Source organism: Streptomyces nogalater, assembly GCF_039532885.1.
GTDB lineage: Bacteria > Actinomycetota > Actinomycetes > Streptomycetales > Streptomycetaceae > Streptomyces > Streptomyces nogalater.
The window spans coordinates 1-56,871 of record NZ_BAAASM010000035.1 but is presented as its reverse complement, the minus strand read 5'-3'; the positions used below and the strand labels follow the sequence as shown (position 1 = coordinate 56,871).

Genomic DNA, 56,871 nt, shown 5'->3' with positions numbered 1-56,871 from the left:
CACCAGCCCGGCGTCGGCCAGCAGCGGCGTGGCGAACAGGTCCATGAGGGGGTCGGCCGCGGCCCGCAGCCCCGCGCGCGCCACCGCCGCCGCGGAGGCGTGGGAGGGGGCGCCCCAGCCGGCCGGGAGGTCGGTGACGCCGGCGCCCTGGAGGACCGTACGCAGGACGGTGGCGCGGGCGCCGGGCCGGACGCGCAGGGCCTCGGGAAGGTCGCGGCAGGCGCGGACCACCTGGTTGTCGAGGAAGGGCGCGTGCAGCCGCTGGGAGCGGATCTCCGCGGCCTGCTCCAGGACGCGGAGGTCGGCGGCGTGCCGGGCGAGCGCCGCACGCGCGCGGTAGTCGCCGGGCCGCTGGACGCCGGCGCCGGAGCGGTCGGCCTCCGCCTGGAGGAGAACCGATACTTCGGCCAGTGCCTCGCCCGTCAGCCACCGCGCGGCGGGCCCGGGCCCGGCCCAGCTCAGCGCGGCGAGGGACGCGTCGGCCGCCCCCTGGGGCTCGTCGAAGCGGCGCCGCAGCAGCCGCTCGGCCAGCCCCTCCAGGCCCGTCCGGTAGGGGGTGCGGGCCAGGCGCCGGGCCGCGCCGTACACGCGGGCGGGGACGAACACCGAGCCGTCGGCGCGGGCGAGGGCGGCGACCGGCCGGACCAGGTGGCGCCGCCGTCGGTCCACCAGGAGGTCGGCGAGCCGGGCGGGGTGGGCGTCCAGGACCTGGCGGGCGCCGTGGCCGGTGAAGTGGTCGGCGCTGCCGGCGGCGAGCCGTGCCCGGTGCCGGGCCGCCTGGACCAGGCAGGGGCCGGGTTCGTCGGTCAGCGGGCCGTCCAGGTCGGCGTAGGGGAGGGTCTCCTGGCCGCCGGTGACCACGACGTGGTGCAGGCGGGGGCCCGCGGCCAGGGCCGCCGCGCGTTCGAGTTCGGCCTCGCGGCCGGGTACGGCCAGGTCGTTGAAGGTGACGGCGAGCAGGCGTTCGCCCGCGCCGGTGCGGTGGCCGAGCAGCGTGCCGGGTCTGCCGGGCAGCCCGGCGGCCAGCAGCGCGAGGGTGGCGGAGGCGGGCCCGCCGGACAGGTCGGCGCCGATGCCGGGGACCGGCATCCCGCGCGCGGCGCGCCGCTCGGCCGGCCCCATGCCGGGCACCGGCCCGGGGTCCAGGTCGGGGACGTGCCGAGGGGCGGCGAGCCGGGTGCGGACCGCCTCCACGAGGGCGTCCCGGACGGCGTCCACGGCGCGGTCGGGGTCGGCGGGGGGCGCGGCCACGGCGAGGGAGGCGACCGGTTCGTACCCGGCGATCTCCCGCGCTCCGGCGCGCAGCACCAGGGCGTGCCCCGGCGGAATGCGCCGTACGCCGTCGTAAGGGGTGGTGTCGCGCAGCGCGGCCGGTACGTCCGGTGCGGCGAGCAGGGCGGCGAGGTGGGTGAAGTCGAGGTTGGCCTCGACCAGGTCGGCGAGGGGCAGGGCGGCGGTGGCGTAGGCCGTGCCGCCGGCCCAGGGGGTGTGGAAGACCGGCCGGGCACCCGCCAGGTCGCCGCAGACGGTGATGCGGCGGCCGGCCCGGACGACGGCGGTGTAGCTGCCGGGCCAGGTGGTCAGGTGGCGCACCGCGCCCCCGCGCGCGGTGAACAGGCCGCGCCGCAGTTCCTCGTCGGTGGCGCCGCAGATGCCGAGGACGGCGATCCGGTGCTCGGGGTCGGCGTGCACCACGCGCACCTCGTCGGGGCGCCAGTCGCCGACCGCCCACAGCGGGTCGGGGTCGCCCCACAGGAGCTGGGAGCCGACCGGTTGCAGGGTTTCGCCGTCGTATCCGACGGCCCCCGCGGTGCCGGTCCCGGCGGCGCCCGCGGCGGTGCTGCTCCACCCCACCAACCACCGCATCGACGCCTCCACAGGCTGTGGACCACCAGTGCACCGTACGAACCGGCCCCCATGCTGCCATGAAGAGCAGGCCCAAGCGGCGCGGCGGGGCCGCCCGGAACCGAGGGATGCCGGCGGGCGGGGAAGGGGAGTTGACGGGTGGCGGGCGGCCGGGGCGCAGGCGGCACGCTACGGGTACGACACGAATGCGCCCCCCATGCGCTCCCCCAAAACCCCGTTCACGCCCTCAAGTTGCATGGTCACGAAGGAAATCCATCGCACGATCGGGGGATTATTTTCAGCCAATTCCACAACAGCGCACCGGAATTGAGCACTCTCCGTACAGGCCTGCGGAGCGCCTGAGGGCTTACTCGCACGCACGGTCCGGGAGGCGGACGACGCCTCCCGGACCGGTCCGCCACCCGCGGGGATGAAGGCGGCGGTGTCCCCCAGCCCGCTGGATCCAGTACAGCGGGCCGACCCACGCACGGCCCATGGAATCGCCCGCCGGATGGCCGGAGAAGAGCGCACGGGCGGGCGCACGGCCACACGGGCGGGGGCACGTCGCGACAGCCCGTGCACGGTGCGTACAGGGCCGCGTCGGCGCACCGACCACAATCCCGCCATCCGGAACTTTGCCCCTTAACGCTTGGCATGCGGCGAACTACGCTGGGTTTACGAATGCCGCATGGTTATGCCAGCGCGGCAGCCGTCTGTGTCGAGGGGTGGCGCATGTCCAGGGAGCAACGCGGGCCGAACGAAAAGCTCGGCGCCGTTCTCGCCCTCGCGGGAATCAGCAACGCCGGACTCGCCCGGCGCGTCAACGACCTTGGCGCCCAGCGTGGTCTGACGCTTCGCTACGACAAGACGTCCGTGGCGCGCTGGGTGTCGAAGGGCATGGTGCCGCAGGGCGCGGCACCGCATCTGATCGCCGCCGCCATCGGCCAGAAACTCGGCCGCCCGGTCCCGCTGCACGAAATCGGCCTGGCGGACGCGGATCCCGCACCGGAGGTGGGCCTCGCCTTCCCCCGGGACGTGGCACAGGCGGTGAAGTCGGCGACCGAGCTGTACCGCCTCGACCTGGCCGGCCGCCGGGCCGGCTCCGGTGGCATCTGGCAGTCCCTCGCCGGATCGTTCGCGGTGAGCGCATACGCAACGCCCGCCTCGCGCTGGCTGATAACCCCCGCCGACAGCTCGGTCGCGCGGGAGGCGAGCGCCGCGGAGGGCTCCGGCGCACCGCTCAAAGTCGGCCACAGCGATGTGCAGAAGCTGCGGGAGGCCGCCGAGGACGCCCGGCGCTGGGACTCCAAGTACGGCGGCGGAGACTGGCGTTCGTCGATGGTGCCGGAGTGCCTGCGGGTGGAGGCGGCACCGCTGCTGCTCGGCTCCTACTCCGACGAGGTGGGCCGCGCCCTTTTCGGCGCCTCCGCCGAACTCACCCGGCTCGCCGGCTGGATGGCCTTCGACACCGGCCAGCAGGAGGCCGCGCAGCGGTACTACATCCAGGCGCTGCGCCTCGCGCGCGCGGCGGCGGACGTCCCCCTCGGGGGGTATGTGCTGGCCTCCATGTCGTTGCAGGCCACCTACCGGGGCTTCGGCGACGAGGGCGTGGACCTCGCGCAGGCCGCGCTGGAGCGGAACCGGGGGCTGGCCACCGCCCGCACCATGAGTTTCTTCCGGCTGGTCGAGGCGCGGGCGCACGCGCGCGCGGGTGACGCGCAGGCGGCCGGCGCGGCGCTGAAGGCGGCGGAGGGGTGGCTGGAACGGTCCCGTCCCGGCGACAACGACCCCTCCTGGCTGGGTTTCTACGGCTACGACCGGTTCGCCGCGGACGCCGCCGAGTGCTACCGCGACCTCAAGGCGCCCCGGCAGGTCCGGCGCTTCACCGAGCAGGCCCTGTCGAAGCCGACGGAGGAGTTCGTACGGTCGCACGGGCTGCGGCTGGTCGTCTCCGCCGTCGCGGAGCTGGAGTCGGGGAACCTCGACGCCGCCTGTGAGCAGGGGGTGCGGGCCGTGGAGGTGGCGGGACGGATCTCGTCCGCCCGGACCACCGAGTACGTGAAGGATCTCCTGCACCGGCTGGAGCCCTACGGGGACGAGCCGCGGGTGGTGGAGCTGCGGGAGCGGGCCCGGCCGCTGCTGATGGCACCGGCGTAGGGCCGCGCCGCTTCCGACGGATGGCTCAGGCGCAGGGCCGCGCGCTTCGGCGTCCGCCGGGTTGCCGTCGTCTCGCGGCGGCGGGTTGCCGGGGGTTCCCCGCGCCCACGCGGCGCAGCCGCGTATCGATACGGCGCCGCACCCTCCGGAGCGCGTTTGAAGCCGCTGTCAGTGGCGCAGTGCACTATCGGGAGTGGAGGTGGTGCTCGGTGCTGGGCGGGGCGTACGACTGTGATGTGCTCGTGGTCGGCGGGGGGATCGTCGGGCTGTCGACGGCGTACGCGATCACCCGGGCGGCGCCGGGCACCCGCGTGACCGTGCTGGAGAAGGAGGACGGGCCCGCCCGGCACCAGACGGGACGCAACAGCGGGGTCATCCACAGCGGGATCTACTACCGCCCGGGCTCCCTCAAGGCGCGGTTCGCGGTGCGGGGCGCCGCCGAGATGGTGAAGTTCTGCGCCGAGTACGGCATCGCGCACGCCGTGACCGGCAAGCTGATCGTCGCCACCGAGCGCGCCGAGCTGCCGCGGCTGCACGCGCTCGTGCAGCGGGGCCGGGAGAACGGCATCCCGGTGCGGGAGCTGGGGCCGGCGCAGATCGCCGCGTACGAACCTCGGGTGCGCGGCCTGGCCGCGATACACGTCGGCACCACCGGCGTGTGCGACTACGCGGCCGTCGCCCGGGAGCTGGCCCGCGCCTCCGGGGCGGAGATCCGCTACGGCGCGCGGGTCGTCCGGGTGGACCGGCGGCCGGAGCGGGGCGTGGCCGTGCTCACCGCGGCCGGGGAGGTGGTCCGCGGGCGCGTGCTGGTCAACTGCGCCGGGCTGCGCTGCGACGAGGTGGCCCGGCTGACCGGGGACGAGCCCGGGATGCGGATCGTGCCGTTCCGTGGGGAGTACTACGAGCTGGCCCGGCCCGAGCTGGTGCGGGGCCTGGTGTATCCGGTGCCGGACCCGGCGTTCCCGTTCCTCGGCGTGCATCTGACCCGAGGCGTCGACGGCGGCGTGCACATCGGCCCCAACGCGGTGCCGGCGCTGGCCCGCGAGGGGTACGGCTGGGGGGTCGTACGACCCCGTGAGCTGGCCGGGACCCTGGCCTGGCCCGGCTCCTGGGCGATCGCCCGGCGGCACTGGCGGTACGGGGCGGGTGAGCTGCGCCGCTCGGTGTCCAAGGGGGCGTTCCTGGAGGCGGTGCGCAGACTGCTGCCCGATGTGCAGGCCGGGGACCTGGTGCCGGCCCCGGCCGGGGTGCGGGCGCAGGCGGTGCTGCGGGACGGGACGCTGGTGGACGACTTCCTGATCCGGGAGGGCGCGCGGGCCGTGCACGTGCTGAACGCGCCCTCGCCCGCGGCCACCGCCTCGCTGCCCATCGGACGCGAGATCGGGCGCCGGGCGCTGGCCATGCTCCGGGCGCCGCGGTGACCGCCCCGGGCCGGGGAACCGGACCCGTAAAATCGGGCTTACTGTGTCTGACTCCCTGAACTCCCCCGCCACCCCGCCCACCCCCGGTGACCCCGTCCGGCCCGCCCGGGCCAAGGGCGCACCGCGCTTCCCCGACGGGCCCAGGGCGGACCCCGCCGGTTCGCACTTCGAGCGGCGCATCCGGAGTTTCCAGCCGCGGCGCAGCCGGGTGACGGCCGGGCAGGCGGACGCCTTGCGGCGGCTGTGGCCCAAGTGGGGGCTGGACATCGACGGGCAGCGGGTGATCGACCCGGCCGAGCTGTTCGGGAACGACCGTCCCGTGGTCCTGGAGATCGGGTTCGGGATGGGCGAGGCCACCGCGCGGATGGCCGCGGGCGACCCGGACACCAACATCCTCGCCGTCGACGTGCACACCCCGGGCCAGGGCAATCTGCTGGGCCTCGCCGACCGGGGCGGCCTGACCAACGTCCGGGTGGGCAACGGCGACGCGATCATCCTGCTGCGGGAGATGCTCCGCCCTGACTCGCTGGACGGGCTGCGCGTCTACTTCCCCGACCCGTGGCCCAAGAAGCGGCACCACAAGCGGCGGCTCATCCAGCCCGAGTTCCTGACGCTCGCCGCGACCCGGCTGAAGCCCGGCGCGCTGCTGCACTGCGCCACGGACTGGGAGCCGTACGCCGAGCAGATGCTGGACGTGCTCACCGCGCACCCCGACTTCGAGAACACCCAGCCGGACGGCGGCTTCGCGCCACGCCCGGAGTTCCGGCCGCTGACCCGTTTCGAGGGGCAGGGACTGGACAAGGGACACGTCGTGAACGATCTGCTGTTCCGACGCGTACCGCACCGCCAGGACGGATAGCCGACCGGAAGGCCCACGGGCGAACCGTCCGGGCCGATAATCCGCTCAGCCCCTCGTGCCGTCACCGTTAGGGTCGATGCCGTGGCCATCAGTCCTCCGTTCCCGACCCGTCCCCCGAGCCCCGGCGACGGTGTGCTCCGCCACCCTCACTGGTGGCAGCGCAGGTGGGTGCGGTACGGGGCGCCGAGCACGCTGCTGGCGCTGTCCGGGCTGGTCATCCTCGCCCTCGTGCGGCGGCAGACCGGCACGGACGGGTTCCTCGTCGGGCTCGGGCTGGCCGTGCTGCCGGTGCCCTGGCTGATCGCCGCCTTCCGGTGGCTGGACCGGGTGGAGCCGGGCCCCTGGCGGAACCTGGTGTTCTCCTTCGCCTGGGGAGCCTGCGCGGCGGCGCTGATAGCCATCGTGGCCAACAGCTTCGCCACCGAGTGGATCGCCACCTCCACCGCCGACCCGGCGAGCGCCGACACCCTCGGCGCCACGGTGATAGCGCCGGTCGTGGAGGAGTCCGCGAAGGCCGCGGCCGTCCTGCTGGTCTTCCTCTTCCGCAGACGCGACTTCACCGGGATCGTGGACGGCGTGGTGATCGCGGGGATCACCGCCACCGGGTTCGCGTTCACCGAGAACATCCTCTACCTGGGTACGGCCTTCGGGACCGACCAGCTCACCGGTGACCGGGGCATCGCCTCCGTCACCGCCGCCACCTTCTTCGTGCGCATCGTGATGTCCCCGTTCGCGCACCCCCTGTTCACCGTGCTGACCGGCATCGGCTTCGGCATCGCCGCGCTGTCCGCCGAGCGCCGGCCCGTCCGGCGGGTCCTGCTGCCGGTGTGCGGACTGCTGCTCGCGATGGGCATGCACGCCTTCTGGAACGGCTCGGCCACCTTCGGGCAGTACGGGTTCTTCGCCGTCTACGGCGGCTTCATGGTGCCCGTGTTCGGGCTGGTGACCTGGCTCGCGGTCTGGACCCGGCAGCGGGAGCTGCGCACCGTACGGGCGGAGCTGCCGGCGTATGTGCTGGCCGGGTGGCTGGGGCCGGGCGAGCCGTTCGCGCTGGGGTCGATGCGGGCGCGCCGGATGGCCCGGGACTACGCCCGGCACCACCACGGCCGTCCGGCGGCCCGGGAGGTGGCCCGCTACGAGGGGTACGCCACCTCGCTCGCCTTCCTGCGGCAGCGCGGGCGTGCGGGCAGGGCCGGGGCGGACTTCACCGTACGGGAGCGGGAACTGCTGGAGGAGCTGTGGCGGCGGCGGCACGTGGCCCGGCCGGCGCTGGAGTACGCGAGCCGGGCCGCCGCTCCGGCCCCGGTGTACCGGCCGGCGGCGCCGTACGGCTACCCGGCGGCGCCCTACCCGTCGTACAACCCGTCGTACAACCCGTACCGCACCTGATCGCAGGGGCCCGTACGGAGGGCCGGCACCGCCGTGGAGCGGACTAGGCCGAGGCCTGCGTCAGCTTCGCGACCTCCGCGTTCGTCAGCTTCAGCTCCGCCACGCCGAGCAGCGCCGGAAGCTGCTCGGGCGTGCGGGCGGAGGCGATCGGGGCGGTGACCGTCGGCTGGGCGGCCAGCCAGGCCAGGGCGACCGTGGCGACCGGGGCCTCGTGGGCGGCGGCGACCTCGTCCAGGGCCGCCAGGACCTTCTGGCCGCGCTCGGAGGCCGCGTACTCCTGCGCCCGGTCGGCGCGGGCGCTGTCCACCGTCGCGCCGGGCCGGTACTTGCCGGTCAGGAAGCCCGAGGCGAGCGAGAAGTACGGGACGGCGGACAGGCCCTCGGCGGCGGCGAGTTCCTGGAGCGGGCCCTCGTAGGTGTCGCGGGAGACCAGGTTGTAGTGCGGCTGGACGGCGACGTAGCGGGCCAGGCCCTCGCGGTCGGAGAACTCCAGCGACGCGCGCAGGCGCTCGGCGCTGATGTTGGAGGCGGCGATGTGCCGGACCTTGCCGGCCTTCACCAGCTCGTCCAGCGCGCCGATGATCTCCTCGACCGGCACCTCGGGCTGGTCGAAGTGGGTGTAGTAGAGGTCGATGTAGTCGGTGCCCAGGCGGCGCAGCGAGGCGTCGGCGGCGGCCTTGATGTTGGCGGCGGACAGGCCCTGGAACTCGGGGTGCTGGCTGACCTTCGTCGCGACGACCACGTCCGAGCGGTTGCCGCGGGCCTGGAGCCACTTGCCGAGGAGGGTCTCGGACTCGCCGCCCTTGTTGCCCTCGGCCCAGGCCGAGTACACGTCGGCGGTGTCGACGAAGTTGCCGCCGGCCGCGGTGTAGGCGTCGAGGACGGCGAAGGAGGTCTGCTCGTCGGCGGTCCAGCCGAAGACGTTGCCGCCCAGGGAGAGCGGGAAGACCTCAAGGTCGGAGGAGCCGAGTTTACGAAGTGTCGTCATACGACGTGCCAACGCCGGCGGGGGCCGATCGCATCCCTCCGACGGCGCAGGATTCCCGCTTTCCGGAAGAACCGCCAGGGCCTTCCGGAGAACCGTCGGGGCTTTCCGCGGGAACCGTCAGGGGGTGAGGCCCTTGTCGCGCAGCCACGCCATCGGGTCGATGCCGGCGGGCGCGCCGCCGGGGTGGACCTCGAAGTGCAGGTGCGGGCCGGTGACGTTGCCGGTGGCGCCGACGCGGCCGATGACCTCGCCGGTGGTGACCTTCTGGCCGGCCGAGACACTGATCGAGGACTGGTGGCAGAACCACAGCTCGGTGCCGTCGTCCAGGGTCAGGACGGTGCGGTAGCCGTAGGCGCCGGCCCAGCCCGCCTCGGTGATCGTGCCGCTGTGCACGGCCTTGATCAGGGTGCCGGTGGGGGCGGCGAAGTCCAGGCCGGTGTGGTGGCCGGAGGACCACATCGAGCCGGCCTGCCCGAACATCGAGGTGATCGTGTACGAGGAGGTGGGCAGCGCGTACTGCTTGGCCAGCTCGGCCAGCCGCTTCTCCTCGGCCGCCTTCTCGGCCTCGGCCTCCGCCTTCTCCTTGGCGGCGGCGGCCTTGGCGGCGGCCTCCTGTTCGGCCTTGGCGGCGGCGTCGGCAGTCTGCTTCTCGGCGGCGGCGAGCGCGGCCGCGGCGGCCCTGCTGTCGGCCTGGCCCTGCTGCTGCTCGGCCTGCGCCATGATCCGGTTGCGCAGCACCTCGCCCGCGTCGGCGCTGTCCTGGCCCGTGTCGGAGGCCACGGCGACGGTGGCGAGCGTGGGGGCCGCGGCGGCCTCGGCGGGCCGGTCGTCACCGGAGCCGTCCTGGAAGAGGGAGCCGACCGAGGGCAGGTCCGGCATGGAGAGGGAGACCGGCGGCTTGCCGGTGTTGGCGCTGGCCATGCCGCCCGCGCCGACCGCGGCCATGACACCGACGCCGAGGACGGTGGAGCTGCGCGCGAAACCGCCGCGCTGCTTGGCGACCCGGTGCCGGCCGCGGACCGGGGCGACGGTGTCCTCGGTGGGGTTCCACTCCTCCCAGGGGCCCTCGTCGGCGCGGTAGGCGCCGTAGCCGAAGGTCTCGGGTTCGGGCTCGTGCTGTGCCGGTATGGACGGGGCTTCGGGGCCAGGCCGGTTGGACGCCACGCGGGCGTACTCCTTTCCTTCCTCCGCCTACCGGGTTAGCTGACGGGTTCGGAGCAGGAAGGTCTCCTACGCGCGTATATCCGGTCGTGGACTCGCGTGAGTACACGGCGGTATCCGCGTGATTCACCCCAAGGTGGTGGTTCCCCGGTTCCCTCGCGGGATTCGGCGCGTGCGCACGGAGCCGCCTCTTGTGACGGCTGGGACGACCGCGCTGCGTTATCGAACGTTAATAGACCTGACAGTCACTTTCCAAGCCGGTCCCCTTGATCATTAACGTTTTTACCGGTGGAGTTATCAGCAACTATCCCGTCAAGCCGGACAAGTTGACCGGCGCTCAGAAGCCGTCAGCAGTCACCCGGGATTTGATGGTGACTCAGTTGTTATGTGTGCGCGCTCGCCCGATCACCTTGTGTGACACCCGCGACCGCCTGGGCGTGACCGCCCGGGGGGAGGCCCGTCACGGGGGCCGCGGAAACCGGTGTGCGAACCATCCCGCACATGGCGTACACTGGAGTCACAACGACGCGGGGTGGAGCAGCTCGGTAGCTCGCTGGGCTCATAACCCAGAGGTCGCAGGTTCAAATCCTGTCCCCGCTACTGAAGGCCCAGGGCCCGGAATCCCAAGGATTCCGGGCCCTGGGTGTATGCGCGCCCGGGACGGTCTCAGTCAGGACGGGCGGCCCTCAGCCCGGCAGATGGGCATTCGGTGCCTTCGCGAGATTCTCCAGCTCCGGCAGTACGACGACCCGTGCCCCCGCCGCCCTCAGTACGCCCGTCCCGTCGGCCGCCTCGACGAACGTGTCCGGCTCCCGCCAGGCGGTGACCACCCGGCGCACCCCCGCCCGCAGGATCAGCTCGGCACACGGCGCCGGCCGGGAGGCACGGCGGGCGCACGGCTCCAGGCTGGAGTACACCGTGGCGCCGGGCAGCCGCGGGTCGGCCGGGTCGGTCTTCGCCAGCGCCGCCTCCTCCGCGTGCACCACCGGGTCACCGCCCTCGCGCGAGTGTCCCCGGGCCAGTTCCGTGCCGTCGGCGGCGACCACGACCGCGCCCACGCTGAACGCCGTCCGGGAAGGCGGGCACAGGGCGGCCAGTTCACAGGCGGTGCGCAGCCAGTGGCGGTCGGCGGCGGTGGCGGCCGTACCGGAGCCGGGCGCCGTGGGCGCGTAGCGCGTGAGGACGACGTCCTCGATCCGGCGGGTTTCCAGCAGGCGCAGGCGCCCCCCTTGGTAGGCGCCCGGCCCGAACAGCCGCGGGGCCGCCGGATCGCCGACGAACAGCGGGGCGAGGACCAGCTGGAGTTCATCGGCCAGGCCCTGCTGGAGCAGCTGGGTGTGGACCGTGCCACCGCCCTCCACCATCAGGCGCCGCACCCCGCGCACCTCGTGCAGATGCTCCAGCAGGGCCCGCCAGTCCAGGGCGGGGCCGAGCGGGACGACATCGGCGGTGTCCCCGAGGAGGCGGGCGGCCCGTACGGCGCCCCGGTCGGTGGCGTAGACGAGCTTGTCGCCGCCGGTGTGCCAGAAGTTCGCCGCCGGGTCGAGGTCGCCGGAGCCGGTGACGGTGACCTTCAGCGGGTACTCCGGGCGGCCCGCCGCACGCCGGGCCGCGCGCCGCTCGGCGGAGTTGACCAGCAGGCGGGGGTTGTCGGCGCGGATCGTGCCGGCCCCGACGAGGAGGGCGTCGACGGAGGCCCGTACCCCGTCGACCCGGTCGAAGTCGGCCGGGCCGGACAGCAGGAGCCGTTCGGGGCCGGTGTCGTCCAGGTAGCCGTCGAGGGAGACGGCGGCGGACAGCAGCACGTACGGCAGGGACATCGGCGCTCTTTCCTCCGGAGGCGGCGGGGCCGGCGGCGGGGCGGGTCCGCAGGCGACTTGGTTCAAGTTTTAAACAAACCTACACTGGCGGCATGACGACCCGCTGGCTCACGCCCGAGGAGCAGCGCGCCTGGCGCGCCTACATCGCCGCCTCCCGCCTCCTGGAGGACGCGATCGACCGGCAGCTCCAGCAGGAGGGCGGCATGCCGCACCTGTTCTACTCGGTACTGTCCAGCCTGTCCGACACCCCCGGCCGGCGGCTGCGCATGACCGACCTCGCGGAGGCGCTGAAGATCACCCGCAGCCGGCTGACGTACGTGGTGAACCGGCTGGAGCGGGACGGTCTGGTGCGCCGGGAGAACTGCCCCGAGGACAAGCGCGCCTCGCTCGCGGTGCTGACGGACGAGGGGATGGCCGTCCTGGAGCGTACGGCGCCCGGGCATGTCGAGACGGTCCGCTCGCTGCTGTTCGACCGGCTCACCGAGGAGCAGGTGGGGCAGCTGGAGGCGATCTGCACGGGGATCGCGCACGGGCTGCAGGGCGAGGGGGCCGCGGCGGGGGCGGACGACGTTCCCTGGCGCCGCCGTTCGTCCTGCTCCTGACCCCGGCCCCGCGGGCCGCCCGTCTGCCGTCCAGCTCCTGCCCGCCAGCCGTCCAGCTCCTGCCCGCCGGCCGTCCGTCTGCTGTCCGTCCGCCGCCCTCCGCTGCCCATCGGCCGGCCGTCTGCGCGGCGGCGGCCGCTCGGCGAGGACGATTGCTTTAACTTTTAAGCATGGGGTAGGGTCCCTGTCGAACCACTGCTTCAAATCTGAAGCACATGCCCCGGAGGGATCCGCATGCCCGACATTCCCGCCGACATCCCCGCCGCCACCCCGCGCGCCCGCGTCCGGGTACCGCTGCGCTTCGCCGACGGCTACGGAGCCGACGCGGAACTCGTCACCTTCCACGGTCTCACCGACGGCCGGGAGCACCTCGCCGTCGTCCTCGGCGACCCGGGCCCCGTCCCGCTGGTGCGGCTGCACTCCGAGTGCCTGACCGGGGACGTCTTCGGCTCGGCCCGCTGCGACTGCGGCCCGCAGCTGCGCGAGGCGGTCGAGCGCGTCGCCGACCGCGGCGGGATCCTGCTGTACCTCCGCCAGGAGGGCCGGGGCATCGGCCTCTACAACAAGCTCGACGCGTACGCCCTCCAGGACGAGGGGCTCGACACCTACGAGGCGAACGCCGCCCTCGGCCTGCCGGAGGACGCCCGCGACTACACGGCCGCCGCCCAGATGCTCACCGCCCTCGGCGTCACGGAGCTGGACCTGCTGTCCAACAACCCCGACAAGGCGGCGCAGTTGCGCGCGCTGGGCATCGCCGTCCGGGACCGGGTGCCCACCGGCGTCTTCACCACCGCCCACAACATCCACTATCTGCGCGCCAAGGCCCTCCGGACCCGGCACACCCTGCCGCTGACCGAACTCACGGAACTCACGGAACTCACGGACCTCACGGCGGGCTGACGGGCCGTCGGACGACCGGACAGCCGGACAGCCGGACGGCCGCCGGGCTCAGCCGTGCCACTCAGCCGTGCCGTTCGCCCGGGAGGCGTAGCGCGGCCGGTACCGCGAGGGCGAGCAGCACCGCCGCCACGGCGTAGGTGAGCCGGAAGCCGGCCGGGTCCGGGCCGGCCGCCCCGAGCAGCACGGACAGCAGGGCCGTACCGACCGACGCGGCGAGCTGGGCGTTGATGCTCAGCGCGGTGCTCGCCCCGGCCAGCCGGTCCGCAGGCAGATCACGGCTCGCGGTGGTCATCGTCGGCATCAGCGTCATCCCGGCGCCCACGCCCATCACCATCCCCGCGACGACGACCCGCCATGACGCGACCCCGGGCGTGCCGGTCTGCCAGGCCAGCAGGGCCATGCCGAGGGCGCCCACCGCGCACCCCGCCGCGATCAGCAGGCGCGGGGCGACCCGGTCGACCCGGCGCGCCGCGATCTGCATCGTCGTACCGACCACGAGCCCGACCGGCGCGCCGAGCAGCCCGGCCGCCGTGGCGCTCAGGCCCCGCTCCTGCTGCCAGTACAGCGGGCCGAGCAGCATCGAGCCGAAGTAGCCGCAGGTGAACGGTGCGAGCGTGGCGACACCGGCGGCGAAGGTACGGTCCCGCAGCAGCCGCAGGTCCAGCAGCGGCGCGCGGACGGTGAGCGCCCGCCGTACGAAGGCCGCGGCGAGCACCGCACCGGCGAGCGTGGGTATCAGCGCGCCGGGGGCCGTGAAGTCCCCGCGCTCGCCGCCGCGCGACAGGCCGAACAGCAGCAGGGCCAGGCCGGGCGAGAGCATCAGCAGACCGGGGAGGTCCAGCCGGGGCCGGTCGGTGCGGGGGGTGCGCGGGGCATCCTTCGGCAGCAGACGTGCCGCGAGGGAGAGGGCCAGGGCGCCGACGGGCAGGTTGATCAGGAAGATCCACTGCCAGGAGGCGGCGTCGAGCAGCCATCCGCCGAGCACGGGGCCGGCGACCGGGCCGACCAGGATCGGCAGTCCCAGCAGCGCCATCGCGCGGCCGAGCCGGGCCCGGTCGGCGACCCGCATGCCCATCGCCATGCCGACCGGCTGGAGCAGTCCGCCGCCCAGCCCCTGCACCGCGCGGAACGCGATCAGGCTGGCCGCGTCCCAGGCGCAGGCGGCGAGCAGCGAGCCCAGCGTGAACAGGCCGAGCGCGAGCACGTAGGTGCGCTTGGCCCCGATGCGGGCCATCGCCCAGGCGGCGACCGGGATGACGGCGGCGAGCGCGAGCGTGTACGCGGTCGCGGTCCACTGGATGGTCTCCAGCGGGGCCCCGAAGGACTCCGAGAGGTGGCGCAGCGCGACATTGACGATCGTCATGTCGAGCACGGACATGACGGTGCCGAGGACCACGACGATCACGACGCGGTAGAGGGCGGTGGGCGGTGGGGCGGGCGCCCCGGCGCCGGCCGGGCCGGACTCCGCGTGGGCCCCGGTGACGGAATCGGTATCGGACACGGACGTCCCCCTCTGAGCGTTCCGGTGGCGGGCGACCGCGTCCGGCGAGCGCCCCGGCAGCAAAGTACAACGCCCGTTGTAGAAATTACAACGAGCGTTGTAGTTCGGTTAGGGTGGCTGATCAGCCAGGGAGCCAGGGAATCAGGGAGGCGCGGATGGGCGAGACGAACGAGCCGGACGAGACGGACGAGACGGACGAGGCGCGGCAGGAGCGGACGCGGGCCGAGGTCTCGCCGCGCAAGCTGCGCAAGCGGGAGGACATCGCGAGCGCCGCCTGCGCGGTCTTCGGCCGCGAGGGCTATGCGCGCGCCTCGGTCGACGCGCTCGCCGCCGCGGCCGGGGTCTCCACCCGCACGCTCTACAACCACTTCCCCGGCGGCAAGGCGCAGCTCTTCGAGGCGGTCGTCACCTGGACGTCGAGCGAGGTCCGCGACGCCCAACTCGCGTGCCTGCGCGCCGTGCTGGACCCCGAGCGCCCGCCGCACCCCGAGGACCTCGAACGCGACCTCGTCTCCCTGGCCCGCGGGCTCCTCCGGCTCATGGCCGAGTACGCGTACCACTTCGCCCTGGTCCGCCACATCCACGCGGAGGCCGACCATGTGCCGCCCGAGGTCCTCACGGCCTGGCACGAGGCCGGGCCGGCACCGGTCGCCCGGGCGCTCACCGAGGCACTGGCCCGCCTGGAGGACGCCGGCCTGCTCGACCTGCACGGCGACGCGGCCCTGGCGGCGGGCCACTTCACGGCCCTGATCTCCCACACGATCATCCAGTTCACCCACTACGGCGTACTGCCCCTGCCCACCACCGAACAGGACCGCCTGATCCGTGGCGGTGTGTCGGCGTTCCTCCGGGCCTACCGGGCAGGGTGACCGATGACCTGGGCGGGAGGGCGTGCGCGGGAGCGGATCGTCGGAGCTCATCAGTCGGTATGGCGTGGACAGTGTTGATGGACACGGTGCACCCGCCGTGCGACGCGGTGCCTGAGTCCTCTCTCTTGCGCAGAGGGCACGCTGGGCCTCGACCCGCAGCATCGGCGATACCCCTGATGCGTGTGCCCCTTCTCGCCGTTGGGGCGGGGAGGGGCCTTTCATCGTGCTCGGTACCCTGCCCGCATGATTCGCGCTGTGATCTTCGATGTCGGCGAGTGCCTCGTAGACGAGACCACCGAATACGGCACCTGGGCCGACTGGCTCGGCGTCCCCCGGCACACCTTCGCTGCGATGTTCGGGGCTGTGATCGCCCAGGGCCGTGACTACCGCGAGGTGTTCCAGGAGTTCCGGCCCGGCTTCGACCTTTACGAGGAGCGCGAGAAGCGCGCCGCCGCGGGCAAGCCGGAGACCTTCGGCGAGGACGACCTGTACCCGGACGTCCGCGACGCGCTGGCGGCGCTCCGCGCGGACGGTCTGTGGCTGGGAATCGCCGGCAACCAGACGGTGCGCGCCGGCCGGATCCTCCGCGAACTGTTCGCCACCGACGTCGACCTGATCGGTACCAGCGACGACTGGGGCGCCAGCAAGCCGGACCGTGCCTTCTTCGACCGCGTTGCCGAGGTCGTCCCCGCCGAGGTCGACGAGATGCTGTACGTCGGCGATCGCATCGACAACGACGTCCGACCGGCCGCCGTGGCCGGCATGCACACGGCGCTCGTGCACCGTGGGCCGTGGGCGACGATCCAGTGGAACAGCGAGGAAGCGAAGAAGCTCCCCACGTTCCGGGTGGCGACCCTCCTCGAACTGTCCGGGCTGATCCGGGCTTTCAACGAGTCAGAGCGCTGACGGTCGTACCCCACCCGTACAGCCGGTCGTCCAGGTCCCGGACACAGCGCTCGTGCCGGTGCGGCGCCAGCGCGCGCCGCACTTCGCGTACCCGGTCCATGCCCATCGCGTACCAGGTGCGTTCCAGTTGGTCGAGCGCGCGCAGCGCGTACCGGCACGCCGCCTCGGGGTCACCGGCCGCGGCCTCGACGGCGGCCAGATCGCCGAGTACGACCGTCCTCTGTTCCTCTTCCGTGTCGAGCGCTTCGAGGACGCCGAGCAGGGTGGTGCGGGCCTGCGGCAGATGCCCGGCTCGCAGTTCGGTGTTGCCCTTGAAGGCGGCCAGGCGCACGGGGCTGAACCAGTCGAGCCACGGCGGCGAGGCATGCTCCGAGCCGGCCCCGAGCAGATCCTCGGCGTGCCGGATCAGGTGCAGTGCCGTACGGGGGTGGCCACAACGCGTCTCGCACTCCGCCTCCACCGCGCCCAGCCACGCCAGCAACTCCGCCGACGCCGGACCGCGCCGGGCATACGTCCGCGCGGCCACCATCCGCTCCACGGCCGCCTCACGGTCGCCTGCCCAGGCCGGGATGAACGCGGTGTGCGCGAGAACCGCGGCGCCGAGCAGCGCGTCATCGGCCTCGCCGGCGGCCTGGAGCGCACGGAGCAGAGTGTGCTGCGCACGGTCGGCGTCCCGCAGGTCGAAGAATTCCACCCGCCCGGCCAGCAGCCACGTCTCAGCGAGCGCCGCCGCGATCCGCTGCCGCGTCTGCCCGGCAGCCTCGGGCAGCAGCGCGCATGCGAGCGCGGCATGCGCGAGCGCGGCCGGGTGCAGGGTGGCCGGGGCGACGGACCAGTACAGCCGTCGGTGCGAGCGGGTGACGGCTTCGTAGTCGTCGGCGGCCGTAGCGGGCTGCATGGCGAGGGCCTGTGTGGGGACGGCGGCCAGGCCTACGGCGGCCGCTGTGGCGGCAAGCACGGTTCGCCGCCCACGGTTCGGGACCGTCCCATCAGGCCGGGTGAACCCGAGCGCTTCCAGGTCTTGGCCGAGGAGTCGTGTAAGAGCTTGGGCTACCTCGGGCTGAGGAACCGGCGGGTGGTCGGATTCCCACCGTCGGACCTGCCGGACGCCGACTCCGAGAGCGTCGGCCAGGGCCTGCTGGGAGCGGTAGCCGGCTGCCACGCGCGCGGCCTTGAGACGGATGTTCCCTACGGGGCGTGCCACTGCTGCGCCTCCGGGTTCGTATGCTGCCGCACAGTGTTGCGGTAGGTCCTCGTGCTGGCTAGCAGTCACCCGGATGATGTAAGGAAAGTCCCTTTTCCGGCCACAAAAGGACCTCTTGAAGCCCTCGGAACTTCGCTCGTGCAGGGCCAATGTGGGGTGTATCCAAACACGCCCGTCGCCGAGGAGTCTGCGATGCCTACTGCTCCACCAACCGCCGCGGCCGAGTTGGAAGCCGTTCGTGTCCCGCATCGGCTCGGCCCGCCGCAGTGTCCATCCTGCGCACACGCGCTGGCGCAGTTGTCGAGGAACCGGCCGCGTCCGCCGTGTGCTTCTTCGTCCCCGCAGGTACCGCCGCACGGTGGAACGTGGAGGACACCCTGGCGCTGCCCGACGGCGAGTCGGTTCCGCTTCCGCCAACCCGCCGCACTGTGGGACCCGGACCCCACTGGCGTGTCTGCCCCGGGGACAACGGGTGGCTGACCGATCCAGCCGCGCTCCTCGCCGCGCTCGCGGACGCAAGCGGGACGCTGGCCGGTGAGGGGCGGGCCCGGTGACATCGCCTATCGAGCTGCCGCAGGTCCGAATTCTGCGCCGCAAATTGGTATCCGTGCCAGCTGCGAGGCACTTCGTGGTCGACGTCCTCAAGGACTGGGGCACGGTCAGCATGCTGGACGATGCCGCGCTGGTCGTGACCGAGCTGGTGAACAACGCCCTCCGGCATACCCGAACGCCGAACGTGCGGGTCATCGTGCGCCGGATGCCATCGGACGCGATCCGACTCATCGTCATCGACAAGCACCCTGAACTCTGGCCCGCTCTCCAGTCCGCAGGGCCTCTCAACAGCGGCGGGCGCGGCCTGGCACTGGTGGATGCCGTGACGAAGGCATGGGGCTGCACCCGATTGCCCTGGGAGAAGCACGTCTGGGCCGACCTGGAGGTCCCTGATGCCTGAGGTGCCGGCTCCAAGCACCCGCCTGATGTCCAACCCCGCCGCGCTCGTGCCGCACATCCCGCTACCGCGCCTGGAACTCCTGTCCGACGCCCGGACGCGGGGCGCCGAGTGCGTCTGGGGTGGCGAGCGTCTGACCGTGGAGACGGCCATCGACCTCGGCAAGCACACCGACAACGGCTTCAGCTGGTTCCCCCGAGCCTGCCTGCGCTGCACCCGGAGCGCCGTACGGACAGCCCGCGACACCCACCCGGACCGGTGCACCGAGTGCCCGGGCCCCACCTCCCTGTGCGACACCCGCCGGGCCCTGCACGACCTCCTGCTGGAGCTGCTCCGATGACCAGCACCACCCCCATCTTCCCCGTGCGGTACTGGGACGGCGTCCCGGTGCCGTTCATCACCGCCTGGTCCCAGGAACAGGTACCGCCCCAGGAACTGCTGCGCGTCCACCACTCGGGGACGACGAGCCTGGGCCTTCGAGGCGAGACAGACGTCGAGCGGCAGTTCGGCGTGTCCTGGATGCGCATGCCGGTCACCCGCGGCGGCCGGCCGCAGCACGGCCGCGTCCACGCGCTGCGACAGCGGCAGGCGATGAGCCGCATGCTCTGCCAGCTCTGCGGCGGACCCACGGTCGGCGCCCGGAAGGACGAATGGACGCTCTTCCTCGCGGCCGGCGCCGACGGCCACCCGCTCCTGAACGGAGAGCGGACGGAGTCTCCCCCCGTCCACGCGGTGTGCGCCCGACTCTCCGTCCAGCACTGCCCGCCGCTGCACCACCGCGGCTGGACGGCGGCCCTCGTACGACGCACGCCGGTCCGGGGAGTGGCCGGGCTCCTCTACGACCCACGCACCCTCGAACGGCTCCCCGACGCTCCCCAACACCGCGACGGCATGCACCGCGTCCCGTTCACGGACACCCGACGCATCCGCTGGACCCTCGCCGCACGCCTCGTCATCACCCTGGAGGACGTCGTCCCCGTCACCGACCTCGACGCCCTGGTTGACGACGAGACCAAGGCGGTGAAGATCTCCCGCTAACTTCCGCTCCCGGCAGCGTCGCCGACCGCGCCGGCAGCGGATGGCCCACCGAAGGTGCTGGGGCCACGGCCCCGGAGAGGACACCGGAGGCGGGCGGCGGGCCGCTCCCCCGAGCGGCCCGCCCGCTCCCCTTGGGGGGAGGCACGGCCCCCGGCTGGGACCCCCGACCCGGCTGGGGGCCGCTGCGTGTTCCGCACGGAAGTCTGCCCCTCGGGCCAGCTACGGGCCAGCAAGCGATCTTGAACACGGGCAAAAACGCCAGGACCCCAACTCGTTCACGCGCTGAGCTGGGGTCCGAACCGTAGGCCCTGTGGGACTCGAACCCACAACCAATGGATTAAAAGTCCACTGCTCTGCCAATTGAGCTAAGGGCCCGGGCGATGTTGCTTGTCCGAGCATAGCCGGACGGGGCCGTGTCGCCGATCGGGTATCGGGGTCACGGCCGTGTCATGGGGGCCCGGGGCGGGTGCGACGGTCGGTTTTCGGCCGGTTGGCGGCGAAGGAACCAGTGGCGGGCCGATGCCAGCCACCAGGTCGTGGCGAAGCCGAGGACGGTCAGGACGGCCACCGGGGCGTAGTTGAAGGTCTTCCAGGTGACCGGGGAGACCTGCGGCAGCATGAACAGGACCGTGATCACCAGGACCCAGCCCACCGAGACCACCCCGATCACCCCGGACCAGCGGCCCAGGTGCCAGGGGCCGCGGTCGAACGCGGCGCCCTTGCGGACCCGCAGGAAGGTCGGGATGACGTAGGCGATGTACAGGCCGATGACCGCGATCGACGTCACCGCCGCGTAGGCCGTCGTGTTGATCAGGTAGGGCAGGCCGAGGACCAGCGCGCCGAGCGCGGCCAGCCAGACCGCCGCCACGGGGGTGCGGGTACGCGGGCCGACCGTGTGCCAGACGCGGGAGAACGGCAGCGCGCCGTCCCGGGAAAAGGCGTAGATCATGCGGCTGTTGGCGGTGACGGAGGCCATGCCGCAGAAGAGCTGGGCGCCGATCACCACCAGCAGGAGCAGCTTGCCGGCGGTGGCACCGAGGGCGTCCAGGAGGATCTGGGCGGGCGGGGCGCCGGTGGGAGAGGCGAGTTCCGCGTCGTAGGACTGGATGGCGAAGGTGAAGCCCAGCAGGAGCACGAAGCCGGCGATCCAGGACGTCCAGATCGAGCGGACGATGCCCTTCGGGCCCGCCGTCGCGGCGTCGCGGGTCTCCTCGGTCATATGGGCGGACGCGTCGTAACCGGTGAAGGTGTACTGGGCCATCAGCAGCCCCAGCAGCACCACGTACGGGCCGCTGCCCCAGCCCGTCTCGTTGACGAAGCGGGTGAAGACGAAGGACGCCGACTGGTGGTGGTCGGGGACCAGCGCCAGCGCGCCGGTGATCAGCGCGACCCCGAGGACGTGCCACCACACGCTCACGCCGTTCAGGAACGCCACGATCCGCACGCCGAACGTGTTCAGCAGGCCGTGCAGGACGAGAATCGCCGCGAACAGCGCCACCGTGCGGCCCGGCGTCACCTCGAACCCGGTCTGGAGGTTCAGATAGGCGCCCAGGAAGGAGGCCGCGCCGAAGTCGACGCCCGCGGTCACCGCCACCTGGCCCAGCACGTTGAACCACCCCGTGAACCACGCCCAGGCCGCCGCCGACCGCGCGGGCGCCAGCCGGTGGGCCCAGAAGTACAGGCCCGCCGAGGTCGGGTACGCCGAGCAGATCTCGGCCATCGACAGGCCCACGAACAGCGTCATCAGGCCGACCGCGACCCAGCCCCAGGTGATCACCGCGGGCCCGCCCGTGGTCATCCCGAAGAGGTACAGGGTCAGACAGCCGGAGAGGACCGAGATGATCGTGAAGGAGACGGCGTAGTTCGAGAACGCCGACATCCGGCGGGCGAGGACCTGGGTGTAGCCGAGCTGGGCCAGCCGCTCCTCGTCCGACGGGCCGGGCGCCGCCCGCTGTCCGGTCACACGCGCGTCGTCTGCCATGTCCCCAGCAATTCCCTGCCCACCGGTGTGATATGCGCCACTCGGCAGGCGCGTGGGTATACGAAAGGGCCCGTACGACCGGTGTCGTACGGGCCCTTCCCTCAACTCACTGGGTGTCAGCCGTTGCGCTTCCAGCGCGGCTTGTCCTCGCGGCGGCCGAAGGAGCCGCCGGTGCCGCGGTGGTCGTCACGACGGCCGTAGGGGCGGTCGTGGCCGCCGGAGCGGAAGCCCGGGCGGTCGTCACGGCGGTCGCGGTTGAACGGACGGTCGCTGCCCCGGTGGCCGCCACGGTCGTCACGGCGGAAGCCCGGGCGGTCGTCGCGGCGGAAGCCGCCACGGTCGTCACGGCGGTCGTCACGGCGCTCGAAGCCACGGCCACCCCGGTCGTCACGGCGCTCGAAGGGACGGCGGTCGCCCCGGTCGCCACGGTCGTCACGGCGGTCGTCGCGACGCTCGAAACCACGGCCGCCACGGTCGTCGCGACGCTCGAAACCACGGCCACCGCGGTCGTCACGGCGCTCGAAACCACGGTCGCGGTCGCGGTCGAAGGGGCGGCGGTCGCCACGGTCGCCACGGTCGTCACGGCGGTCGAAGCCACGGCCACCGCGGTCGTCACGGCGCTCGAAACCACGGTCGCGGTCGCGGTCGAAGGGGCGGCGGTCGCCCCGGTCGTCACGGCGGTCGTCCCGGCGCTCGAAGCCGCGTCGCTCCCGGCGCTCGTACGGCGCCGCCGCCGGGCGCTCCTCGCGCTCGGTCTCGCGCTCCGCCGGCTCCTCGGCCACGGCCGACTGCTCCGCGGCCGCCGCCTGGGCCTCGGCCACCGCCGTCTCCGGGTCCTCGCCGCGCTCGCGGGCGACCCGGGCCACCAGCCGGTCGGCCTCCTCGCGCAGCTCGGTCGCGCGGCGCTGGGCGCGCTCCAGCTGCTTGGTGAGCTGGGCGACCTCGCGCTCGGCCTGCTGGGCGGCGTTGGCGGCGGACTCGGCCTGGACCTCGGTCATGGAGCGGGCGCCGGTGATCTCGGCGACCTCCGGGTCGAAGGCGGCGCCGCCCTGGATGATGTGCCGGGCCGCGTCGACGCCGGCGTCCTCCATCAGGCGGAAGATCTGGCGCCGCTGGTGCGGCAGGGAGAGCGAGACGACCGTGCCGGTACGGCCCGCGCGGGCGGTACGGCCGGCCCGGTGCAGGTAGTCCTTGTGGTCGCCGGCCGGGTCCACGTTCAGGACCAGGTCGATGCCGTCGACGTGGATGCCGCGGGCGGCGACGTCGGTGGCGACGAGCACGTTCACGTACCCGTCCTTGAAGTCCGCCAGGGTCCGGGTCCGGGCGCCCTGGGTCATGCCGCCGTGCAGCGCGTCGGCCTTCACCCCGGCGTCGCGCAGCTGCTCGGCGACGCGGTCGGCGCCCAGCTGGGTGCGGACGAAGATGATCGTGCGGCCCTTGCGGGAGGCGATCGCGGCGGTGACCGGCGCCTTGTCCTTGGGCTTCACGATGAGGATGTGGTGCGACATGGTCGTCACCGCGCCCTGGGCCGCGTCCACCTCGTGGGAGACCGGGTCCTTCAGGTAGCGGTCGACCAGGGTCTGGATCTCGTTCTCCATCGTGGCGGAGAAGAGCATGCGCTGGCCGCCGGCCGGGACCTGGTCGAGCAGCTCGGTGACCTCGGGCAGGAAGCCCAGGTCGGACATCTGGTCGGCCTCGTCCAGGACGGCGATCCGCACGTCCTCCAGGGAGCAGGCACCGCGGTTGATGATGTCGCGCAGCCGGCCCGGGGTGGCGACGAGGACGTCGACGCCGCGCTCCAGGGCGTAGATCTGGTTGCCCATCGACGTACCGCCGCAGACGACCTTCATCTTCAGGCCGAGGACGTCGCCGTAGGGCTGGAGGGCGTCGGCCACCTGCATGGCCAGTTCGCGGGTCGGGGTGAGGATGACGGCGCGGGGCCGCTTCTTCTCGGTGCGGCCCTCGGCCAGCAGGGCCAGGGTCGGCAGACCGAAGGAGAGGGTCTTGCCGGAGCCGGTGCGGCCACGGCCGAGGATGTCCTTGCCGTCCAGGGCGTCCGGGATGGTCGCGGCCTGGATCGGGAAGGGGGTCGTCACGCCGTTCTGCGCGAGCTTGCGCACGATGCCCTCGGGGAGGCCGAGGTCGGCGAAGGTGGTCTGGGGGGTGGTGTCAGCGGCCTCGGGGGCCTCGGTGACCTCGTTCATCACGTCGAGTTCGTTCTCGTTCTCGGACATGACGATCTGGTCAGTACTGGACACGGACATGCGAATGCGAAACCTTCCGGAGTCTCGTCGGCACGCGCCCGTCAACTCCGTGATTCGCTCACGACCGCCTCGATGCGGTCCGCCACGGCAAAGGAGAGTACGCGCCACACGGCGCGCTCTGTTGGTGGCGCCGGGCAAATGGGATCAAACGATCTACCACCATACGCACCTACCACCCCTGAAGGCAAACCGAGTGGCATAGACCCACGTCACAGTGGCCCTCGGGGGCCCTCGGAGGGGAAGGGGTCACGCCGCGACACCCGCCGCGGGCGCCGGTTCCCGCTGGACCAGTTGCGGTCCGGTCTCCTCGTGCGCCGACGAGGACGGCTCGGCCGACGGCGGCTCCGTGGCGGGCGGTGGCTCCGTGGTGGCCGGCGGCGCGGGCGGGGCGGAGCTGGCCGGGGGCGTGGGCGGCTCCTTGGTGGGCGCCGGGCCGCCGGGCGCTTCGGTCGTCCCGGGCTCCCCCGGTTCGCCCTGCTTCCCCGGTTTCCCCGGCTTGTCCGGCGGGCCCGAGGCGCTGCCCGCGCCGGACGGGGCGGGCGTCGCGGAGCCGGACTCCCCCGGCTTCACCTTGCCACCGTGACCGTGTTTTCCGTCACCGTGCCCGGCCGCCTCCACGGGGCCGTCCATCCCCTGTACCGGACCGCCGTCGGGTGCCTCGCCGGCGGGCTGTCCCGCCGAGCGGGAGGGGCGGGGCCGGCCCGCGTCGTCGCCCACGTTCACACAGCCGGCGGCGGCGGTGACGGCCAGTACCGTGGCGGCCAGACGGGCGGGTACGGACAAGGGGCGCACGGCGGCCACCTCCGGGGGCAAGGGACGAGTCAACCTCCCCAACTCCCGCCGCCCACAAGAGGACACGCGCACGCCCCGGGCGCACAGCGGCACCCGCCGCCCCACGTTCACCCACCCCGGGCGCCCCGCCCGGCCGTACCCGCCCGCTCACCGGGACCGGCGCTCCGCTCACCCGTACCCGAGGGCGTGCAGCCGGTCGTCGTCGATGCCGAAGTGGTGGGCGATCTCGTGCACCACCGTCACCTCGGTCTCCGCGATCACGTCCTCGCGGCTGGCGCACATCCTGAGCGTCGGCCCGCGGTAGATGGTGATCCGGTCCGGCAGGACACCCGCGTACCACTCGCCCCGCTCGGTCAGCGGTGTCCCCTCGTAGAGCCCGAGCAGCTCGGGATCGTCGGCGGGCGGTTCGTCCTCCACGAACACCGCGACGTTGTCCATCAGCCGCGTCAGCTCCGGCGGGATCCGGTCCAGCGCCTCGGCGACCAGTTCCTCGAACTCCTCGCGCGTCATTTCCAGCACACGGCCATTGTCCGGGAAGTGCGCCGCATATCCACCCCTTGACGTGGGAATACGTCACCAATAGCCCGCCCCCCGTCGCAGTTTCGAGCCGCATGCCGAACCGGACCGCCCATCGCGTACGCCCCCGCCCGCTCCCCCGTCTCGAACTCGCCGCCCGCCCCGGCCGCTGGGCGCACGCCCTCGGCCTGGCCGCCGTGGTACTCGCCGGCGCCTGGCTGGGCCTGCTGGTCGTCGGCACCGCCCGGGTCCCGGTCGGCCCGATGGACACCACGATGGCGCTACGGCCCTCCCTCACCGGCGGGACGAGGATCGACGTCTCCCCGCTGGGCGCGCTCTCCCTGGACAGCCATGCGGCCCCGGTACGCCTGGACGTCGACGTCGACCGGCTGGATCCGCCGCGCTCCCAGGCGCTGGTCGACCACCCGGAGCGGATCTCCGGGCTCCAGGACGAGATCGTCCGGGACGTCGAGCACGGCACCCGGGACCTGGCCGTACGCTCCTGCGCCGCCGTGGTCCTCGGGGCCACCGCCCTCGGTCTCGCCGTCTACCGGCGCCCGCGCCGGGCCCTGGCGGCCGGCGGACTGGCCCTGGTGCTGCTGGCCGCCTCGGGCGCGTCGGCATACGCCACCTGGAACCCGAAGTCGGTCCTGGAGCCGAGGTTCTCCGGGCTGCTCGCCTCGGCGCCGTCCGTGGTCGGCAACGCCCGCAGCATCGTCACGGAGTTCGACGTCTACCAGAAGGAGCTGGCGCGCCTGGTGACGAACGTGACGAAGCTGTACGACGCCACGTCCACCCTCCCGGCCTACCGCCCGGACCCGTCCACCATCCGGGTCCTGCACGTGTCGGACATCCATCTCAACCCGGCCAGCTGGAAGATCATCGGCTCGCTGGTGAAGCAGTACCAGGTGAACGTGATCGTGGACTCGGGGGACACGATGGACCACGGCACGGCGGCGGAGAACGGCTTCCTGGACCCGATCCGGGACCTGGGCGTGCCGTATGTGTGGGTGCGCGGCAATCACGACTCCCGGACCACCCAGCGCTATCTGGAGCGCATGAGGAACGTGCGCGTGCTGGACGACGGCCGGGCCGTGACGGTGGCGGGCCTGCGGTTCGCGGGCACCGGGGACCCGCAGTTCACCCCCGACCGCTCGGCGGCGCCCGGCGGCGAGGCGGCCGAGCGGCTGGCGGGCGCCCGGCTGGCCAGCGCCCTGCGCGACCAGCAGGCGGCCGGGACCCCCGTGGACGTGGCGGTCGCGCACGAGCCGACGGCCGCCGAGGAGACGGACGGCTTGGTGCCGCTGGTGCTCTGCGGGCATCTGCACCACGAGGGGACGCGGATGCTGCCGTACGGCACCCGGCTGCGGCGGGAGGGCTCGACCGGCGGCAGCGGGCTGCGGGCGGTGGAACGCCGGCACCCCGCCCCGATCGAGGCCTCGATCCTCTACTTCGACCGGGACAGCCGCCGACTCCAGGCCTGGGACGCGATCGAACTGGGGGGACTGGGCCTGACAACGGCCGAGGTCAGCCGCCATCTGGTGGACGAGAACCAGCCCGGCGCCACCACCCCCTCGCACTCCCCTTCCGCCACCTCCCCCAGCGCCTCTCCGTAAACCGTTTTGGCGTTACCCCTCGCCATCCCATATGCTTCTCACGTCCCCGACGCGCTGAGAAGCGCCCAGGCGGGCCGATAGCCCTCATCGTCTAGCGGCCTAGGACGCCGCCCTTTCAAGGCGGTAGCACGGGTTCGAATCCCGTTGGGGGCACGCATTACCGTGTGCGACACTGTTGCACACACGCTTGGTCCTGTGGAGCAGTTTGGAGTGCTCGCCACCCTGTCAAGGTGGAGGCCGCGGGTTCAAATCCCGTCAGGACCGCTGGTGTTTCACGTGAAACACCGTGGCTGGGTAGCTCAGTTGGTACGAGCGTCCGCCTGAAAAGCGGAAGGTCGCCGGTTCGACCCCGGCCCCAGCCACAGCCGCCCTGACCAGGGCAAGAGCCCCTCCCCGTTCGCGGAGAGGGGCTCTTTCGTACCCCGCCACGCCCATCGGCACGCCAACGGAGCCCGCCACGGTGAAGGCCTTACCGAGCATCGACCCCACGCTGCCGCTCGACCGGCACCCCGAGCGGATCTGGTACACCTCGTACGGGTCCAACACCCACCTGGACCGGCTCGCCGCCTACATCAAGGGCGGGCGGCCACCCGGCGCGGGCAGGGAGTACCCGGGGTGCCGCGACCCCGCCATGCCGGCCCGGTCGATCCCGGTGGAGCTGACCGGCGCGCTGTACTTCGCCACCGAATCGGCCGTCTGGGGCGGCGGGCGCGCCTTCTACGACCCGGAGGCGGACGGGCGGGTGCTGGCCAGGGCGCATCTGGTGACGAGCGGGCAGTTCGCCGACATCGCGGCACAGGAGATGTACCGGCTGCCGGTCGGGGACCTGGACCTGGTGGAGGTCCTCACGCGAGGGCGTTGCGTCCTCGGCGACGGGCGCTACGAAACCCTCGTCTGCGCCGGCCAGGTGGACGGCCTGCCGGTGCTCACCTTCACCGCGCCGTGGGGGATGAACGACGTGCCGTGGGTCGCCCCCTCCGCCGCCTACGTCCGCTTCCTGGCCGCGGGCCTGCTCTCCGCCGGGGCGTGGGACACCGACGCGGTCGCCTCCTACGTCGCCTCCTGCCCCGGCGCCCGCGGTCACTGGTCGCCCCGGGCCGTCGCCGCCCTGCTCGGCGGCGACCCGGACGGGCACCGGCCGCCCGGAGGACCCTGACCCGCGTGCGCCCCGGCCGTCCCACGGGCGGCCGCCTTGGCACCGCGCCCGCCCGCCGCTACGTTCGGCCCCGTCGCGCGTGGTGCGCGGAGACGGGGGGAGAGACATGAGCCGGAACGAGGACAGAGCCGGGCGGGACACCGACCTGGAGAAGGTTCGGGCCCGGTACGGGCTGTTCGCGGTCGTCGCCAGCAATCTCGCGATCACCACGGTCGCGATCGTCGGCGTATGGCGGCTCGACGGGGACAAGGCGGTGATCGTCGGCATCCTCACCGCCGCGTTCACCGCCGTCAGCAGCATGACCACGGCCTACCTGGGCATCAAGGCGATCTCCAATACCGCCAGGTCGATCGCCCTGGGCGAGGGGACGGCCCGCAGGCTCCCCGAGGCCGTCCCGGCGGCCCCGTCCGCCCAGGGCGCCTCCTAGGCCTCCAGGCCCTCCCGCGCGGCCGGCCCGACCGGGCGCCCGCCCGGGTGGCGGTGACGCCAGATCAGGAAGACCGCGCAGGAGAGGGCCGCCCAGCCCGCCAGCACCAGGAACGGGAACGCGTGCTGGTGGCCCCGGAAGTACACCGCGGTGTGCTGGGCGTTCACCGAGGCGCCCGGCGGCAGCCAGCGGCCGACCGTGCCCAGCAGGGACGGCAGCAGCGGCCACGAGACGGCACCGCCGGACGACGGGTTGCCCAGCAGCACCATCAGGCCCCAGGTCGGCAGCATGGCCCACCGGCCGAACAGGGTGTTGAACATCGTGAACACCATGCCGGACGTGAACATCGTGAAGGCGAGAATGGCCCACGACTCGACGAACGGCAGCCGTACCGCCCCCAGCCACCAGTCGACCACGGCGGCGATCGTGAACCCGCCGAGCACCGAGTAGGCGACGGTGTAGGCGATCCGCTCCGGCGGGTTCAGCTCCCGCGCGTGCACGCTGAGCTGGATGGCGCCGACGAAGCCGATGATCACGGCGGCGAGGGTGATGTAGAAGATGGCCAGTCCCCGCGGGTCGCCCGGCTGCAAGGGCTTGAGGTCCCGGACCGTCACGGTGGTGCCGGTGGCCTTGCCGACCTGCTCCGCCGCCTGCCCGAGCACCTGGGCGACCGTCGAGCCGGACGCCCCGGACACGTCCAGGGTGACCGTCCGGCCGCCGGCGGGCACGTCCAGCACCGCGAACACCTTCTGCTCGTCCACGGCCCGTACCGCGTCGTCCCGGCTGTCGTACGGGTGCAGCCGCATCGAGGCGTCCAGCGCCTCCTCCATGCCGTCGATGAACCTCCGGGCGGCCGGATCGCCGTAGTGGCCGGTGACCGCCGTGGGGATGCCGTGCGGGGTCGGGTTGGCCATGGCGTACGTGTACGAACCGGCGAAGAGACCGGCCGCGGCGGCGAGGATGAGGACGAGGACCGTGGCGGGGAGGAAGGGCGACTCCCGGAACGCCGCCCAGCGTTGCGAATCGGGCATAACGGTTACTTTGGCATCCCCGCGTGGGAGGTGCCTCCCGATGGGCCGGACCCCGAACCGCCCCCGGTCAAATCGTTCGCGTGTTTTTCGCCCCGGGTGAGATCCTGGATCGCGTATGTCTACGCATCCTGCCCCCGCCCTCGGCACCCTCGCCCCCCGTCTGACCGAGTTGTCGCTGCGCGACGCGCACCGGCTCGGGCGGCGGCTGGAGGGCGCGCGCAAGATCCGCAAGCCGGAGGCCCGCGCCGCCGTGCTCGCCGAGATCGAGACCGAGATCGACCGCGCCGCGGACCGGATGGCCGAGCGCCGCTCGCGCGTGCCGGCCGTCACCTATCCCGAGCAGCTGCCGGTCAGCCAGAAGAAGGACGCGATCGCGGACGCCATCCGCGACCACCAGGTCGTGATCGTGGCCGGTGAGACCGGCTCCGGCAAGACCACGCAGATCCCCAAGATCTGCATGGAGCTGGGCCGGGGCGTGCGCGGCATGATCGGGCACACCCAGCCGCGCCGGATCGCCGCCCGGACGGTCGCCGAGCGGGTCGCGGAGGAGCTGAAGACCCCGCTCGGCGAGGCCGTCGGCTGGAAGGTCCGCTTCACCGACCAGGTGAACCCGGACGCCACCTTCGTCAAGCTGATGACGGACGGCATCCTGCTCGCCGAGATCCAGACCGACCGCGAGCTGCGCGCCTACGACACGATCATCATCGACGAGGCGCACGAGCGGTCCCTCAACATCGACTTCCTGCTGGGCTACCTGGCCCAGCTGCTGCCCAAGCGCCCGGATCTGAAGGTCGTCATCACCTCGGCGACCATCGACCCCGAGCGTTTCTCACGGCACTTCGGCGACGCCCCGATCATCGAGGTGAGCGGGCGGACGTACCCCGTGGAGGTGCGCTACCGGCCGCTGCTGGAGGAGGACTCCGAGGACGCCGACCGCGACCAGATCACCGCCATCACCGAGGCCGTCGAGGAGCTGATGGCCGAGGGGCCGGGCGACATCCTGGTCTTCCTCTCCGGCGAGCGGGAGATCCGGGACACCGCGGACGCGCTGGAGAAGAAGAAGTACAGATTCACCGAGGTGCTCCCCCTCTACGCCCGGCTCTCGCACGCCGAGCAGCACCGCGTCTTCCAGCAGCACACCGGGCGCAGGATCGTTCTCGCCACCAACGTCGCCGAGACCTCCCTCACCGTCCCGGGCATCAAGTACGTCATCGACCCCGGCTTCGCCCGGATCAGCCGCTACAGCCACCGCACCAAGGTCCAGCGGCTGCCCATCGAGCCGATCAGCCAGGCCAGCGCCAACCAGCGCAAGGGCCGCTGCGGCCGCACCTCCGACGGCATCTGCATCCGCCTGTACTCCGAGGAGGACTTCCTCGCCCGCCCGGAGTTCACGGACGCGGAGATCCTGCGGACGAACCTCGCCTCCGTCATCCTCCAGATGACCGCGGCCGGCCTCGGCGACATCGAGAAGTTCCCCTTCATCGACCCGCCGGACCACCGCAACATCCGCGACGGCGTGCAGCTGCTCCAGGAGCTGGGCGCGCTGGACCCGGTCCAGAAGGATCCCCGCAAGCGGCTCACGGACACCGGCCGCAAGCTGGCCCAGCTGCCGGTCGACCCCCGGCTGGCCCGGATGGTCCTGGAGGCCGACAAGAACGGCTGCGTCCGCGAGGTCATGGTGATCGCCGCCGCGCTGTCCATCCAGGACCCACGCGAGCGCCCGGCCGACAAGCAGGCCCAGGCCGACCAGCAGCACGCCCGCTTCAAGGACGAGACCAGCGACTTCCTCGCCTATCTGAACCTGTGGCGTTACATCCGCGAACAGCAGAAGGAACGAGGCTCCAGCTCCTTCCGCCGGATGTGCAAGCAGGAGTACCTGAACTTCCTGCGCATCCGCGAATGGCAGGACATCTACACCCAGCTGCGCACGGTCGCCAAGCAGATGGGCATCCACCTGAACGAGGAGGACGCCCCGGCCGACCGCGTCCACGTCTCCCTGCTGGCCGGCCTGCTGTCCCACATCGGGATGAAGGACGTCAAGGACGGCAACAAGAACGAGTACCTGGGCGCCCGCAACGCCAAGTTCGCGATCTTCCCGGGCTCGGCGCTGTTCAGGAAGCAGCCGAAGTTCGTGATGTCCGCCGAACTGGTGGAGACCTCCAGGCTCTGGGCCCGGGTCAACGCGAAGATCGAGCCCGAGTGGGTCGAACCCCTCGCCGGGCACCTGCTGAAGCGCACGTACAGCGAACCGCACTGGGAGAAGGACCAGGCGGCCGTGATGGCCTACGAGAAGGTCACGCTGTACGGCGTCCCGATCGTCGCCCAGCGCAAGGTGAACTACGGCCGGATCGACCCCGAGGTCTCCCGGGAGCTGTTCATCCGCAACGCGCTGGTGGAGGGCGACTGGCGCACGCACCACAAGTTCTTCGCCGACAACCGCAGGCTGCTCAGCGAGGTCGAGGAGCTGGAACACCGCGCCCGCCGCCGGGACATCGTGGTCGACGACGACACCCTCTTCGACTTCTACGACCAGCGGGTGCCCGAACACGTCGTCTCCGGCGCGCACTTCGACTCCTGGTGGAAGCACAAGCGGCACGAGCAGCCCGACTTCCTGGACTTCGAGCGGGAGATGCTCATCCGGGAGTCCGCGGAGGCGGTCACCAAGGCCGACTACCCGGACACCTGGCGCCAGGGCAACCTGAAGTTCCGGGTCACCTACCAGTTCGAGCCGGGCGCGGACGCCGACGGCGTGACGGTGCACATCCCGCTCCAGGTCCTCAACCAGGTCACGGACGAGGGCTTCGACTGGCAGATCCCGGGCCTGCGCGAGGAGGTGGTGACGGAGCTGATCCGCTCGCTGCCCAAGCCGATCCGCCGCAACTACGTACCGGCGCCGAACTACGCCAAGGCGTTCCTGGAGCGGGCGGTACCCCTCCAGGAGCCGCTGACCGTCACCATGGCCCGCGAGCTGAAGCGGATGGTCGGCGTGCCCTTCGAGGCGGACGACTTCGACTGGGCGAAGGTCCCCGACCATCTGAAGATCACGTTCCGGATCGTCGACGAGCGGCGCCGCAAGCTCGCCGAGGACAAGGACCTCGAAGCGCTCAAGCTCAGCCTGAAGCCGAAGGCTCGCAAGGCGCTGTCGCAGGCCGCGGCGGCGACCGCGTCCCGGGAGGGCGGCGAGTCCCTGGAGCGCAAGGGCCTCACGGACTGGACGATCGGCACGCTGAACCGGGTCTTCGAGACGCGCCGGGCCGGCCAGCCGGTGCGGGCGTACCCGGCGCTGGTGGACGACGGCGACACGGTCTCGGTCCGGCTCTTCGACACCGAGGCGGAGCAGGCGGAGGCCATGTGGAAGGGCACCCGCCGGCTGATCCTGCGCAACATCCCGGTGAACCCGGCGAAGTTCGCGTCCGAGAAGCTGACGAACCCGCAGAAGCTGGCCCTGTCCGCGAATCCGCACGGCTCCATCCAGGCCCTGTTCGACGACTGCGCGATGGCGGCGGCGGACAAGCTGATCGCGGACTTCGGCGGACCGGTGTGGGACGAGGAGTCGTACCGGAAGCTGTACGACAAGGTGCGCGCGGAGATCGTGGACACCACGGTCCGCACGGTCGCCCAGGTGCAGCAGGTCCTGGCCGCCTGGCAGGCCTGTGAGCGGCGTCTGAAGGCCGTGCGCAGCCCCGCGCTGCTCGCCAACCTGACGGACGTCCGCAAGCAGCTGGACGCCCTCGTGAAGCCCGGCTTCGTCACCTGGGCGGGCATACGGCGCCTGCCCGATCTGATGCGCTATCTGGTGGCCGCCGACCGGCGCCTGCAGCAGATGCCGACGAACGTGCAGCGGGACACCACGCGCATGGAGAAGGTGCACGAGATGCAGGACGAGTACGCCTGGCTGCTGGAACAGCTTCCCCAGGGCCGTCCGGTGCCGCAGCAGGTACGGGACATCCGCTGGATGATCGAGGAGCTGCGGGTCAGCTATTTCGCCCACGCGCTGGGCACGGCGTACCCGGTCTCGGACAAGCGGATCGTGAAGGCGATCGACGCGGCGGCGCCGTAGCCGTCCCGGTACGGAGGGTGAGTTCGACCGGGACCCTCACCCTCCTGTACAGTCCTTCTCGCAGCGCAACGCACCAACAAGCGCCGCGAGCAAGGTCCTGTGGAGCAGTTTGGAGTGCTCGCCACCCTGTCAAGGTGGAGGCCGCGGGTTCAAATCCCGTCAGGACCGCATCGAGAGAGTTCCGAGGCCCGCCTTCCGCAAGGGACGGCGGGCCTCGCTCATTTCCTGGCCGGCCCCCACTGGAGGCCGCGCCCGCGGCGAAGCCGCGATCAGACACGGCAAATCCCGCCAGGACCGCACCGAGAAGGGCCCCCGCGAGGGGGCCCTTCTGGTTTTGCCCGTCGGCGCGCGGCCTTGACGGCGGAACCGTCCGCCGGTACCCAGGGAGCAGGGCCCATTCCTCCTGTGCGGCCCCTGGAGGTGGCGTATGGCGGCGTCGGTCAGGCACGAGACCCGAGCGCTTCTGAGAGCCCATCTGGCGGCCGCCTCGTCCTACCGGCACCTCACCCGCCACTGTCCCGTCTGCCACCACCTGCTGCGGCTGGCGATGGCCGCCGGCTCGCGGAGCCAGGAGGGCGAGCGGGAGACCGCCGAGGGCGAGGGCCGCCGCCGCGCGTGACCCCGTCGGGCCCAACACCCGTACAGGCGTGGGACTCTGGAACCGGCGCTTCCCTTTAACCCATGCGGGCCGCGAGCAGCAAGCACCCCGCAGTGTGACGGGAGTCACCGCACGAGTTCGGGAAACCGGGGAACTTACCCTCGCCCTACAACGGGTCAATTTAATATGTGCAATTGCACCCGGCCCCGGGCTCGCACACAGCCGTTCCGACAGGCCTCCCCAGAGTCCGACAAGGACGCTCACAAGCGCCGCTCCCGCCCACGGTCCGCGCACAAAAAAGATCGCGCTGGACTCGGCGGAGTCCAGCGCGATCGACGACGCACCCTGTGCCGTGTGCCTACGGCGTTCTCTTCGGCTTGGGCGTGGGGCCTGTTGGGGCAGGACCCGCGTCGCTTGGAGCTAGGGTTTCGGGCGCCTCGGACGATTGGGGGACCGTCCGCCTTGCCCGGTTATGCGGTTGTTCAGGCCTCGCTGCGCTGCTGCGGGATGCCCGCCAGCAACGCCCGGACCTCCGCCTCGCGGTAGCGGCGGTGCCCACCGAGCGTGCGGATGGACGTGAGCTTGCCGGCCTTCGCCCACCGCGTGACCGTCTTGGGGTCGACGCGGAACATGGTGGCGACCTCAGCGGGGGTCAGCAGCGGCTCGGCATCAGGGGTGCGAGCGGTCATGAGCGGCCTCCTCGGGAGAACCGAACCTTCTCGGTTCTTTCCTCTAAATTCTGCACCTTGACCCGCGTTGCCCGAAATGGCGGACGCGAGTCGAGTCGGTTATAGGACGAACGGCTTGTCCTCGGCACTACAACTACACCATCTGTCCAGCCGCGTCGGCCAAACCGATGGAATTGCCCTCCCAGGTGTTCATCAGCGACGGAAGCCGATGGACCATGCCATAGCGGACAGTCACGCCACTGTGACGATCAGTCACAGTGGCGTTCAGGAGTCACCGGACCCCCCAAAGCGTGCAATGCTGAGATTCCGGCCATAGTGGAGCACAGTTGGACGGACGGAGCCCTCCCCGGACTCCTTGTCCTATTTTGGCACGAGGGGTGGCATCCAGGGCAAGGGCCTCGTAAGTGCGGTCCATCACCCTTGGGACAAAAGTCCAGATCGTGTCCAACGTCCCGTCAGGTGACCAAGCGAGGTAGAACGTACGTCTTCCGGTGCCTGTTTGACTGTGACGCACGCCACTCAGTTCGCGGAACGCCGGTCCCTGACCGCCCGCCAGCGCTCCACCAGCCTTCCGTACGCCTCCCCGGCGGCCGCCCCGTCACCCTGGCGCAGCGCCTCGATGCCGGCCGCCACGTCCGCCGCCGAGTGGTCGTCCTCCAGCTGGCCCGCCGGCAGCACGTGCACCAGCCCGCCGTAGTCCAGCTCCACCAGCGAGCGCGGATGGAACTCCTCCAGCCAGCGGCCGACGTCCACCACGCCGTCCACCAGCGGGCCCTCCTCGACGGTGTCCCGCAGGGTGCGCAGCGCCCGTGCCACCCGGCGCCGGGCCTGCACCATCGGGGTGCGGTAGCGCAGCACCGGGGGCACCTCGGCGGTCCCCTTGTCGTACCGCCGCTCCTCGTCCGCGACCAGCACGAACCAGTTCAGCGGCACCTGCCAGGTCGCCGTGCGGATCCACGGGCGGGCGTCGGGGTTGCGGGCGAGCCAGCGCTCGTAGTCCTGGGCCGCCTGCCGGCGCACCACCGGCGGCAGCACCGCGTCCAGCACCGGCGGGGGCAGTTCCGCCGCGAGCCCGTCCAGGGCCTGCCAGCCGCGCAGCCGGGTCCGCCAGGGGCACACGCAGACGACCCCGTCGACCTCCAGCACGAAGGCGTCACCGCTCTCGTGCACCGGCACCGCGATCGGCGGGGTGGCCACCAAGTCCGCCAGGGAGCACCGCAGTTCGTCCTGGTAGGAGGGGCGGTCGGGGCGGCGGGCGTAGCGCGCCCAGTGGCCGCGCTCCGGCTCCGGGAAGGCGCCCAGCGGCTCGTACACACGCAGGTAGGCGGCATAGGGGACGACCACGGAGGACACCTTGGGCACGCCTGCTCCCTCCCCATCGGGCCCGGCTCGAAACCACTGCAAATCGTGCCACGGACATGCGTGCGCGGCGGGCCCGGGAGAGTGATCCTGAACACTGAGCGGATGGTGACGGGGCCGAGGCTCTACGCTCATGCCACGGCTCCCCGCCACCCGTACGGGGACCGACCCCACTCGCCGCTAGTACACAGGAGTCACCACAGTGACCGACGTAACCGGCGCGCCTGCCGATGTCCTGCACACCCTGTTCCACTCGGACCAGGGCGGCCATGAGCAGGTCGTGCTCTGCCAGGACCGCGCCAGCGGCCTCAAGGCCGTGATCGCCATCCACTCCACCGCCCTGGGCCCCGCCCTCGGCGGCACGCGCTTCTACCCGTACGCGACCGAGGCCGAGGCCGTCGCCGACGCCCTGAACCTCGCGCGCGGGATGTCGTACAAGAACGCCATGGCCGGTCTGGACCACGGCGGCGGCAAGGCCGTGATCATCGGTGACCCGGAGCGCGACAAGACCGAGGAACTGCTGCTCGCCTACGGGCGCATGGTGGCCTCCCTCGGCGGCCGCTACGTCACCGCCTGCGATGTCGGCACCTACGTCGCGGACATGGACGTCGTGGCCCGCGAGTGCCGCTGGACCACCGGCCGCTCCCCCGAGAACGGCGGGGCGGGCGACTCCTCGGTGCTCACCGCCTTCGGTGTCTACCAGGGCATGCGCGCCTCCGCCCAGCACCTGTGGGGCGACCCCTCGCTGCGCGGCCGCAGGGTCGGCATCGCCGGCGTCGGCAAGGTCGGCCACCACCTGGTGCGGCACCTGCGCGACGAGGGCGCCGAGGTCGTGATCACCGACGTGCGCGCCGACGCCGTCCGGCGCATCCTCGACGAGCACCCCGAGGGCGTGACGGCCGTCGCCGACACCGAGGCGCTGATCCGGGTGGAGGGCCTCGACGTCTACGCCCCCTGCGCGCTCGGCGGCGCGCTGAACGACCTCACCGTGCCGGTGCTCACCGCCAAGGTGGTGTGCGGTGCGGCCAACAACCAGCTCGCCCACCCGGGCGTGGAGAAGGACCTCGCCGACCGCGGGATCCTCTACGCGCCGGACTACGTGGTGAACGCCGGCGGGGTCATCCAGGTGGCCGACGAGCTGCACGGGTTCGACTTCGACCGGTGCAAGGCGAAGGCGTCGAAGATCTTCGACACCACGCTGGCCATATTCGCACGTGCGAAGGAAGACGGGATCCCGCCGGCCGCCGCGGCCGACCGGATCGCCGAGCAGCGGATGGCCGACGCCCGCGCGAACCGCGCCGCGCGCTAGCCGTTTCGCACACATGAGCGGTACCCGTCGGCGGGAACTTCGAGAGAACTCTCACTTCCCCCGGCGGGTCGTTCCCCGATAAGTGGTTAAAATCGCCACTGACCAGCGAGGACGGGGCGCCTCGAAGGCCCTGGGCACACGCGCGTACCGCGGGCGACGTACCGTATGGGCGCGGGCTCAGGTACCGTGGAAGCCCTACGGACCGGCCTCTCCATGGAGAGTCCGTTCCAGATCATGAACGCGTGTCAGACTCTGGGGCCGTCGAGCCCCGTCGTTGAGGGGGTCGAGCCATGGGGCGCGGCCGGGCCAAGGCCAAGCAGACGAAGGTCGCCCGCCAGCTGAAGTACAACAGCGGTGGGACGGACCTCTCACGCCTGGCCGAGGAGCTGGGCGCATCGACGTCGAACCAGTCGCCGAACGGCGACCGATTCGAGGACGATGAGCACGACGACGACCTGTATGCACGGTACGCCGACCTCTATGAGGACGACGACGACGAGGACGACAGTCCTCAGCAGCACCGTCGCGGCGCGTAACGCTTGCAGCGGGCTTTACCGCACTTTCCCGGTCCGGGGCCGTAGCACCGGACCGGGTTTTGTGCTGCCGTCGCGGGGCCGTGGCCCCGCGTTCCGGTCCTACGCGTAGTCTCCGACCAGTTCGGCGCCCGTCGTCTTCTCGCCGCGCTCGGTGATCTCGCCGGCCACCCAGGCGTCGACGCCCCGGTCCGCCAGGGTCGCGAGGGCCACCTCGGCCGACTCCGGCGGGACGACCGCCATCATGCCGACGCCCATGTTGAGGGTCTTCTCCAGCTCCAGGCGCTCCACGTCGCCGGTCTTCCCGACCAGGTCGAAGATCGCGCCCGGGGTCCAGGTGGAGCGGTCGACCACCGCGTGCAGGCCGTCCGGGATCACCCGGGCCAGGTTCGCCGCGAGACCGCCGCCGGTGATGTGGCTGAAGGCGTGCACCTCGGCCGTGCGGATCAGGGCCAGGCAGTCCAGCGAGTAGATCTTCGTCGGCTCCAGCAGCTCCTCACCGAGGCCCCGGCCGAGCTCCGCGATCTCCGACTCCAGGGACAGCCCGGCGCGCTCCAGCAGGACGTGGCGGACCAGGGAGTACCCGTTCGAGTGAAGCCCGGAGGACGCCATGGCGATCACCGCGTCCCCCGTGCGGATGCGATCGGCGCCCAGCAGCCGGTCGGCCTCCACGACGCCTGTACCGGCCCCGGCCACGTCGAAGTCGTCCTCGCCCAGCAGGCCCGGGTGTTCGGCCGTCTCGCCGCCCACCAGGGCGCAGCCGGCCAGCACGCAGCCCTCCGCGATGCCCTTGACGATGGCCGCGACCCGCTCGGGGTGGACCTTGCCGACGCAGATGTAGTCGGTCATGAACAGCGGCTCGGCACCGCACACCACGATGTCGTCCATGACCATGGCGACCAGGTCGTGGCCGATGGTGTCGTAGACGCCCATACGGCGGGCGATGTCGACCTTCGTGCCGACGCCGTCCGTGGCGGAGGCCAGCAGGGGGCGTTCGTAGCGCTTGAGGGCGGAGGCGTCGAAGAGCCCGGCGAAGCCGCCGAGGCCGCCCAGCACCTCGGGGCGCCGGGTCTTCTTCACCCACTCCTTCATGAGCTCGACGGCGCGGTCTCCCGCCTCGATGTCGACGCCCGCCGCTGCGTAGCTGGCACCAGTTGTCTCAGACATGGCTGTGAGAGCTTTCGTGTCGTACTGCGGGGGGTGTTACGGGCGGCGGATCGCGTCGGCCGCGGCCGTGGCGGCGGGACCGGCGGCCAGCTCGGTCTCCAGCAGCTGCTTGCCGAGCAGCTCGGGGTCCGGCAGCTCCATCGGGTACTCGCCGTCGAAGCAGGCGCGGCACAGGTTCGGCTTGGCGATCGTGGTCGCCTCGATCATGCCGTCGAGGGAGATGTAGGCGAGGGAGTCGGCGCCGAGGCTGGTGCCGATCTCCTCGATGCTCATGCCGTTGGCGATCAGTTCCGCGCGAGTGGCGAAGTCGATGCCGAAGAAGCAGGGCCACTTCACGGGCGGCGAGGAGATCCGGATGTGCACCTCGGCGGCGCCGGCCTCGCGGAGCATGCGCACCAGGGCGCGCTGGGTGTTGCCGCGCACGATCGAGTCGTCCACGACGACCAGGCGCTTGCCCTTGATGACTTCCTTGAGCGGGTTCAGCTTCAGCCGGATGCCCAGCTGGCGGATGGTCTGCGAGGGCTGGATGAAGGTCCGGCCGACGTAGGCGTTCTTGACCAGTCCGGCGCCGAAGGGGATGCCGGAGGCCTCCGCGTAGCCGATGGCGGCCGGGGTGCCGGACTCCGGCGTCGCTATGACCAGGTCGGCCTCGACCGGGGCTTCCTTGGCCAGCCGGCGGCCCATCTCCACGCGGGAGAGGTACACGTTGCGGCCGGCGATGTCGGTGTCCGGACGGGCCAGGTACACATACTCGAAGACACAGCCCTTGGGCTTCGCTTCCGCGAATCGCGAGCTGCGCAGGCCGTTCTCGTCGATGGCGACGAACTCGCCCGGCTCGATCTCTCGCACGAAGCTGGCACCGGTGATGTCCAGCGCCGCGGTCTCGGAGGCGACCACCCAGCCGCGCTCCAGGCGGCCGAGGACCAGCGGGCGGATGCCCTGCGGGTCGCGGGCGGCGTAGAGGGTGTGCTCGTCCATGAAGACGAGCGAGAAGGCACCCCGCGCCTTCGGGAGCACCGCGTGCGCGGCCTCCTCGACGGTGAGCGGCTTGCCGTCCTCGTCGACCTGGGCGGCCAGCAGGGCCGTCAGCAGGTCGGTGTCGTTGGTGGCCGCGACCCGGGTGGAGCGGCTGTTGTTGTCGTTGGGCAGGGCGGCGACCATCTCGGCGAGCTGCGCCGTGTTGACCAGGTTGCCGTTGTGGCCGAGCGCGATCGAGCCGTGCGCGGTGGCGCGGAACGTCGGCTGGGCGTTCTCCCACACGGAGGCGCCGGTGGTCGAGTAGCGGGCGTGTCCGACCGCGATGTGACCCTGGAGCGAACCGAGCGAGGTTTCGTCGAAGACCTGGGAGACCAGGCCCATGTCCTTGAAGACGAGGATCTGGGAGCCGTTGCTGACCGCGATTCCCGCGGATTCCTGACCCCGGTGCTGGAGGGCGTAGAGCCCGAAGTACGTGAGCTTTGCGACCTCTTCACCCGGAGCCCAGACGCCGAAGACGCCGCAAGCGTCCTGGGGGCCCTTTTCGCCGGGAAGCAGATCGTGATTGAGTCGACCGTCACCACGTGGCACGCCACCGAGTGTAGGCGAGGTCGTCCACTGGTCCGAATTGGGGATACGTGCCCTTCACCGGCAGGGCCACCCCGATCACCTTGGTGGTTTTCGCGTTTACGCAGGTCATCGCGCGTGTCCTGACGAGCCGGCCGTTTTCGGGCCGGGCCGCTGTCAGACGATTGTGAACGATTCGCCGCCGCGATGAGTGAGGTGTCGCACATCATTCGGGGGCGTCACGGGTGAGGTGCACGCGGTCCCCGTGACCGCTGGTGAGGATGAGCTTGCCGTGCTCGGGCGCACCGGTGAGCGTCTGGCCGTCGAGCGCCCGGGCGAGCGCCCGCTCGAAACTCATCCGGGCGGGGTCACAGGCCATCTTGGTGGTGCGCAGCGCCCCGAAGGTGATCCGGTCCCCCCGCACGCCCACAGGGGCGCTGAACCGGTTGCAGCCGAGGTTCCCGGCCGCGCTGCCGTCGGCGCCGATCCGCAGGTGCGGGGAGCCGGAGGCGGGAGCGGCGAGGTCGTCACCGCCGACGGTGACCCGCTCGACCCGCCACTGCACCCCGGTCACCGGTTCGCGCGCGCTCATGGCACCACTGTCCGCCTTCCCGGCGGCACAGGCCACCATCAGGGGAACGGCTGCCACACCAAGCCATCGCTCGTACCGTTTCATGCCGTTTCGACGCATCCGCAGGGCCGCCGGTTCCGCTACCCCAGCAGCGGCAGCAGCCCGCCCAGGTCGGCCCGCTCCCCGCCGGCGCTGACCTTCGCGCCGGCCACGGCGTCCGCCCAGGACAGACGGCCGGTGGCGAGCCGGACCCAGGTCAGCGGGTCGGTCTCCACGACGTTGGGCGGGGTGCCGCGGGTGTGCCGGGGCCCTTCCACGCACTGCACGACGGCGTACGGCGGCACGCGCACCTCGGTGGAGCCGCCGGGCGCCTTGACGGCCAGCGCGTCGGTGAGCAGCCGGGTGGCGGCGGCCAGGGCCTGCCGGTCGTAGGGCACGGCGAGGTCCGGGACGGCGGCGTTCAGGTCGTCGGTGTGGACGACGAGTTCGACGGTACGGGTGACGAGGTAGTCGTCCAGCGGCATGGCGCCCGCGCTGGTCTCCAGCAGCCGGCCGGCGGGGTGCTCGGCCAGCAGGGCGCGCAGGCCGTCCTCGGCCTCGGCGAGGTAGGCGCCGAGGTCCGGGCGGTTGGCGGCGAGCCGGCGCGTGAAGTCGGCGATGGCGGCCGAGTCGGCCGACGTGGCGAAGGTCCAGTCGACCACCTGGACGTCCCGCTTCGGCGGCGCCGGGCGGGCGGCGGCCCGCAGCACGGCGGTGACGGCCATGCCGATGTGCGCGACCAGTTCCCGCACGGTCCACTCCCCGAGCCGGGTGGGCAGCCCGAGCCGCTCCTCGTCCAGCCCGCGCACGGCCTGGCGCACGTTCCCGAACTGGGCGAGGACGGCGGCCCGGGTCTTGGCGGGGTCGTAACTACGCGGACGCTTCCTGGCTGTTGGCATGGACCGAGCCTATGCGGACGCGCGGCCGGGGGCCGGAGGGAGGCAGGGGACCCGGGACCGGGAAAGCCCGCGCGCGGAAACGTGGTCGTGTTTCCGGGCGCGGGCTTCCTCGCCGTACGGAACGTGGTCCCGAGCCGGTCGCCGGCTACGCCAGCAGCGCCGGGATCGTCTCCTCGTGGGCCTTGCGGAGTTCGTCCAGGGTGAGGGCGAACTCGCCCTGGATCTCCACCGTGTCCCCGTCCACCACGCCGACGCGGGTGGCCGGCAGGCCCCGCGCGCCGCACATGTCGGTGAAGCGGAGCTCCTCCGAGCGCGGGACGGCGACGATGGCGCGGCCGGCCGACTCCGACAGGAGGAAGGTGAAGGCGTCCAGGCCGTCGGGGACGACCAGGCGGGCGCCGAGGCCGCCGAGCAGCGCCGACTCCACGACCGCCTGGATCAGACCGCCGTCGGACAGGTCGTGCGCGGAGTCGATCATGCCGTCGCGGGAGGCGGAGATCAGGATCTCGGCCAGCAGCCGCTCCCGCTCCAGGTCCACCGCCGGGGGCAGACCGCCGAGGTGGTCGTGGACCACCTGGGACCAGGCCGAGCCGCCGAACTCCTCGCGGGTGTCGCCGAGGAGGTAGATCAGCTGGCCCTCCTCCTGGAAGGCGACCGGGGTGCGGCGGGCCACGTCGTCGATCACGCCGAGGACGGCCACGACCGGGGTCGGGTGGATCGCCGCCTCGCCGGTCTGGTTGTAGAGCGAGACGTTGCCGCCGGTCACGGGTGTGCCGAGCTGCTGACATCCGTCGGCCAGACCGCGTACCGCCTCCGCGAACTGCCACATCACCGCCGGGTCCTCGGGCGAGCCGAAGTTCAGGCAGTCGGAGACCGCCAGCGGCCTGGCGCCCGTGGTGGCCACGTTCCGGTAGGCCTCGGCGAGGGCCAGCTGCGCGCCCGTGTACGGGTCGAGCTTGGCGTACCGGCCGTTGCCGTCCGTCGCGATGGCGACGCCGAGACCGGTCTCGGCGTCGATACGGATCATGCCGGAGTCCTCCGGCTGCGCCAGCACGGTGTTGCCCTGCACGAAGTGGTCGTACTGCTGCGTGACCCACTTCTTCGACGCCTGGTTCGGCGACGCCACCAGCTTCAGGACCTGGTCCTTCAGCTCCTCGCCCGTCTCCGGGCGGGGCAGCTTGTTCGCGTCGTCCGCCTGGAGGGCGTCCTGCCAGTCGGGGCGGGCGTACGGGCGTTCGTAGACCGGGCCGTCGTGCGCGACCGTGCGCGGGTCGACGTCCACGATCTTCTCGCCGTGCCAGAAGATCTCCAGCCGGTCGCCGTCGGTCACCTCACCGATGACGGTGGCGATGACGTCCCACTTCTCGCAGATCTCCAGGAAGCGGTCGACCTTGTCCGGCTCCACGACCGCGCACATGCGCTCCTGCGACTCGCTCATGAGGATTTCCTCGGGAGACAGGGTCGAGTCGCGCAGCGGCACGTCGTCCAGCGTCACGCGCATGCCGCCGGAGCCGTTGGACGCCAGCTCGCTCGTCGCGCAGGACAGGCCGGCCGCACCGAGGTCCTGGATGCCGACGACCAGCTTCTCCCGGAACGCCTCCAGGGTGCACTCGATGAGGAGCTTCTCCTGGAAGGGGTCGCCGACCTGGACGGCGGGGCGCTTGCTCGGCTTGGCGTCGTCGAAGGTCTCGCTCGCCAGGATCGACGCGCCGCCGATGCCGTCGCCGCCGGTCCGGGCGCCGTAGAGGATGACCTTGTTGCCCGCGCCGGAGGCCTTGGCGAGGTGGATGTCCTCGTGCCGCATCACACCGATGGCACCAGCGTTGACCAGCGGGTTGCCCTGGTAGCAGGCGTCGAAGACGACCTCGCCGCCGATGTTGGGCAGGCCCAGGCAGTTGCCGTAGCCGCCGATGCCCGCGACCACGCCCGGCAGGACGCGCTTGGTGTCGGGGTGGTCGGCCGCGCCGAACCGCAGCGGGTCCACGACCGCGACCGGGCGGGCGCCCATCGCGATGATGTCGCGGACGATGCCGCCGACACCGGTGGCCGCGCCCTGGTAGGGCTCGACGTACGACGGGTGGTTGTGCGACTCGACCTTGAAGGTCACGGCGTAGCCCTGGCCGACGTCGACCACGCCCGCGTTCTCGCCGATGCCGACGAGCAGCGCGTCCGACTCGGGCGCCTTCTCGCCGAACTGGCGCAGATGGACCTTGGAGGACTTGTACGAGCAGTGCTCGGACCACATGACCGAGTACATGGCGAGTTCGGCGCCGGTCGGGCGGCGGCCGAGGATCTCCACCACCCGCTCGTACTCGTCCTTCTTCAGGCCGAGTTCGGCCCAGGGCAGCTCGACGTCGGGGGTCGCGGCCGCGTGCTCGACCGTGTCCAGAGGCGTCCGGCTCATGCGCCCACCAGCTTCTTGAGGATCGAGGTGAAGAACGGGAGCCCGTCGGTACGGCCGGTACCGATCAGCGGCTCGACGGCGTGCTCGGGGTGCGGCATGAGGCCGACGACGTTCCCGGCCTCGTTGGTGATGCCGGCGATGTCCCGCAGCGAGCCGTTCGGATTGAAGTCGAGGTACCGGAAGACGACCCGGCCCTCCGCCTCCAGCTTGTCGAGCGTGTACTCGTCGGCGACGTACCGGCCGTCCATGTTCTTCAGCGGGATGTGGATCTCCTGCCCGGCGCGGTAGTCGCCGGTCCAGGCCGTCCCCGCGTTCTCCACCCGCAGCTTCTGGTCGCGGCAGATGAAGTGGAGGTGGTCGTTGCCGAGCATCGCGCCCGGGAGGAGGTGGGCCTCGGTGAGGACCTGGAAGCCGTTGCAGATACCGAGGACCGGCAGCCCGGCCCTCGCCTGCTCGGTCACGGCGTCCATCACCGGCGAGAACCGGGAGATGGCACCGGCCCGCAGGTAGTCGCCGTAGGAGAAGCCGCCGGGCAGGACCACGGCGTCGACCTGCTTGAGGTCCTTGTCCTTGTGCCACAGGGCGACCGGCTCGGCGCCCGCGAGGCGGATCGCGCGCCGGGTGTCCCGGTCGTCCAGGCTGCCCGGGAAAGTGACGACGCCAATACGAGCGGTCACTTGGCCGCCTCCGCGACTTCGTCGACGCGGACCGTGAAGTCCTCGATCACGGTGTTGGCGAGGAAGGATTCCGCAAGATCGCGGATGCGGGCGAGGGCGGCCTCGTCGAGGGGCCCGTCAACTTCCAGTTCGAAACGCTTTCCCTGACGTACGTCCGAGATCCCTTCGAATCCCAGGCGGGGCAGCGCACGCTGGACCGCCTGGCCCTGGGGGTCGAGGATCTCCGGCTTGAGCATGACGTCGACTACGACGCGTGCCACTGGCACTCCCGGTGTGTGGTGCTGAGCAGGTTCCTTCAGACTACCCGCACAAAATTTCTACGCGGGTAGAGTTGGAGGAAAGTACGTGAGGCGCATCACGATCGGGTGTCGAAGCCACGTATCCGCGAAAAGTTCTGGGAAAGTTCCACAGTCCGCCCGCCCGCCCCTATTGCGCCCGGACACGCGGACGGATTTAGTCGGGCTTCACATTTCATTGCCGGGCACTGTACAAATGAATTGGCAATAGCCGATACTCGGCACGTCGTCGGCGTTGAGCTGTAACGACGTGCCGCACGAAGGGACCGATATTCGTGGCGCAAAAGGTCGTGGTCACTCTCTTTGACGACATCGACGGCTCGGAAGCGGCGGAAACGATCGCCTTCGGACTCGACGGCAAGTCGTACGAGATCGACCTGAACGAAACCAACGCCAAGAAACTGCGCAAGGCGCTCGCGCCGTACGTCGAGGCCGGCCGCAAGCGGTCGCGCTCCGGCAAGGCGTACAAGCAGACGGAGGTCGCCCCCGACCCGGCCGCCGTCCGCGCCTGGGCCCAGGCCAACAAGATGGACGTCCCGGCCCGGGGACGCATCCCGAAGAAGGTCTACGAGGCGTTCACCGCCGCGCAGTGAGCCCGCGAAGGGGCGGCTCCCAGGGCCCGTCAGGGGGCCCTGGGAGCCGTGCACTTGGGGCATGGCGGGCCCGGGAGGGAGCCGACTTGCGCTACCCCCCCGCTGATCGGCTAATGTCTGGGACACGCCGAGGGGCGAGGCCGACAGGCCGGATCCCGAGGACACGCGGGTGTAGTTCAGTAGCAGAACATCCCCCTTCCAGGGGGAAGGCGCAGTGTGCAATTCCTGTCACCCGCTCTGCACCGCCGACACGACCACTGATGTGGATCAGGTAGGCTGGTGTTCGCACCGATCGGTGAAAGCCGATCGGAGGCAGTGCGGACGTAGCTCAGTTGGTAGAGCGCAACCTTGCCAAGGTTGAGGTCGCGAGTTCGAGCCTCGTCGTCCGCTCGGGAATGAGACCCCGGTCCACTGGACCGGGGTCTTTTCGTTCTCCGGCCCCGGTTCTGACATGTGTCATGTGCGGGGATGACATCGCGCACTGCCGACGGGTACGCGTCCCGGGGACGCTGATGTCATGGACATCAACGGACACGAGCACGTGATCGAGGTCACCGGCCTCAGGCGTGTCTACGGGGGCGGGTTCGAGGCCGTACGCGGAATCAGCTTCTCCGTGGCGCGCGGGGAGATCTTCGCCCTGCTGGGCACCAACGGCGCCGGGAAGACCTCGACGGTCGAACTGCTGGAGGGGCTGGCCGCACCCGCCGGCGGCCGGATCCGGATCCTCGGCCACGACCCCCACCGCGAGCGGGCCGCCGTACGGCCCCGCACCGGAGTGATGCTCCAGGAAGGCGGCTTCCCCGCCGAACTGACCGTCGCGGAGACCGCCCGGATGTGGGCCGGCTGCACCACCGGGGCCCGGCCGGAGGCCGAGGTGCTGGCCCGGGTGGGGCTCGCGGACAAGCACGGCGTACGGGTCAAGCAGCTCTCCGGCGGGGAACGCCGGCGCCTCGACCTGGCGCTCGCCCTGCTCGGCGACCCGGAGGTGCTCTTCCTCGACGAGCCGACCACCGGACTGGACGCCGAGGGCCGCCGGGACACCTGGGCGTTGGTGCGCGAACTGCGCGACCAGGGCACCACCGTGCTGCTCACCACGCACTACCTGGAGGAGGCCGAGGACCTGGCCGACCGGCTCGCCATCCTGCACGAGGGCCGGATCGCCGCCTCCGGGACACCCGCCGAGGTCACCGCCGGCCGCCCCTCCCGCATGTCCTTCGAACTGCCCCCGGGCTACTTCCCCGGCGATCTGCCTCCCCTGGCCGCCCTCGGCGTCTGCGACCACGAGTACGACGGCCGGACCGTCCGGCTGCGCACCCGTGAACTCCAGCGGACCGCCACCGCCGTACTGACCTGGGCCGAGCGGGCCGGTGTCGAACTGGGCGCGCTGGACGTGCGCTCGGCCTCGCTGGAGGAGGCCTTCCTCGGGATCGCCCGGGAGCGGCAGGAGGCGGTGGCGGCATGAGCACGATCCTCACCGCGCCCGCCATGCGACGGCTGCGGGCACTGGCCCGGGCCGAGCTGACCCTCCTCGGCCGCAACCGCGGGGTCGTGTTCACCGCGCTAGCCGTGCCGCTGGCGCTGCCGTTCAGCATGCGGCCGGTCCTGGACCACGTGGACCTGGACGAGCAGGGCATCAGCGTCGGCTCCGCCATGCTCACCGCCGGGATCGGCTTCTCGTTCCTCTTCGCCGTCTACAGCGCGCTCGTCAACGCCTATGTGGCCCGCCGCGAGGAGCTGGTCCTGAAGCGGCTGCGCACCGGCGAGGCGACCGACGCCGAGATCCTCGCCGGCACCGCCCTGCCGGCCATGACCGTCGGCCTGGCACAGGCGCTGGTGCTGTGCGCCGGGTGCGCGGCCCTGCTGGACGCCGGGGCACCCAGGGCGCCGTACCTGACCCTGCTCGGGCTGGTGGCCGGGCTGGTGCTGAGCGCCGCGCTGGCCGCGCTCACCGCGTCCGTCACCCGGTCCGTGGAGAGCGGTCAGGTCACCGCGCTGCCCGTGGTGTTCGGCTCGATGACCGGCTCGGGGATCATGGTCCCCACCGAGGTCATGCCGGGCCGGCTCGCCTCCGTCTGCGAACTGTTGCCGCTGTCGCCCGCCATCCGGCTCGTCCGGGGCGGCTGGACCGGCCAGTTGAGCGCCTACGAGGCACTGGGCGCGCTCGCGACGGCGCTGGCCTGGACCGTGGTGGCGGTGGTCGCGGTACGGCGGTGGTTCCGGTGGGAGCCCCGGCGCTGAGAAACGGGGGGTGCGCGTGGTGGGGCCGATACGGCGGTGGCAGCAGCGGCACTGGCGGGAACGCGGCAAGGCCGACCGGGTCGAGCTGTACACGGTGGTGAGCTGGTACGTCACCACCTGGTTCTTCGTCCTGAGCTGGCTGGCGCTGCCGCTGTCCGCCGGGCTCGTCCGCCACCGGCCCGCGGAACTCCTCCTCGGCATCCCGCTGATCCTGGTGGCCGTCCTGCAGTGCGCCGCCGCGAACCGGCTCACCCGGCCCGCGCTCGACCACTACCTGGGACGCGCCCGGCTGCCGGCCGGGGCCCACCGCGTCCCGGCCGTCCTGCTGGGCCTCGCCGTGGCGCTGATCGTGGCCCTCACCGCGGCACCCGCGACCGACGGGGCGACGCTCCGGCTCGCGTTGGGCGCCATCCTGCTGCCGTTCGCGCTGCTGTACGGCCTCACCGTGCCGGTACGGGACTTCCTGCGCGGGGCGGCCGTGCTCTCGGTGCTGCTCATGGCCGCCCTCGGACTCGCCGACCGGTCCGCCGCCGGGCTGCTCGGGACCGCTCTGATCACCGCCTTCATGGCGGTGTTCGCGCTGCTGGCCTGCCGGTGCGGGGCCTGGACGCTGTCCGTGCTGTGGGAGGCGGAGCGCGCCCGTGAGGTTGAGGCCCGGCTCGCCGTGGCCGAGGAGCGGCTGCGGTTCGGCCGGGACCTGCACGACGTGCTGGGCCGGAACCTGTCGGTGATCTCCCTCAAGAGCGAGCTGGCCGTCCAACTGGCCCGGCGCGGGCGACCGGAGGCGGTGGAGCAGATGATCGAGGTGCAGCGGATCGCGCAGGAGTCCCAGCGGGAGGTGCGGGCCGTCGTACGCGGCTACCGGGAGGCCGACCTCGGTTCCGAACTCGCCGGGGCCCAGGGCGTGCTGACGGCGGCCGGGATCGACTGCGAGGTCCGCGCGGAGACCGTCGGACTGCCCGCCGAGGTGCAGTCCGCGCTCGGCTGGGTGGTGCGCGAGGCGACGACCAACGTGCTGCGGCACGGAGACCCCGGCCGGTGTCAGGTGGGACTGACGGTGCATGAGGGGCGGGCGGTGCTGACGGTGGAGAACGACGGCGCCGCGACGGCCGGCTTGAGCGGGGGCGGCGGTTCGGGGCTGGCCGGGCTGCGGGAACGGCTGGCCGCCGTGGGCGGGACCTTGGAGGCGGGCCACACCGGCGCCGGCCGGGACCGGTTCCGGCTGGTCGCGGACGTACCCCTGACCACTGTGAGAGGAGTCACCTCGTGAGCGCACCGGTACGGCTGTTGCTGGCCGACGACGAGCATCTGATCCGGGGCGCCCTGGCCGCGCTGCTGTCCCTGGAGGACGACCTGCTGGTGGTCGCGGAGGCGGCGAGCGGGCCCGAGGCGCTGGCCATGGCGCGGGCGCACGCGCCCGACGTCGCCGTCCTGGACCTGCAGATGCCGGGCGCCGACGGTGTGAAGGTCGCCACATCCCTGCGCGCCGAACTGCCCGGCTGCCGGGTGCTGATCGTCACCGGCCACGGCCGCCCCGGGCATCTGAAACGGGCCCTCGCGGCCGGGGTGCGCGGGTTCGTCCCGAAGACCGTCAGCGCTCAGCGGCTCGCCGAGATCATCCGGACCGTGCACGCGGGAAACCGGTACGTCGACCCGGAGTTGGCCGCCGACGCGATCTCCGCCGGGGACTCGCCGCTGACCGCGCGGGAGGCCGAGGTGCTGGAGCTGGCCGCCGACGGGGCGCCGGTCGCGGAGATCGCCGAGCGGGCCGCGCTGTCCCCGGGCACCGTGCGGAACTACCTCTCCTCGGCCGTCACCAAGCTCGGCGTCGAGAACCGTCATGCGGCGGTGCGTCTCGCACGGGAGCGAGGTTGGGTATAGTTGCTCTCGCGCCACGGCGCAACGCGGACGTAGCTCAGTTGGTAGAGCGCAACCTTGCCAAGGTTGAGGTCGCGAGTTCGAGCCTCGTCGTCCGCTCCATGAGGAAGCCCCCGGTTCCCGCCGGGGGCTTTTCGCGTGCCCCCCGGCTCTCGCCGGGGGTCTCCGGGCTAGGACCAGCCGGTGCCGGTCAGCCGCTCGTACGCCTCCACGTACTTCTGCCGGGTCGCGGCCACGACCTCCTCGGGCAGCGGCGGCGGGGGCTGCTCGCCGCGGCGGTCCCAGCCGGACGCCGGCGAGGTCAGCCAGTCGCGCACGAACTGCTTGTCGTACGACGGCTGGGCGCGGCCCGGCTGCCAGGTGTCGGCCGGCCAGAAGCGGGAGGAGTCCGGGGTGAGGACCTCGTCGGCGAGGACGAGCGTGTCGCCGTCGAAGCCGAACTCGAACTTGGTGTCGGCCAGGATGATCCCCCGGTCGCGGGCGATGTCCCGGGCCCGCGAGTACACGGCGAGCGTGGCCTGGCGCAGCTGGGCGGCGGTCTCCGCGCCGACCTGGCGGGCCACCTCCTCGTAGGAGACGTTCTCGTCGTGCTCGCCGACCTCGGCCTTGGCGGCCGGGGTGAAGATCGGGGCGGGCAGCTCGGAGCCGTCGACGAGGCCTTCGGGGAGGGCGAGGCCGCAGACCGTACGGGACTCCCGGTACTCGGCGAGGCCGGAGCCGGTGAGGTAGCCCCGGGCCACGCACTCCACCGGGACCATCCTCAGGGACTTGCACACCAGCGTCCGGCCCGCCCAGTCGGCCGGGGCACCCTCGGGCACCTCGGTGCCGACGACGTGGTTCACGGCGAGGTCGCGGAGCTGGTCGAACCACCACAGGGAGAGCTGGGTGAGCACGCGGCCCTTGTCGGGGATCTCGGTGGGCAGCACCCAGTCGTAGGCGGAGATGCGGTCGCTGGCGACCATCACGAGGTCGCCCGCCTCGTTCTGGTACAGATCGCGCACCTTTCCGGTGTGCAGGTGCACCAGCCCCGGAACCTCGGCGGGCTCGGGCTTTTCTACGAATCCGGACACGGTTCCTCCCCGTGGCTCTGTCCAATGCCCCGATTCTCCCGTACGGCGCCGATCGGGCGCGCCCGGGGGTCAGTCGCGTTTGCAGATGCGGTCCAGCAGGTTCGCCGTGGCGCGCTGGATCCGGGTGTCCACGTGGCCGGGGCGGTCCAGGGCCGGGGACCAGGCGAAGGTCCCGGAGGCGAACACCCAGGCGCCGGAGGGGGCGCGGTAGAGGGACGTCTCCTGGTGGCGCCGGACGCCGTCGGCGTCGGTGTAGGGGGAGTGGGCGAGCAGGATGCGCTCGTCGTGCTCGGGCAGCGCGGTGCGCGGGAAGTAGCGGTCCGCCTCGCCGGCGACCAGGCCCTTGATCTCGTCGCCCTCGTGCGCGCCGGTCGCCTCCCACAGCCAGTGGCCGCCGTTGCGGACGATCAGCGGGTGCGGCTCGGGCACCCGGCCCGCGTACTGGATGCCGACCACTTCCTGTTCCGGCCGGTCGATCTCGCGCCAGAGCACCGGGCGTCCCGGGCCCTTGCGCTTGCGGCAGGTCAGCAGCCGGTCGGGGACACCGGACGGGGACGGCGCCAGCTCGACCTGCCAGTACATGGTGTTGGCGGAGAGGAAGACCAGCGAGGTGCCCCGGTCCCGGGCGTCCTCGACGGCCCGGCGCATCGGCACCGACCAGTACTCGTCGTGGCCCGGGAAGACCAGGCCCCGGTAGCGGGTGGGGTCGATCCGGCCGGCGTGCAGATCACGGGCGTCGGCGTAGGCGAGGTCGTAGCCGTAGCGCTCGGCCCAGCGGATGAAGTCGTAGGCGTGGCCGACGTGCAGGGGCAGGCCCGCGCCCGCGTACGGCCGGTCGAAGGAGACCGTGGTGGCGGCGTCGGCCTCGCCGAGGAGACGGCCGTCCTCGCCCCAGGCGTGGTAGAGGCTGGCGCCGGTGCGGCCGTCCTCCGGGTAGAGGTTGTATGCCTGCCAGGTGACGTCGGGCAGCAGCAGGAGCAGGTCGGCGGGGTGGCCGTCGCGGACCGTGAAGGGCACGTGGGAGCGGTAGCCGTCGGCGGTGGTCAGGACGGCCACATAGGCGCCGATGCTCCAGTAGGAGGGCACCTGGAGGCGCCAGGACAGCCACCAGTGGTGGCAGGAGACCGTGCGGTCGGCGGCCAGCGGCGGGGGCTGGACGATGCCGGACAGGCGGGGGCTGGTGGTGATCTTCGCCGCGCCGTCGCCGCCGTAGTGGCCGATGCGGTAGATGTCCACGACGAACTCCTGCGGCGGGTCGACCGTGATGTGGAAGTCGATCGCCTCGCCGGGCGCGACGGCGCCGGTGGAGGTGAAGCCCTTGATCTGGCGGTGCACGTCGTCGGCGGAGCGGGGGCCGGCGGTGCTCGCGCGCGGGGCGGGGGCACGGGTGCCCTCGGCGAGCTGCTGCGGGCAGCCGTCGACGTACCAGGGCATCACCTTGCCGAAGTCGTCGATGTACGGCTCACTGCCGCGCAGCCAGGGCACCGGGCCCTGGCCGAAGGGATCCGTGACGCCATGCGCGAGTGCTCCGGACTCCCAGCGGCGAATGCGGTCCGAGGCCATGGTCGCTCCCCTCCCTCATCCCCCCGTGTCTGGGCTCGCTGTGCGGTGTGCTCCGCCGTGTCCGGCCGCGCTGTCGTATGTCGCGCGCCTTTGCCAAAGGCGTGGTCGGTCCCAGCACATCACATTACGCACGGGGCCGGTCACTACTCGTTGCGAATTGTCCTGAAGTGGAAGTCGCCTTTCCGTTACGGGAACGGCCGGCGCGGGTAGGGCGACGGGCCCCGGGATCGGGCCGGCGACGGCTGCCTGGATGCGCGGCTACGGCCTTCGCCGCGGCGTCATACGAGCCGTACGGGCTTCTCGGGGCGTATGCCGAAGGCGGTCAGCCAGTCGCGCAGCGGGCCCGGGTCCCCGTCCTCGATCAGGGTGAGCACCTTGGGCGCGAGATCGGCGGCCCGTTCGCCGCCCAGCAGCAGGGAGGGGCCGTCCAGCCAGTCCAGGGCGGGGACCGCGCCCGCGGTGTCGACGGCCGCGCAGCACACCATCGCCGTGACGTGGTCGGCGAGCAGCTCACGGGCGGTGCGGTGGGGCTGGAGCGGGAAGAGGGGCAGGCCGTGGTCACCGGGGGCCCACGCCACGCTGTCGGGGCCCTGGTGGGCCGTCGCGGCGCCGTCGCGGGCCCGCTGGGCGCCGGCCTCCTCGCGGGCCAGCTCGGCGGTGATCCGGGCGGCCAGGGCGACGCTGCGGGCGGTGCCGGGCTCCGCCTCGGCCTCGCCGTCGGCGTCAACGTCGCGCCCACCCAGACCACCCGAGCGAGGGACGTCGCCGGACGCGGGTGGCCCCTGCGGGGAGTACCCGCCGGCGTCTGCGGCTCGGGAGATGGGGTGGGCGGGGGGCTCGGCGGCGGGGGGCGGGGCGGGGTCACCGGGCTCGTCGGTGGTGGTGCCCTGGGCAGGGGGCTCGTCCGTGGTGGTGCCCTGGGCGGGGGGCTCGTCGGTGGCCGGTCGGGGCGCGGGATCGACGTGGGCGGCCTGTGAGGCCTGCCAGGCCCACGCGGGGGGCTCGGGGTCGGGCCGGTGGGCGGCGGGCCGGGCCGGGGCGGTGTCGTCGGTGGTGAGGTGGTCCAGGACCCGGGCCAGGGTGGGGCCGCCCGGTTCGGGGGTGCCGGGGTGGTGGGAGGCGCGGACGCCCAGCGCGTCCAGGGCCCGGTGGAGTCGGGCCGCGTCGACGCGCCAGGTGCGGTCCACGACCTCCTCCGGATACGCCTGCCAGTCCACCGGCGCCCAGTCGGAACAGGGCTTCGCGGGGCCGCCGTGGAAGAGCCGGGCGGCGAGCAGGGACGCGGCCTCGTCCACCACGCCGGGCTCCTCCAGCAGATCGCAGGCCGGCCGCTCGCCGAGCCGGGAGGCGAAGCCCTCGGCCAGCCGGTCGCGGCGGGACAGCTCGGTGAGCGCCGCGACCACGCCCGCGTCCAGCCGGGACGGCCACCGGCCCATGCGCCAGGCGGGCAGCGCGACCCTGGTCAGCAGCCGGTCCCAGCCGGCGTAGGCCAGCCCGACCTGCTCCTGGGCGACGATCCGCAGGCCGTAGTCGACCGCCTGGGCGCGCTCGGCCGCCGCCGCCGCGACCCCGCGCTCCATCTGCATCGCGTGTTCCCGGCAGCCGCGCAGCAGCAGCCGGGCCACCCAGCCGACGGCCGCGCACAGCCCGCGGGCCGGCGGGCGGCGGCCCGGTGCCGAGGCGACGGCCACGGCCGCGTCCAGCCCGCGCACGAAGCGGCGGGCGGCGGCTATGTCCGGGTGCGCCGAGGGCCCCGTACCCGCGATGACCGGGGCGAGGACCGCGCGCAGCTCGCCGACGCGCATCCACCACAGGAACGGCGAGCCGATGACGAGGACCGGCGGGGTCGGGATCCGGGGACGGGCCGGGCCCGCCGGCGAGCCGGGTGCCGGGCGCGGCGGCGGGCCGTGCGCCGAGTGCGCCCGGTCCTCCAGCCAGCTGTCGCAGTCCGGGGTGAGCGCTATGGCCGACGGGGCCGGGACGTCCAGGCGGTCGGCCAGGTCGCGCACCATCCGGTACAGGTCGGGGGCGGACTCCTCCGGGATCGGCACCGTCGGGCTGGTGGCGGGGCGGGCCCGGGCCACGACCAGGCCGACCCCGGCCGCGGCCAGCAGCACCAGCACCGCGAACACGCCCACCGCCCAGCGGGCGGCGTCCCATCCCGGGCCGACGAGAAGGCCGGTGGCGGCGCCGGTCAGCAGGATCACCGCGGCGCCCGCCGGCAGCACCGCCACGCCCAGCGCCCGGCCCCGGACCCGCAGCACGGCGAGGGCCCGGGAGCGCGCGGCCTGCGCACCCGCCTCCACACCCATTCCGGTCACGTGCCGACCTCGCCCCCTCCCCGCCGCTCGCGTGCTGCCCTGGTGTTGCTCACTCCCCCACTGTGGCACCCGCCACCGACATCGCAATGCCGGTGGGCCAAGTGCCGGAACGCTTGCGCGGCACCCTAGTTGGGGCTTCGCCCCCCGTCAGCCGGATAGCCGATTGCTCACTCGATGGAATGGCTTTGGTCAGAGCTGGGTGACGGACAGCAAAGAACAGGCCCCGGATTGTGGATCCGGGGCCTGAGGGGCATACGGGCAGGTCAGAAGGCCAGGGGTTCAGCCGGCCGCGGACTGCGCCGCCTTCGCCGCGATGTCGGTACGGTGCTGCGAACCGTCCAGGCGGATACGGCCCACCGCCCGGTAGGCCCGCTCGCGCGCCTCGGCCAGGTCCTCGCCGGTGGCCGTGACGGACAGCACGCGTCCGCCGGCGCTGACGACCGCGTCGCCCTCCTGCCTCGTACCGGCGTGCAGCACGTACGCGTGCGGGGCGTCCTCGGCGGCCACCGCGTCCAGGCCGGTGATCGGGTCGCCGGTGCGCGGGGTGCCGGGGTAGTTGTGCGAGGCGACGACGACGGTGACGGCCGCGTCCTCGCTCCAGCGCAGCGGCGCCAGGTCGGCCAGGTTCCCGGTGGCGGCGGCCATCAGCACGCCGGCCAGCGGGGTCTTCAGGCGGGCCAGCACGACCTGGGTCTCGGGGTCGCCGAAGCGGGCGTTGAACTCGATGACCCGGACCCCGCGCGAGGTGATCGCGAGGCCGGCGTAGAGCAGCCCGGAGAAGGGCGTGCCCCGGCGGCGCATCTCGTCCACCGTCGGCTGGAGGACGGTCCGGAGCACCTCGTCGACCAGCTTCGGGTCGGCCCACGGCAGCGGCGAGTACGCGCCCATGCCGCCGGTGTTGGGGCCCTCGTCGCCGTCCAGGGCGCGCTTGAAGTCCTGGGCGGGCTGGAGCGGTACGACCGTCTCGCCGTCGGTGATGGCGAAGAGGGACACCTCGGGTCCGTCGAGGAACTCCTCGATCACGACCCTCTCGCAGCCGGCGGCGTGCGCCTTGGCGGCCTCGATGTCGGAGGTGACGACCACGCCCTTGCCGGCGGCGAGACCGTCGTCCTTGACGACGTAGGGGGCGCCGAAGGCGTCCAGGGCCTCGGCGACCTCCTTCTCCCCGGTACAGACGTAGGAGCGGGCGGTCGGCACCCCGGCCGCCGCCATGACGTCCTTGGCGAAGGCCTTGGACCCCTCGATGCGGGCGGCCTCCCCGGAGGGGCCGAACACCGGGATGCCGGCCGCGCGGACGGCGTCGGCCACACCGGCGACCAGCGGGGCCTCCGGGCCGACGACGACCAGCTCGGCACCGAGGCGGGTGGCCAGTCCGGCCACGGCGGCACCGTCGAGCGCGTCGACCTGGTGCAGCTCGGCCACCTCGGCGATGCCGGCGTTGCCGGGGGCGCAGTGCAGCGCGGTGACGTCGGGGTCGAGGGACAGGGAGCGGCACAGGGCGTGTTCGCGGGCGCCGCCGCCGATGACGAGGACCTTCACGGGGTCAGCCTAATGGCAAGGTCACCGAAGACCGGGCCCCGGGTTTGTCAGAGCTTCCTCCAAAGAGGCCCGGGGCGGCTCGGGCGGGGGCGGGCGAGGGGGCCCAGGGGTGGCTCGGATGGGGGCGGGCGAGG

At 72.4% G+C, this 56,871-nt stretch carries 47 protein-coding genes, 9 tRNA genes and 1 riboswitch (1 of these 57 only partly in view); of the genes, 31 read left to right on the top strand and 25 right to left on the bottom strand.

Going from position 1 to position 56,871, the window contains the following annotated elements; genetic code table 11:
• Positions 1-1,866, bottom strand: the 5' portion of a protein-coding gene (locus ABD350_RS23340) for an asparagine synthase-related protein (RefSeq protein WP_344350223.1). The gene continues 210 nt to the left of window position 1, outside the view; the window shows 1,866 of its 2,076 coding nt (coding positions 1-1,866); it begins with the start codon at positions 1,864-1,866; its stop codon lies off the left edge, out of view.
• A gap of 711 nt (positions 1,867-2,577) precedes the next feature.
• On the opposite strand from ABD350_RS23340, the gene ABD350_RS23335 reads away from it, so the two are divergent.
• The 4 genes from ABD350_RS23335 (at position 2,578) to ABD350_RS23320 (ending at position 7,671) form a co-directional block, all read left to right on the top strand.
• On the top strand, positions 2,578-4,002 hold the full coding sequence (locus ABD350_RS23335; protein WP_344350222.1) for an NsdA family TPR-like regulatory protein: 1,425 nt from the start codon (positions 2,578-2,580) through the stop codon (positions 4,000-4,002).
• Between the two features lie 209 nt (positions 4,003-4,211).
• A complete protein-coding gene (gene lhgO / locus ABD350_RS23330; protein ID WP_344350221.1) occupies positions 4,212-5,423 on the top strand; it encodes an L-2-hydroxyglutarate oxidase in 1,212 nt (403 codons plus the stop codon).
• 43 nt (positions 5,424-5,466) lie between these two features.
• Positions 5,467-6,282, top strand: a complete 816-nt coding sequence (gene trmB / locus ABD350_RS23325) for a tRNA (guanosine(46)-N7)-methyltransferase TrmB (RefSeq protein WP_344350220.1) — start codon at positions 5,467-5,469, stop codon at positions 6,280-6,282.
• An 81-nt stretch (positions 6,283-6,363) separates the two neighbouring features.
• The gene (locus tag ABD350_RS23320; protein ID WP_344350219.1) at positions 6,364-7,671 is read left to right on the top strand and encodes a PrsW family intramembrane metalloprotease; all 1,308 of its coding nucleotides are present in this window, start codon (positions 6,364-6,366) and stop codon (positions 7,669-7,671) included.
• 43 nt (positions 7,672-7,714) lie between these two features.
• On the opposite strand, the gene ABD350_RS23315 is transcribed toward ABD350_RS23320, so the two are convergent.
• Together ABD350_RS23315 and ABD350_RS23310 are read right to left on the bottom strand one after the other, a co-directional pair.
• Positions 7,715-8,659, bottom strand: coding sequence for an aldo/keto reductase (locus tag ABD350_RS23315; protein WP_344350218.1), 945 nt, complete (start codon positions 8,657-8,659; stop codon positions 7,715-7,717).
• A gap of 117 nt (positions 8,660-8,776) precedes the next feature.
• On the bottom strand, positions 8,777-9,823 hold the full coding sequence (locus ABD350_RS23310) for a M23 family metallopeptidase (RefSeq protein ID WP_344350217.1): 1,047 nt from the start codon (positions 9,821-9,823) through the stop codon (positions 8,777-8,779).
• A 9-nt stretch (positions 9,824-9,832) separates the two neighbouring features.
• Positions 9,833-10,001, bottom strand: a riboswitch (cyclic di-AMP (ydaO/yuaA leader).
• A 345-nt stretch (positions 10,002-10,346) separates the two neighbouring features.
• Here ABD350_RS23310 and ABD350_RS23305 point away from each other — a divergent pair.
• Positions 10,347-10,420 (top strand) — tRNA-Met (locus ABD350_RS23305).
• Positions 10,421-10,506: 86 nt separating this feature from the next.
• On the opposite strand, the gene ABD350_RS23300 is transcribed toward ABD350_RS23305, so the two are convergent.
• Positions 10,507-11,640 (bottom strand): dihydrofolate reductase family protein, encoded by a 1,134-nt coding sequence (locus ABD350_RS23300; protein WP_344350216.1) that lies wholly within the window; start codon positions 11,638-11,640, stop codon positions 10,507-10,509.
• Positions 11,641-11,732: 92 nt separating this feature from the next.
• On the opposite strand from ABD350_RS23300, the gene ABD350_RS23295 reads away from it, so the two are divergent.
• Together ABD350_RS23295 and ABD350_RS23290 are read left to right on the top strand one after the other, a co-directional pair.
• Positions 11,733-12,242, top strand: a complete 510-nt coding sequence (locus ABD350_RS23295; RefSeq protein ID WP_344350215.1) for a MarR family winged helix-turn-helix transcriptional regulator — start codon at positions 11,733-11,735, stop codon at positions 12,240-12,242.
• A 234-nt stretch (positions 12,243-12,476) separates the two neighbouring features.
• Entirely contained in the window at positions 12,477-13,142 is a 666-nt protein-coding gene (locus tag ABD350_RS23290) for a GTP cyclohydrolase II (RefSeq protein ID WP_344350214.1), read from the top strand.
• Positions 13,143-13,203: 61 nt separating this feature from the next.
• Here ABD350_RS23290 and ABD350_RS23285 read toward each other — a convergent pair whose 3' ends face one another.
• A complete protein-coding gene (locus ABD350_RS23285) occupies positions 13,204-14,643 on the bottom strand; it encodes a DHA2 family efflux MFS transporter permease subunit (protein ID WP_344350213.1) in 1,440 nt (479 codons plus the stop codon).
• Positions 14,644-14,798: 155 nt separating this feature from the next.
• On the opposite strand from ABD350_RS23285, the gene ABD350_RS23280 reads away from it, so the two are divergent.
• Complete coding sequence (locus ABD350_RS23280; protein ID WP_344350211.1) at positions 14,799-15,512, top strand: TetR/AcrR family transcriptional regulator; 714 nt, start codon at positions 14,799-14,801, stop codon at positions 15,510-15,512.
• Between the two features lie 243 nt (positions 15,513-15,755).
• Positions 15,756-16,418 (top strand): HAD family hydrolase, encoded by a 663-nt coding sequence (locus ABD350_RS23275; RefSeq protein ID WP_344350210.1) that lies wholly within the window; start codon positions 15,756-15,758, stop codon positions 16,416-16,418.
• Here ABD350_RS23275 and ABD350_RS23270 read toward each other — a convergent pair.
• Positions 16,399-17,622 (bottom strand): helix-turn-helix transcriptional regulator, encoded by a 1,224-nt coding sequence (locus tag ABD350_RS23270; RefSeq protein ID WP_344350209.1) that lies wholly within the window; start codon positions 17,620-17,622, stop codon positions 16,399-16,401. The two genes, ABD350_RS23275 and ABD350_RS23270, sit on opposite strands and share 20 nt — an antisense overlap.
• Positions 17,623-18,172: 550 nt before the next feature.
• Here ABD350_RS23270 and ABD350_RS23265 point away from each other — a divergent pair.
• The 3 genes from ABD350_RS23265 to ABD350_RS23255 are packed head-to-tail and all read left to right on the top strand — an operon-like array spanning position 18,173 to position 19,609.
• Positions 18,173-18,574, top strand: a complete 402-nt coding sequence (locus tag ABD350_RS23265; protein WP_344350208.1) for an ATP-binding protein — start codon at positions 18,173-18,175, stop codon at positions 18,572-18,574.
• Entirely contained in the window at positions 18,567-18,911 is a 345-nt protein-coding gene (locus tag ABD350_RS23260) for a hypothetical protein (protein ID WP_344350207.1), read from the top strand. Before ABD350_RS23265 ends, ABD350_RS23260 begins: the two co-directional genes overlap by 8 nt.
• Positions 18,908-19,609, top strand: a complete 702-nt coding sequence (locus tag ABD350_RS23255) for a hypothetical protein (RefSeq protein ID WP_344350206.1) — start codon at positions 18,908-18,910, stop codon at positions 19,607-19,609. Before ABD350_RS23260 ends, ABD350_RS23255 begins: the two co-directional genes overlap by 4 nt.
• A gap of 302 nt (positions 19,610-19,911) precedes the next feature.
• Here the strand turns inward: ABD350_RS23255 and ABD350_RS23250 are convergent.
• From ABD350_RS23250 to ABD350_RS23230, 5 genes are all read right to left on the bottom strand, one after another.
• Positions 19,912-19,984: transfer RNA gene (locus ABD350_RS23250), tRNA-Lys, on the bottom strand.
• Positions 19,985-20,045: 61 nt separating this feature from the next.
• Complete coding sequence (locus ABD350_RS23245; RefSeq protein ID WP_344350205.1) at positions 20,046-21,590, bottom strand: amino acid permease; 1,545 nt, start codon at positions 21,588-21,590, stop codon at positions 20,046-20,048.
• Between the two features lie 116 nt (positions 21,591-21,706).
• Entirely contained in the window at positions 21,707-23,854 is a 2,148-nt protein-coding gene (locus ABD350_RS23240) for a DEAD/DEAH box helicase (protein ID WP_344350203.1), read from the bottom strand.
• A 246-nt stretch (positions 23,855-24,100) separates the two neighbouring features.
• Positions 24,101-24,646, bottom strand: a complete 546-nt coding sequence (locus tag ABD350_RS23235) for a hypothetical protein (protein ID WP_344350201.1) — start codon at positions 24,644-24,646, stop codon at positions 24,101-24,103.
• A gap of 168 nt (positions 24,647-24,814) precedes the next feature.
• Entirely contained in the window at positions 24,815-25,165 is a 351-nt protein-coding gene (locus ABD350_RS23230) for a metallopeptidase family protein (protein WP_030792559.1), read from the bottom strand.
• 92 nt (positions 25,166-25,257) lie between these two features.
• Here ABD350_RS23230 and ABD350_RS23225 point away from each other — a divergent pair, with 92 nt between their 5' ends.
• The 6 genes from ABD350_RS23225 to ABD350_RS23200 all read left to right on the top strand — a co-directional run bounded on the left by ABD350_RS23225 (position 25,258) and on the right by ABD350_RS23200 (position 28,361).
• Entirely contained in the window at positions 25,258-26,778 is a 1,521-nt protein-coding gene (locus ABD350_RS23225; RefSeq protein ID WP_344350200.1) for a metallophosphoesterase family protein, read from the top strand.
• A gap of 80 nt (positions 26,779-26,858) precedes the next feature.
• Positions 26,859-26,931, top strand: a tRNA-Glu gene (locus ABD350_RS23220).
• Between the two features lie 36 nt (positions 26,932-26,967).
• Positions 26,968-27,042, top strand: a tRNA-Asp gene (locus tag ABD350_RS23215).
• Between the two features lie 24 nt (positions 27,043-27,066).
• Positions 27,067-27,140 (top strand) — tRNA-Phe (locus ABD350_RS23210).
• A gap of 98 nt (positions 27,141-27,238) precedes the next feature.
• Positions 27,239-27,934 (top strand): histone deacetylase, encoded by a 696-nt coding sequence (locus ABD350_RS23205; RefSeq protein ID WP_344350198.1) that lies wholly within the window; start codon positions 27,239-27,241, stop codon positions 27,932-27,934.
• A 106-nt stretch (positions 27,935-28,040) separates the two neighbouring features.
• Positions 28,041-28,361 carry a hypothetical protein gene (locus ABD350_RS23200; protein WP_344350196.1) on the top strand — a complete coding sequence of 107 codons (321 nt, stop codon included), beginning with the start codon at positions 28,041-28,043 and terminating at the stop codon, positions 28,359-28,361.
• Here ABD350_RS23200 and ABD350_RS23195 read toward each other — a convergent pair.
• Positions 28,358-29,392, bottom strand: a complete 1,035-nt coding sequence (locus ABD350_RS23195; RefSeq protein WP_344350195.1) for an ABC transporter permease — start codon at positions 29,390-29,392, stop codon at positions 28,358-28,360. The genes ABD350_RS23200 and ABD350_RS23195 overlap by 4 nt on opposite strands.
• Before the next feature lie 115 nt (positions 29,393-29,507).
• On the opposite strand from ABD350_RS23195, the gene hrpA reads away from it, so the two are divergent.
• From hrpA to ABD350_RS23180, 3 genes are all read left to right on the top strand, one after another.
• Positions 29,508-33,452 (top strand): ATP-dependent RNA helicase HrpA, encoded by a 3,945-nt coding sequence (gene hrpA / locus ABD350_RS23190; protein WP_344350193.1) that lies wholly within the window; start codon positions 29,508-29,510, stop codon positions 33,450-33,452.
• A gap of 93 nt (positions 33,453-33,545) precedes the next feature.
• Positions 33,546-33,620 (top strand) — tRNA-Asp (locus ABD350_RS23185).
• Between the two features lie 259 nt (positions 33,621-33,879).
• Positions 33,880-34,071, top strand: a complete 192-nt coding sequence (locus ABD350_RS23180) for a DUF6274 family protein (protein WP_344350192.1) — start codon at positions 33,880-33,882, stop codon at positions 34,069-34,071.
• A gap of 461 nt (positions 34,072-34,532) precedes the next feature.
• On the opposite strand, the gene bldC is transcribed toward ABD350_RS23180, so the two are convergent.
• Positions 34,533-34,739, bottom strand: coding sequence for a developmental transcriptional regulator BldC (gene bldC / locus ABD350_RS23175; RefSeq protein ID WP_003949541.1), 207 nt, complete (start codon positions 34,737-34,739; stop codon positions 34,533-34,535).
• A gap of 519 nt (positions 34,740-35,258) precedes the next feature.
• A complete protein-coding gene (locus ABD350_RS23170) occupies positions 35,259-36,101 on the bottom strand; it encodes a DUF8083 family protein (RefSeq protein ID WP_344350191.1) in 843 nt (280 codons plus the stop codon).
• Between the two features lie 199 nt (positions 36,102-36,300).
• On the opposite strand from ABD350_RS23170, the gene ABD350_RS23165 reads away from it, so the two are divergent.
• Both ABD350_RS23165 and ABD350_RS23160 read left to right on the top strand, forming a co-directional pair.
• Complete coding sequence (locus ABD350_RS23165; protein ID WP_344350190.1) at positions 36,301-37,407, top strand: Leu/Phe/Val dehydrogenase; 1,107 nt, start codon at positions 36,301-36,303, stop codon at positions 37,405-37,407.
• 290 nt (positions 37,408-37,697) lie between these two features.
• Positions 37,698-37,943 carry a DUF3073 domain-containing protein gene (locus ABD350_RS23160; RefSeq protein WP_030619673.1) on the top strand — a complete coding sequence of 82 codons (246 nt, stop codon included), beginning with the start codon at positions 37,698-37,700 and terminating at the stop codon, positions 37,941-37,943.
• Positions 37,944-38,042: 99 nt separating this feature from the next.
• On the opposite strand, the gene purM is transcribed toward ABD350_RS23160, so the two are convergent.
• The 7 genes from purM to purS form a co-directional block, all read right to left on the bottom strand.
• Positions 38,043-39,107: a phosphoribosylformylglycinamidine cyclo-ligase gene (purM, locus tag ABD350_RS23155; protein WP_344350189.1), complete on the bottom strand. Its 1,065-nt coding sequence runs from the start codon at positions 39,105-39,107 to the stop codon at positions 38,043-38,045.
• A 36-nt stretch (positions 39,108-39,143) separates the two neighbouring features.
• Positions 39,144-40,673 carry an amidophosphoribosyltransferase gene (gene purF / locus ABD350_RS23150; RefSeq protein ID WP_030619667.1) on the bottom strand — a complete coding sequence of 510 codons (1,530 nt, stop codon included), beginning with the start codon at positions 40,671-40,673 and terminating at the stop codon, positions 39,144-39,146.
• A gap of 202 nt (positions 40,674-40,875) precedes the next feature.
• Positions 40,876-41,241: an META domain-containing protein gene (locus ABD350_RS23145; protein ID WP_344350188.1), complete on the bottom strand. Its 366-nt coding sequence runs from the start codon at positions 41,239-41,241 to the stop codon at positions 40,876-40,878.
• A 119-nt stretch (positions 41,242-41,360) separates the two neighbouring features.
• The gene (locus tag ABD350_RS23140) at positions 41,361-42,158 is read right to left on the bottom strand and encodes a maleylpyruvate isomerase family mycothiol-dependent enzyme (RefSeq protein WP_344350187.1); all 798 of its coding nucleotides are present in this window, start codon (positions 42,156-42,158) and stop codon (positions 41,361-41,363) included.
• A gap of 145 nt (positions 42,159-42,303) precedes the next feature.
• Positions 42,304-44,562: a phosphoribosylformylglycinamidine synthase subunit PurL gene (gene purL / locus ABD350_RS23135; RefSeq protein WP_344350186.1), complete on the bottom strand. Its 2,259-nt coding sequence runs from the start codon at positions 44,560-44,562 to the stop codon at positions 42,304-42,306.
• On the bottom strand, positions 44,559-45,239 hold the full coding sequence (purQ, locus tag ABD350_RS23130) for a phosphoribosylformylglycinamidine synthase subunit PurQ (protein ID WP_344350185.1): 681 nt from the start codon (positions 45,237-45,239) through the stop codon (positions 44,559-44,561). Before purQ ends, purL begins: the two co-directional genes overlap by 4 nt.
• On the bottom strand, positions 45,236-45,499 hold the full coding sequence (gene purS / locus ABD350_RS23125; RefSeq protein WP_344350184.1) for a phosphoribosylformylglycinamidine synthase subunit PurS: 264 nt from the start codon (positions 45,497-45,499) through the stop codon (positions 45,236-45,238). The genes purQ and purS overlap by 4 nt, the downstream gene beginning before the upstream one ends.
• A 311-nt stretch (positions 45,500-45,810) precedes the next feature.
• On the opposite strand from purS, the gene ABD350_RS23120 reads away from it, so the two are divergent.
• The 8 genes from ABD350_RS23120 (at position 45,811) to ABD350_RS23085 (ending at position 50,346) form a co-directional block, all read left to right on the top strand.
• Positions 45,811-46,128: a histone-like nucleoid-structuring protein Lsr2 gene (locus ABD350_RS23120; protein WP_030619653.1), complete on the top strand. Its 318-nt coding sequence runs from the start codon at positions 45,811-45,813 to the stop codon at positions 46,126-46,128.
• 165 nt (positions 46,129-46,293) lie between these two features.
• Positions 46,294-46,365: transfer RNA gene (locus ABD350_RS23115), tRNA-Gly, on the top strand.
• 80 nt (positions 46,366-46,445) lie between these two features.
• Positions 46,446-46,518: transfer RNA gene (locus ABD350_RS23110), tRNA-Gly, on the top strand.
• A gap of 127 nt (positions 46,519-46,645) precedes the next feature.
• Positions 46,646-47,590 (top strand): ABC transporter ATP-binding protein, encoded by a 945-nt coding sequence (locus ABD350_RS23105; RefSeq protein ID WP_344350183.1) that lies wholly within the window; start codon positions 46,646-46,648, stop codon positions 47,588-47,590.
• Positions 47,587-48,366, top strand: coding sequence for an ABC transporter permease (locus ABD350_RS23100; RefSeq protein WP_344350182.1), 780 nt, complete (start codon positions 47,587-47,589; stop codon positions 48,364-48,366). The genes ABD350_RS23105 and ABD350_RS23100 overlap by 4 nt, the downstream gene beginning before the upstream one ends.
• A 16-nt stretch (positions 48,367-48,382) precedes the next feature.
• Complete coding sequence (locus tag ABD350_RS23095) at positions 48,383-49,636, top strand: sensor histidine kinase (RefSeq protein WP_344350180.1); 1,254 nt, start codon at positions 48,383-48,385, stop codon at positions 49,634-49,636.
• The gene (locus ABD350_RS23090) at positions 49,633-50,247 is read left to right on the top strand and encodes a response regulator (RefSeq protein WP_344350178.1); all 615 of its coding nucleotides are present in this window, start codon (positions 49,633-49,635) and stop codon (positions 50,245-50,247) included. The genes ABD350_RS23095 and ABD350_RS23090 overlap by 4 nt, the downstream gene beginning before the upstream one ends.
• A gap of 23 nt (positions 50,248-50,270) precedes the next feature.
• A tRNA-Gly gene (locus ABD350_RS23085) sits at positions 50,271-50,346 on the top strand.
• Between the two features lie 68 nt (positions 50,347-50,414).
• Here ABD350_RS23085 and ABD350_RS23080 read toward each other — a convergent pair.
• From ABD350_RS23080 to purD, 4 genes are all read right to left on the bottom strand, one after another.
• Positions 50,415-51,314 carry a phosphoribosylaminoimidazolesuccinocarboxamide synthase gene (locus ABD350_RS23080; RefSeq protein WP_344350177.1) on the bottom strand — a complete coding sequence of 300 codons (900 nt, stop codon included), beginning with the start codon at positions 51,312-51,314 and terminating at the stop codon, positions 50,415-50,417.
• Between the two features lie 69 nt (positions 51,315-51,383).
• Positions 51,384-52,877: a N,N-dimethylformamidase beta subunit family domain-containing protein gene (locus ABD350_RS23075; protein WP_344350176.1), complete on the bottom strand. Its 1,494-nt coding sequence runs from the start codon at positions 52,875-52,877 to the stop codon at positions 51,384-51,386.
• Between the two features lie 278 nt (positions 52,878-53,155).
• Entirely contained in the window at positions 53,156-55,189 is a 2,034-nt protein-coding gene (locus tag ABD350_RS23070) for a hypothetical protein (protein ID WP_344350231.1), read from the bottom strand.
• A 288-nt stretch (positions 55,190-55,477) separates the two neighbouring features.
• On the bottom strand, positions 55,478-56,737 hold the full coding sequence (purD, locus tag ABD350_RS23065; protein WP_344350175.1) for a phosphoribosylamine--glycine ligase: 1,260 nt from the start codon (positions 56,735-56,737) through the stop codon (positions 55,478-55,480).
• Between the last annotated feature and the right edge of the window lie 134 nt (positions 56,738-56,871).

Coding starts and splice junctions, on each gene's coding strand:
- ABD350_RS23335 (WP_344350222.1), top strand. CDS start 2,578: ATGTCCAGGGAGCAACGCGGGCCGAACGAAAAGCTCGGCGCCGTTCTC.
- ABD350_RS23315 (WP_344350218.1), bottom strand. CDS start 8,659: ATGACGACACTTCGTAAACTCGGCTCCTCCGACCTTGAGGTCTTCCCG.
- ABD350_RS23300 (WP_344350216.1), bottom strand. CDS start 11,640: ATGTCCCTGCCGTACGTGCTGCTGTCCGCCGCCGTCTCCCTCGACGGC.
- ABD350_RS23295 (WP_344350215.1), top strand. CDS start 11,733: ATGACGACCCGCTGGCTCACGCCCGAGGAGCAGCGCGCCTGGCGCGCC.
- ABD350_RS23290 (WP_344350214.1), top strand. CDS start 12,477: ATGCCCGACATTCCCGCCGACATCCCCGCCGCCACCCCGCGCGCCCGC.
- ABD350_RS23280 (WP_344350211.1), top strand. CDS start 14,799: ATGGGCGAGACGAACGAGCCGGACGAGACGGACGAGACGGACGAGGCG.
- ABD350_RS23275 (WP_344350210.1), top strand. CDS start 15,756: ATGATTCGCGCTGTGATCTTCGATGTCGGCGAGTGCCTCGTAGACGAG.
- ABD350_RS23260 (WP_344350207.1), top strand. CDS start 18,567: ATGCCTGAGGTGCCGGCTCCAAGCACCCGCCTGATGTCCAACCCCGCC.
- ABD350_RS23255 (WP_344350206.1), top strand. CDS start 18,908: ATGACCAGCACCACCCCCATCTTCCCCGTGCGGTACTGGGACGGCGTC.
- ABD350_RS23245 (WP_344350205.1), bottom strand. CDS start 21,590: ATGGCAGACGACGCGCGTGTGACCGGACAGCGGGCGGCGCCCGGCCCG.
- ABD350_RS23240 (WP_344350203.1), bottom strand. CDS start 23,854: ATGTCCGTGTCCAGTACTGACCAGATCGTCATGTCCGAGAACGAGAAC.
- ABD350_RS23225 (WP_344350200.1), top strand. CDS start 25,258: ATGCCGAACCGGACCGCCCATCGCGTACGCCCCCGCCCGCTCCCCCGT.
- ABD350_RS23200 (WP_344350196.1), top strand. CDS start 28,041: ATGAGCCGGAACGAGGACAGAGCCGGGCGGGACACCGACCTGGAGAAG.
- ABD350_RS23195 (WP_344350195.1), bottom strand. CDS start 29,392: ATGCCCGATTCGCAACGCTGGGCGGCGTTCCGGGAGTCGCCCTTCCTC.
- hrpA (WP_344350193.1), top strand. CDS start 29,508: ATGTCTACGCATCCTGCCCCCGCCCTCGGCACCCTCGCCCCCCGTCTG.
- ABD350_RS23180 (WP_344350192.1), top strand. CDS start 33,880: ATGGCGGCGTCGGTCAGGCACGAGACCCGAGCGCTTCTGAGAGCCCAT.
- bldC (WP_003949541.1), bottom strand. CDS start 34,739: ATGACCGCTCGCACCCCTGATGCCGAGCCGCTGCTGACCCCCGCTGAG.
- ABD350_RS23160 (WP_030619673.1), top strand. CDS start 37,698: ATGGGGCGCGGCCGGGCCAAGGCCAAGCAGACGAAGGTCGCCCGCCAG.
- purM (WP_344350189.1), bottom strand. CDS start 39,107: ATGTCTGAGACAACTGGTGCCAGCTACGCAGCGGCGGGCGTCGACATC.
- ABD350_RS23145 (WP_344350188.1), bottom strand. CDS start 41,241: ATGAGCGCGCGCGAACCGGTGACCGGGGTGCAGTGGCGGGTCGAGCGG.
- ABD350_RS23140 (WP_344350187.1), bottom strand. CDS start 42,158: ATGCCAACAGCCAGGAAGCGTCCGCGTAGTTACGACCCCGCCAAGACC.
- purL (WP_344350186.1), bottom strand. CDS start 44,562: ATGAGCCGGACGCCTCTGGACACGGTCGAGCACGCGGCCGCGACCCCC.
- ABD350_RS23105 (WP_344350183.1), top strand. CDS start 46,646: ATGGACATCAACGGACACGAGCACGTGATCGAGGTCACCGGCCTCAGG.
- ABD350_RS23100 (WP_344350182.1), top strand. CDS start 47,587: ATGAGCACGATCCTCACCGCGCCCGCCATGCGACGGCTGCGGGCACTG.
- ABD350_RS23075 (WP_344350176.1), bottom strand. CDS start 52,877: ATGGCCTCGGACCGCATTCGCCGCTGGGAGTCCGGAGCACTCGCGCAT.
- ABD350_RS23070 (WP_344350231.1), bottom strand. CDS start 55,189: ATGGGTGTGGAGGCGGGTGCGCAGGCCGCGCGCTCCCGGGCCCTCGCC.